Here is a 57,671-nt window from a genome sequence, read left to right as displayed (position 1 = left end):
ACAAGTGTAATGATGGATATAAAGCCTGGTAAACGATAGTAAAATAACATGAATAAGAAAATAATTACTACACCGACAATACCTGCAAAAATGGTACTTTTCAGTGCCTCATCACCAAACTGAGCACCAACAGAAGTGGAGTAAATTTCGTCAAGCTTAACAGGTAGTGCCCCTGCATTTAAAATTCCTGATAAATTTTTTGTTTCATCAACAGAGAAATTACCACTTATCATAACGTCTGTAGTATTTAAAGTCTGACTAACTGTTGCTGCTGATGAATAGCGAGGCTTCGCTTTTTGTGATTCCGCTTTATAGGAATCAACACCCTCTTCAAAGTCTAACCATACAACTAATAAATTTTGTCCTACAGGTTTCGCAGCAATTTTACTTGTTACATCTGCAAATTTTTTCGCATCTTTTAATTTTAAAGATACGATTGGGCGATTTTGCTGGTCAAAGGAAGCGCTAGCTCCATTTTCCGTTAAATCATTCCCATCTAATAATAAATTATCATCCACATCACGGAATGTTAAATTCGCAGAAGTAGATAGTAACTTACGTGCCGATTCCTGATCTTCAACACCAGCTAATTGCACACGGATACGGTTTTCTCCCTCAACCTGAATGCTTGGTTCACTAACACCAATCGCATTGACACGGTTACCAAGGGCTGTTGCCGTAGCAGCAACAACTTCCGGCGTGATTTTTTGTCCTTCTTTTAATTCATTTACCTCGTAAAGAACCTCAAACCCGCCTTGTAAGTCAAGACCAAGCTTAATGTCCTTTAAGACGCCGTTTACAGTCGTACTAATTCCAGCTACTAAAAGCACAAGAATTAATAGGAATGCAACTATACGACTTTTTAGTTTCATTGAAAATCCTCCTCGAAATGGTGTAAGGGTTGTCCTTACACCCCAAACAAGTAACTAGCAATACCTTTTGAAACGATTAATCCTCCTTTTCCTTAGAATCATGTTACCTGTGTCTCAAAAAGGTAGCTTCACTTATTTCATTCGTTCATAACGCGCAAGTTTATCTTTGTATTATTAGGTACTAACCTTCCTAATGCAAATAATATCGCATGGGAGGTTTATGTAAGTAAACAGTTTTTCAAAATAAAAAAAGCGCAACACACTTATTATGAAACAGGTTGCGCTTGGTGTCAATTCAACACATATAGGTTTCTTTGAATTCTTGCAAAATTTGACACATCGTCATTTACGTTCTGACTGGACCAAGCAGTAATTGTAATTCTTCTGTATTCAGTTCTTCAAACCAATTATCACTTTGTAAAAACTCTACTTGATTAAATGAGACGATATCAGATGGTGATACCGAGAATATGGTAGCAATCACCTCATATAAGCGTAGTTGATCTACTTTCTTTTTTCGCCATTTTTTTTCAACACAGTACCGCCAAAGCTCTTCTGCCGTTATAGCATCGTAATGAAAATACTTGAACTCTGCTATCTTACTATCAATTGCAGGACGAATTTTTTCAAATAGTTGCTCATATTGCATACTCATTTTGAATCATCTCCAATCAAAGTCGTAACGTAAGACATGCTTGCATACAAATAGTGTAAATGAATTTTTGCGGCTTGAGAAGGGACGGATGGCATGAGTTCTTTTGTACGGGGTACTTTATTTTTAATGTTTGTCATTTTTTTATCTAAACTTTTTGGCTTCTTTTATAGAATGCAATTTATGCGAATTGCTGGTGAAGAGGCAGTCGGCATTTATATGACCGTCTATCCAGCTTTTATTTTCTTCATCTCACTCATTCAACTTGGACTACCTATTGCTGTAGCTAAAATTGTGGCAGAATTACTAGCAAAAAATAAACGCGAAAGCATATTTGGCGTCATGCGTACTGCTATTCTTTGGTCATTTATTGGCATGATCGTTTTTATGCCACTCGTTGCACTTACTATACCATATATTTCTACGACACTCTTACATAATGAACATACAACTTTCACCTTATGGATTGCACTCTTTGCCGTACCAGTATCAGTTGGTTCCGGTTTATTACGTGCTTATTTACAAGGAATCGCTAAAATTACACCGACCGCCTGGTCACAAATGATTGAACAAGTTGTGCGTATTAGCTTTATTACACTAATGCTGCCATATGTGGCTAACTATAATAATGCTGCAGTGACGGCAGCTGCTGCAATGGGTATTACGCTTGCTGCAGAGGTAGTAGCATTCCTCTATTTATGGCTGCATTATATAATTTCAAAAAAGAAACTAATTGCGCGCAAAACAAAAATCGAAGGGTATCCTTCATCACCAATGCTCCGTATAGCACTACCTTCCGCAGGCAGTAAGCTTTTTGGTTCTTTCACTTGGTTTTTAGAACCAATCATCTTTTTGAAAGCTTTGACAGTGGCAGGATTAACGGCATCTGCAGCTACCATTCTATACGGCGTTATCTCAGGTGTGTTAGTGCCATTACTGCTATTTCCTGCGTTTGTGTCAACAGCTTTATCGATTGTTCTTATTCCAGCGGTCAGTGATGCCGTCGCTCGTCAGCACACTTCTCTGCTACAGGAGCGGATTTCGGTTTCCTTACGATTATCTTCTTTAGTGGGCTGTTTTGCCGCTACATATTTCTTTGTACATGGTGATGAATTGGCCATGAAGCTTTTCCATTTAGAAGAAAATCGTGGTTACGTGAAAATTTTAGCCCCCATTTTTTATTTTTATTATATTCAAAGCCCTTTGCATTCCATCCTTCAGGCGATTGGCGAAGCTCGGGCTGCGATGATGAACTCTATCTATGGTGGCCTAGGAAAATTATTTGTTATGTTTGTACTTGCCTCTCAGCCCGGTATTCAAGAAAAAGGGGCTGTGGTAGCTATTGGCTTTGGCGTTTTAATGACGTCTTTCTTGCATATCGCAACTGTTAGACAACGGAAAAACTTACGAGCAGGCTTTAGAATGTTTGTCGTACCTTATAGTTGCTTTATTGCCGTTTGTATCGCCCAATACTTCCTAATGCCATTACTATCACTACCATTTATTTTAAACAGTTGTGTCACATTATTTTTATTATTTACAAGTTTATTATTTACCAATCAATTACGTATAACGGATTTCCGCTATATCCGTAAATTAGCCAAGAAAGTTTAGCTTTCCTTTAATTGGATATACAGTCGTTCGTCTTCCCAAATACAGAAAAACACTGTTTTACTATCTGTAATATTATTTTTAGCTAGTTCATTCTTCAACCATTCCACATCTTTATGCATCGTTAATAAATGTCTTTCTTGAATATCTCCATCAATAATTAATGGATAAACAAATGGTTTTTCATCTTTTTTGTAAACGGAAAGATTACCCGAAGGTTCTAAATAGGCAAATGCAACATCGGAGACAGAGGCGATACCACTTTCTCGCAATTGCTGACATAAATCATCCAAATTATAACGGTGTTTCCGCATTTCACTCTCTAATATCACACCGTCTTTTACTAGTAATGCTGGATCACCGTCAACTAAGTCGCGGATTCCTTTGAATTTTAACGATAAATAAGCACTTAGTATTTGTATAAAGAGCAAAATAATAATGGGTAGAATCGCATTAAATAGAGGATTTTTATAATCATCTAACGCAAAGGCAGCCACTTCAGCAATTAATACAAATACAACTAAATCGATAACAGATAGCTCACCCACTTCTCGTTTACCCATTAATCGAAAGACGATGATGATAAACACATATAAAAAACAGGTTCTAAAAATTATATGGAAATATTCTTCCATCAGTATACACCCCCATAATATCAAGGTGACCTTATTTTTGTTTTTTATACAGAATGATGGTGTCATCTTGCTGAAAAATGATTTTATTCAAGGAATAGTCTTTAGTTGTTCGTACAAAATATAAAGAACGACATACTTTAAACTATAAACAGCAAATAAGGTGAGAAAATGATGAGGAAAATGATTGCTTTCGTTGTTGTTTATATCGTTCTGTTCACGTATCCATTCCTTACTTATGGATACGAAGAACAGACTATACCCGTTCTTATGTACCACCATTTAGCGGACAATATAAACAATAATACGGTTATTTCACCCAATAATTTTGATAAACAGATGAGAGCACTTAAGGAAGAAGGTTATCATGCGATTTCAGTCAAAGAATTACATGATTACTTAACGAACCAAATCAAATTACCTGAAAAGCCTGTATTGATTACTTTTGATGATGGCTATCTCAGCAATTACGAAAAGGCCTATCCGATTTTGAAAAAATATGACCTACATGCTGAAATCTTTGTTATTGCAAGTCGAATTGTCGACACAGCCAAAGAAATTTCCTATCCACATGAAATTGCCAAAATGAACTGGGATCAATTAAAAGAAATGCAAGATTATATAACGATCCAAAGCCATACTTGGGACTCGCATTATAAATTACCTTCAAAATTCGGTAGAATGAATGGTGCCATTTACGGCCCAAGCTATTTGAACGGACAATTAGAAAGTCAAGAGCAGTACGAAGCAAGGGTCAAGGATGATTTTATTCACTCCAGAAACATCATTAAAGAAAAATTAGGCTATGAGCCCATCGCCATTAGCTATCCATATGGTATTCAATCTGCAACTGCCATTAAAATAGCGCAGGAGGCTGGATTTAAAATGGGCTTTGTCATTCAAAATAAAAATGTCAAAAAGGGTGATGGATTATTTACACTGAGTAGAATCATTGTAAATGGCAATGATTCGGGTGCCGACTTAATCCATAAAATAAATACAATGCAATAAGAAAAGGCTTACAATATGGCTAATACCTATTGTAAGCCTTTTTCTTTTTATAATTACATTTCTTTTTCAACTCGGCCGATTGCTTGACGGTCAAATTTTACACGTACATTATCAGCGATTTTTAATGTTACTGCTGTGTCCTCGATTGCATCAATGACACCATGCATGCCACCGATAGTAATGACTTTATCTCCACGTTGCAAACTACCTTGCATATTTTGTGTTTCCTGCTGTCTTTTTTTAGCTGGACGGATTAAGATAAACCACATAGCAACGAACATTAATAATATTGGTGCTAAGCCTAATAATTGATCCAAAATACTTCTTGCCCCCTTTCCAAATCTCACTTTTTTAGTATAGACTATTCCACCATTAAAAAGCGATGGACAAGCCCAAAAATTTTCTCATTTACTAATATTTTTTCTATGATTGACAATATTTTGCTAGAAATATTCACTTTTTACAAAGTTTTGAATGATTTTGCCATACTATGGCTAGTCATTTAGGACATTAGAGTATTTCTAATGCCCTTTTTTATGAAAAACTCGTCCACTTTATTATCCTTACAAAAGTAATTGGTTAAAAGTTTTTCGCATCTGGTCCATTAAAGCCATATTTCTCGAAAAACTCTTCTCGGAAATCACCAAGGCGATCTTGACGAATTGCCTCACGTACTTGTTCCATTAGCTTTAATAGGAAATGTAAATTATGATATGACGTTAAACGAATACCGAATGTCTCTTCTGTACGAATCAAGTGACGAATATAAGCTCGTGAATAGTTTTTACATGTATAGCAATCACAGTTCGGATCAATTGGCCCAAAATCACGAGCATATTTTGCATTCTTAACGACTAAACGACCTTCTGATGTCATCAGTGTACCGTTACGCGCAATACGTGTTGGCAGAACACAGTCAAACATATCAACACCACGAATGGCACCATCGATTAATGAATCTGGTGAACCCACTCCCATTAAATATCGAGGTTTATTTGCTGGCATTAACGGTGTTGTGAACTCAAGAACACGGTTCATAATATCTTTCGGTTCTCCAACAGATAACCCGCCTATAGCGTAGCCTGGGAAATCTAACTCCACTAATGCTTCTGCAGAACGACGGCGTAGATCCTCGTACTCACCGCCTTGAATAATTCCGAATAACCCTTGTTCTTCCGGACGATTATGAGCTTCTTTGCATCGTTTTGCCCAACGTGTTGTACGATCTACTGATTGCAGCATATATTCATGTGTTGCAGGATACGGTGGACATTCGTCGAAGGCCATCATGATATCCGAGCCTAAGTCATTTTGAATTTCCATCGCTTTTTCTGGACTTAGGAATAATTTATCTCCATTAAGATGATTACGGAAATGAACGCCTTCCTCTTCAATTTTGCGGAACTGACTTAGCGAGAATACTTGGAAACCGCCTGAATCTGTTAAAATTGGTCGATCCCAGTTCATAAATTTATGCAGTCCGCCTGCTTCCTTGACGATATCATTGCCTGGACGAAGCCATAAATGATACGTGTTAGATAAGATAATACCAGCATTCATTTCTTTTAATTCCTCAGGAGACATTGTTTTAACCGTTGCTTGTGTCCCAACTGGCATAAATGCTGGCGTTTCAAAGGAGCCGTGTGGTGTATGCACGATACCAAGACGTGCTCCTGTTTGTTTACATGTATGAAGTAATTCATAGCGAATTGCTGGTTGTGTCATAAAAATAAAACCCTCTCTGATCTGAAGTAAAAACAGTACTCCGATTATTTCTTTTTTATTCTTTTGGTCGAATAAACATAGCATCACCAAAACTAAAGAAGCGATATTTTTCTTCTACAGCTTGCTGATAGGCACTTAAAATAGATTCTCTAGTGGCTAGCGTACTCACTAGCATAACAAGTGTTGACTTTGGTAAATGGAAGTTTGTAATTAAACCATCCACCACAGAAAACGCATAGCCTGGATAGATGAAAATAGATGTCCAACCTTGCTCTGGTCGTACCTCACCATCATATTTAGAGCCAATTGTCTCTAATGTACGTGTGGAGGTTGTCCCAACAGCTATTACCTTACCGCCATTACGCTTTACACGATTAATCGTGTCTGCCGCTTCGTCCGTCACACTATAAAATTCGGCATGCATTTCATGGTTTTCAATCGAATCCACACTAACAGGACGGAATGTCCCAAGTCCGACATGAAGAGTAATAAAGACAACCTCTACCCCTTTTGCCTTTACTTGTTCTAATAATTCTTCTGTAAAATGTAGACCCGCCGTTGGAGCAGCAGCTGAGCCACGTTCTTTCGCGTAGACCGTTTGATAGCGATCTTTGTCTTCTAATTTCTCTCGAATATAAGGCGGTAATGGCATTTCACCAAGCTGCTCTAATATTTCATAAAAGATTCCATCGTAATGAAATTCAAATGTTCGTCCACCATGGTCAAGCTCACCTGTACAAGTAGCTGTTAGCAAGCCATCTCCAAATGTGATAACTGTCCCTACTTTTACGCGTTTTGCTGGTTTTACAAGTGTTTCCCACTCGTCTGAACCTGCCAATTGCTTCAGTAATAATACCTCAATATGGGCGCCTGTCTCCTCTTTTACACCCATTAAGCGAGCCGGTAAGACCCTTGTATCATTTAACACCAGACAATCTCCCGCACGTAGCTCATCTAAGACATGTGCAAAATGGTGATGCTCTACTTCATTTGAGCCAGGTGTCACAACCATTAATCGACTAGCTGTACGGTCTACTAATGGTGTTTGGGCAATAAGCTCCTCTGGTAATTCAAAATCAAAATCTTCTACACGCATGAAAAAAACTTCCTTCTTTATGTTTGTTGGGGATACTCATATCCAAAATGTTCGTAGGCTAAATGTGTCGCCACTCTTCCTCGTGGAGTGCGTTGAATAAGCCCAATTTGCATGAGATAGGGTTCATAGACATCTTCTATCGTCACCCGTTCCTCACCAATTGATGCCGCAAGCGTATCTAAGCCCACAGGACCTCCTCGAAAGCGCTCAATCATGTTCGTGACAAGTTTATGGTCAATATGATCAAGCCCTCTTGGATCCACTTGTAACAGCTCTAAAGCTTGCTTTGCAAGACCCTCCGTTATCATACCATCTCCAAGCACTTGTGCATAATCTCGTACTCGTTTCAATAGGCGATTGGCAATTCGAGGTGTACCACGAGAACGTCTCGCCATCTCCATTGCTGCTATTTGCTCAATTTCTACCTCAAATAAATGGGCACTGCGAGCAACAATTTCAGCAAGAGAAATATCATCATAGTACTCTAAGCGTAATAATACACCAAAGCGATCTCTCAGAGGGGCTGATAAGGCACCAGCTCTTGTTGTAGCACCTACAAGGGTAAAGGGAGGTAAGTCAAGTCGTACAGAACGTGCTTCAGGACCTTTTCCCACCACAATATCTAAACAGAAGTCCTCCATTGCTGGATATAACACTTCTTCAATGGCACGAGGTAGTCGATGAATCTCATCAATAAATAAAACATCACCAGGCTCTAGTGAGCTTAAAATCGCAGCTAAATCTCCTGGACGTTCAATTGCTGGACCACTTGTCATGCGAACATTGACACTCATCTCATTTGCTATAACAGCAGCCAATGTTGTTTTACCAAGCCCTGGTGGTCCATATAACAACACATGGTCTAAACTTTCCTGCCGAAGTTTTGCTGCCTCAATGAAAATTTGTAAATTTTCCTTTACTTTATGTTGCCCTATGTATTGGGCTAACCTTTGTGGGCGTAAAGATAATTCAAACTGTTCATCATAGCCACTGGCCTCACTAGCCATCATACGTTCAGACATGCCTTTTCCCTCCTTTTCTTATTTTAATTTTAATAATAGTTGTAACGCTTGTTTCATAAAGGCATCTGTCGTTTCAAGCTTGTCGTTATCCTCAAGCTGTGGGCGAATTTTTTCGAGCTCCTTTTCAGAATAACCAAGTGCCATTAAAGCAAGTATCGCTTCTTCTAATTCGTGTTTATAAGCATTAACGCCAAACAATGGCAGTTCATCTTCTGTACTCGGCAGTTCAATTGTCTCTAATAAAGAGCCTAGCTTGCCTTTTAAATCTAATATCATCTGACGTGCGGTTTTTTTACCTACTCCAGGGAACTTCACTAAAAACGTTTCGTCTTCCCGTTCAATCGCACTAATAACCTGCTGTGGGTTGCCAGTCGCTAAAATAGCTAGTGCCCCCTTTGGACCTATTCCAGATACTAAAATTAACTTACGAAACAGCTCACGTTGATCTAGATTCGGGAAACCGTAAAGCATTTGTGCGTCCTCTCGTACATGTAAATGAACAAAAATTTGTTGTTCTAGTGCTGATGTTCGAAATGCAAACGGATTGGGTGTATTCAATTGCCAGCCAATCCCCTGTTGTTCTAGCACAATATATTCTGGTGTAATACGAGTAATTAGTCCTTTTAAATAATCATACATCTATATTCCCTCACAATCATCGTCTTCGATTATAGCATATAGCGAACGAATGCTCGACAGAAAGTAGTATCCAAAACGCTGTTCAAGACAAAAATGACCGCCAAATGACGGTCATTTCTTCACAAATCTATCAATATCGTACCACAGTTTTGGCCAATAGGTGAGGGCTCGTTTAGTAAATGGTACTAAATAATCTAAAAATACTAGTTGCTGATCAAGTGGCAAATCCACAGCAAAAAGCCATTCTCGCAACAGTTCATTCGGGTATTTTAAACGATGAAGCTTTCTTTTATCAAGTCGTTTCAGCTCTGGTAACTCCGCAAAGACTTTAGCTAAATCATAATCGACTGCAGGTAGTACTCGATGCAACCATAAAATATATTCGTCATCAGCTTCTCCAAGATGCGCCAAATCAAAATCAATTAAACGCAATTGTCCGTCCGTGCACCATAAAAAATTATGATGTACAACATCCCCGTGCAATAGTGTAATTTCTTTTTCAGCTACATCCTCCAAGGCAATTAACTGCAGCGATTTATCACTATAATGCAAAATTTGATCGATTTCTTCTTTCGTTAAGAAAGCCCGAAACTCATTTCTTCTGCTTTTAAAACGCATATGACGCATTTGCCATTTTAAAAGTTGTGAATAGGTATGCAAGCCAGGCAAGCGTTGCCAAGCGATTTTTTTATATGTGTCATGTAAGGCTATTAGTAGTTGAAGAGATTCCTTCCGATCCTTTTTATGAGTAAAATTGGCACCATGGCTTCCTTCTTGCCATTCTTGCACTATGAGCTGCTCATCATCACTCCGGACTAATGGTAGGATAAGGTTAGGTTCAATTCGACCTAGCTGGCGATGAATTGTTCTTACCTTCTCTGCAATCTCTAGTTGTTTTGCTCGTTTGACAAAATAAGTATTCGATCGATATCTATATTTCCAAATATTTGATTTTACCTCTTCGACAATATACGCTTTTTCACCATCGATAAGGCGTCATCCCGCCTGGGAAATAATGCGGTGACATCCAAGGTCCTACTGATGACGGGCACGGCGGTGGACAATGCGTTGGACATGGTGGTGGTGGACAATGACATGGATCCATTTGCCATGCAGGCATTGGCATCGGCATCGGTTGTGATTGACAGCCACATGGTTGTGCATCACAGCCACATGATTTACCCATGTTCATTTCAGGCATCATATTAAATTGTGGCTGCATTTGTTGATTAGGCGTGTGGAAAAATGGTGATGTGGACTCCAAGAAGTCTTCCATCCCGCCCACTTTATTTTCTGGCATCTCAAAGGACATCGGCTGCTGCGGCATCATATACTGCTCGGCCTGTGGCTGCATTGGCATCGGCCACCACATTTGATGATGATAAATTGGTTGATGGCAGCTTGAGCAATGTGGTACAGCAGGCATATGTGGCATGATATGCATTGGCGGTGGTGCTGGTTGTGGCATTGGATGTGGCATTGGCTTCGCTACAGGTGGTGGTGGCGGTGGCGCTGGTTGGATTTGTACTGGTGGTGGTGTTGTGACTGTTTGCTCCATTTGTGGCATGACTAATTGTTGGTGCCAATTCATTTCTACAGGCTGTGGAACCCACATCGGTTGTTGTGGCATCTGCATTGGCATAGGCATTGGTATAGGTATTGGAATCATTTGTGGCTCTGGCATTGGCATTGGAGCTGGCGGTACAATTGGTGGTGGTGGTGGCATTGGCCTTTGTACCTCTTTTTTCGGAACTTCCTTAGGTGTCTCCTTATGCATTTGTGATTCCTTTTTTGGCATTTCTTTATGTGACTCTCTATGTGGCTCTTTGTTTATTTTTTCAGGCAATATAATTTCCATGCCCGGGACAATATAATCTGGGTTGGCAAGATGGACATTGAGCCGCTTCAAATCTTCAAACGAAATGCCGTACTCTTTCGCAATCTTCCACAATGTGTCTCCCTTTTGAACAATATGAATACGCAATTTTTTCCTCCCTTCCTCTCTACGTATCATATGTTCAATGTTCCATTTGGATACAAAAATTTCAACAAGTTAGAAATGCTTCATGGTACACTAACCTATAGGGAATACTGTTTCCATTATTACGGGCAGAGGTGATCTCTTATGAAAAAAATGTTAGGCGAGGAACGCCGACTGCAACTATTAGCGCAATTACAAAAAAGTAAAGCACCTATAACAGGGACAGACTTAGCTAAATTCGCCAATGTTTCTAGGCAAGTTATTGTCAATGATATGACTTTATTAAAGGCGAGAAACGAACCCATTATCGCTACGAGTCAGGGTTATCTTTATATGCATCAGGAGCAATTACAGCAAACTGTTGAACGCACATTACCCTGCATACACACATCTGAGCAAACAGAAGATGAGCTCATGACGATTGTAGATTGTGGAGGCACCGTCAAAAATGTTATGGTTGAACATCCTATTTATGGCGAACTAACAGCCTCTATCATGGTGTCAAACCGTCATGAGGTAAAACAATTTATTGAACGAGTTAATGCCACTCAGGCTAATTATTTATCTGCACTAACAGGAGGCATTCATCTTCATGTCATAACAGCCCCCTCTGTGGAAGTTTTAACGTTAATTGAACAAGCCTTACAGAAAAAGGGCTATTTGGTGACAGACCAATAAAAAAAGCACAGTATTTTCTCATACTGTGCTTTATATCATTAGATGATGACTCGTTCCACTCCTTCAACCTATTAGGAGAGAAATCGTTGTCTTTGTGAAGGGGTAGGTAAAAGGCATTCCTTTTTGGTGCCAAATAAACGATAGCGTTGCTTGGCAAACCGTCTATATAACATATTGCGAATAATTGGGGGCACCAGAATGAACAGATAATAGCAAGGCCAAACCTTCTCCAAATTTTTGGCTATTTTTAAAGCTGCAGTCGACTCAACATATGCTTTCCCATCTTCAATGAGGATCACACTATCTATTTTTTCGGATATATTAAACTGTCGGAGTAATGCTTGACCGACATCACTTTGTAATGACGCAAATTGAAAATAACCTGCTTGATCATGTTTGATAATAAATTGAACGGTGCTATCACAAAAGTTACAGATACCATCAAATAAAATGATCCCACACATTATATTTCCCCCTTAGAGCTATGCTTCGTCAGATGTAAGATACGTAAAGTATGTACCTAATGACTTTACTTTGCAACCTAGTGCAGCAAGTTCTTCCATTGCACCGCGCATCATTGGTACTTTTTCATCCGCTAGCACATCTATCATGAAGAAATAATCACCTAGTCCTGTCTTCAATGGACGCGATTCGATTTTACTTAAATTCAGTTGACGCCATGCAAAGACAGAAAGCACTTGATGTAATGCTCCTGAACGGTCAGTTGGCAATGTAATCATTAAAGTTGTTTTCGCTTGCCCATCAGATAATTCTTGTGGCAAACGTTGATTTTTCTTAGACAGAACAAAGAAACGAGTATGGTTAAAATGGAAATCATGGATATTGGACTCTACTATTTCAAGGCCATATTTTTCTGCGGCAGCTGCATTTCCTACCGCTGCTATACATTGCTCTGGGTTTTCGGATACATATTTCGCAGCGGCTGCTGTTGAAGTTGTTTGTTGAAGTGGCACATGACTGAAACGATAAAATAAATATTTATGGCATTGCGCTAAGGCATGTGGATGGGAATAGACCCCTTCGATGGACTGCCAATTATCCATTTGCGCTTTATTGACCATTAAATGCTGCTGTATTTTCAGTAATAATTCACCTGTTACATATAGTGATGCTTCATGGAATAAGTAATCAAGTGTAAGCGTAACTGAACCTTCTAAGGCATTTTCTAATGGTACAACGGCTAAATCTACCTTTCCCTCTGCTACTGCCTCAATACATTCAGGGATCGTTGCACAGGGTACAAGCCACTCATTTGGAAAAGTAGCCTTTGTTGCTAAGTATGTAAATGATGCTTCCGGTCCTAAATATGCGATTCGATTTTCCCATTGTTGCTTTGTCATTGCAAAAACCTCCTTTATGGAATAAGGAGCAGTCCCTAGTGATTGATGTATCACTGAGGGACAGCTCCTTATTTGAGCTTTGGTATCGTATTATTACTCCAGTGTTGCAAGAGCATATGGATTATTAAACACGATAATTGTCATTTTTGTCAAAAATTAAAGGATCGAACACCTTACTATGATTATAAAGCACCAGAACTAATGACTTCCGCTGACTCAACAAAATCTAACCGTTTTAATTGCTGGATTAAGTCATCAAGATCACATGTCATACTTGTTACATCTAGTGATAATGTAACATTGGCACGTCCCTGGATAGGGATTGTTTGATGAATCGTCAATACGTTACAATGTGTAATTGTCACAGTTTCTAGAAGCTTAGCAAGTGTTCCTTTTCTATCTTGAAGCTGTAAAAAGACTGTTAAAATGCGTTCCTGCACGATTGAATGAAAAGGAAAAACCGCATCACGATATTTGTAAAACGCACTTCGCGATAAATCCACCTGCTTTACCGCATCCCAAATGGAAGATACTGAACCACTTGATAATAAGTGCTTCGCCTCCAAAGTTTTTTGCATTGCATCCGTTAAAACATCCTCACGAACTAAATAATATCGCTGATTCGCAACATTCTTCATACGCTTCCCCCTAAAACTCATGTCTTAATCGACAAATTCAAATTCAAACTCTTGTAGGCGAACTGTATCGCCATCCTGTGCTCCACGTTCACGTAGAGCCTCGTCCACACCCATTGCACGCAATTGACGAGCAAAACGACGTATACCATCTTCACGGCTAAAGTCCGTCATTTTAAATAAGCGCTCAATAGCATAGCCACTAATAATGAATGTACCGTCATCGTCACGAGTGATTTCGAAATCTTCACCTTTAGCCTCATGCTTGTACATAACCGTTGCGTCTGATTGTTCCTCTACTTCATCATACAGTGGGAATTCAGGCGTTACTTCTAATAGATCCGCAATAGCAAACAACAGCTCTTTTAACCCTTGACGTGAAACAGCAGAAATTGGGAAAATTTGAACGTCTTCTCCTACCTTTTGGCGGAATGCTGTTAAGTTTTCCTCTGCATCAGGCATATCCATTTTATTGGCCACAATAATTTGTGGACGCTCTGTTAAACGAAGATTATATTGTTTTAGCTCATCATTAATTGTTAAATAATCTTCATAAGGATCGCGACCTTCCATTCCTGACATATCAATCACATGGACGATAACGCGTGTACGTTCAATATGTCGTAAAAATTGGTGGCCTAATCCTACCCCTTCATGAGCTCCTTCAATTAGCCCTGGTAAATCTGCCATTGCAAAGCTTCGGTGATCATCTGTTTCAATCATGCCTAAATTCGGTACAATTGTCGTGAAATGATAAGCACCAATTTTTGGCTTAGCAGCAGAAACAACCGATAAAAGTGTTGATTTACCAACACTTGGGAAACCAACTAACCCTACATCTGCTAAAACTTTTAACTCTAATATAACATTTAATTCTTGTCCTGGCTCACCTTTTTCAGAAAGTTCTGGCGCTGGGTTGGCAGGTGTAGCAAAGCGAGAATTTCCACGTCCACCACGTCCTGCTTTCGCAATAACGGCTCTTTGCCCATGCTCGACTAAGTCAGCAATAACGGCATTTGTTTCTTCATTCATAACCACTGTACCTGGTGGAACTTTAACAATTAAATCTTCCGCATTTTTACCGTGCATGCCTTTACTCATACCATGCTCGCCACGCGGTGCTTTAAAATGGCGTTTATAACGGAAATCCATTAACGTACGTAAGCCTTCCTCTACTTCAAATACGACATTACCGCCATGTCCACCATCTCCACCAGCTGGACCACCGTTCGGTACATATTTTTCTCGACGAAAGGCCACCATGCCATCTCCGCCGTCGCCACCTTTAACATAAATCTTTACGTGATCGACAAACATTTAGTTCACTCCCTATTTGCACTCAAGACATATTGCCAGCGTGTATTTGTCTGCTCAATTGTTTGAATGTTGAATTGTTTCAAACCTTTTTCGGTGAATGCATCAGCACTCCATAACCCATTTAGCGTGAATGTCACGGCAAATGTATGATCGTCAACACGTACATCAAGCGTGAGGATCTGCTCTGTAAATGGATCTAATGTATCATAAACATGCATAACTGTTTTGTTTAAGTAATCTACAATTTCCTGATCAATCTTATTGGTCACAGGCTTTTTTATGTCGCTGTTTATTTTCCAAGCTAAGGAAGGGAAACGCCATCCTGCTGTTTGGAACCATTCGATTGTTTGTGGTAATTGTAGTCGATTGAGGATAGAAAACACTCTTAATTGTTCTGAAAAATGCTGAATAAGTTCCTTTGATTCATCAACTCTACCTAAATCTAAATTCATGCGAATCAATTGCAATTGATTCACAAAATCATGATTTGCAAAACGTAATACTTCACTAATGGTTAGTGATTGATTGTTCATCCCATTCACTCCAATAAAGTTATCTTTACTAGTATAACAAGTTTTGCTGTATTTTTCCCTTAATTCTTATTTCAATTATGCCCAGGCATAATTACGTCTGAAATCGCTCTGTTTTACGCCAACGAGAAGTTGGTTAGTCGTTGCTACAAGACATGACGACCATAGTCAGAATTCCTTTATTTCAGTGGCTTTTGACACTACAAAAAAAAGGAAAACCGCCTATTTTTTATCACCTAACTACTGTTGCTACACTTTCTATTTAACAGCCATCTGTGAAAGTGGTTGAAATTTAGCCAAAAAAAGGACTGCAATAAATGCAGTCCTCCGCTTTATGATATCTTATAAAAGATTAAGCTTCTTGTGGTGCTGGGTATACAGATACTTGTTTGCGATCGCGACCTAAACGTTCGAATTTAACAACGCCGTCAACTTTAGCAAATAGTGTATCGTCACCACCACGACCTACGTTTGTACCTGGGTAAATTTTTGTACCGCGTTGACGGTAAAGAATTGAACCACCAGTTACGAATTGGCCATCAGCACGTTTAGCACCAAGTCGTTTAGACTCAGAGTCACGTCCGTTTTTAGTAGAACCTACCCCTTTTTTCGATGCGAAAAGTTGAAGGTCTAAAGCTAATAATAATTTCATCGAGTTCCACCTCCTACTTGGTTGTAGTTGATTTGGATGTATTGTCCGTAATTTTGCACCATAGAATACACTTGGGCAGTCATTACTTGAACAATTAACTGTAGTTTTGCATCTACTTCAGGCTCTAAATCTGAGGGTAGATCTACCTTAAGATAGCCTCCACCTTCAGCTGCTTGTTCGACTTCTGGCTGGATTTGTAATAATGCATAAATAGCATTTACCGTACCAATGGCAATAGTAGATGCTCCTGCACATACTAAATCTTTCCCAGATTCATCGTACCCAGCATGTCCTGAAAATTCGAATGCTGACACATGTCTATTTTCATCGTGATGAATCGTAACTTGTATCATTCGCTACACCTCACTATTAAGCGTTGATTGCTTCAACAACTAATTTTGTGTAAGGTTGACGGTGACCTTGTTTACGACGGTAGTTCTTTTTAGCTTTCAATTTGAAAACAACGATTTTTTTCGCACGGCCTTCTTTAACAACTTTCGCTGTTACAGTAGCACCATCTACGAATGGAGCACCAACTTTAACGTTTTCGCCACCTACGAATAAAACTTTATCAAAAGTTACAACCTCGTCAGCTTCTACGCCTAATTTTTCAACGTAGATTTCTTGACCAGCTTCTACTTTGATTTGTTTACCACCAGTTTCAATAATTGCGTACATTTTACTGCACCTCCTCTTAGACTCAGACTCGCCTGTTTACAAAGGTGATCTTATAGTAAGATACTTGTACCTTCCCAGAGCGGTTGTAGTAGCACGGGTGCTACAAACAATAACATTAAAATATTACCACATGGCTTTTTTTAAGTCAATCTATTCATAACATATTTTTCAAAAGCTATACGATATTTTCGATAACGCCATTCTTTTAAAACTTGAAGCCAAATAAATAAACAAATGATTGCTAAAAAAATAGATTGTGGTAAGAAATTTAAAGTTATCAGAAATAACGTCGTGGCAACCATGAACGACAACCAATAATACATTTCCACCACTCGAGCATTTGGATAATATAAAAATAACCATGCTAACAGTATCCTGCCACCATCTAATGGTAGGATAGGCATCATATTCACTAATAATAGCACAAGTTGAACGCTTATTAGCTTACCTGCGATTAGCTCGGGCATAAAAAAAGCGAGGCCAATCCCTAAAATAGTAGCGATTGGTCCTCCTAATGCAATCCATAGGAGTGACGATGCTTGCACAACCGCTGGATTTTCAAATTGAATTTCCCCCCCGTAAGGTGCAATAACACATGATTTTACTCTTACGCCACACAGTAGGGCTGCTAATAAGTGACCTGCTTCATGCCATATTAGCGAGAAAAAAATAATAGCATAATAAGCAAGTTGTCCACTAAAAATCATGACAAATACGAGAGGAATACAGAGAAGATGTAATTTAATCTTCATGGGTCTCCATCGTTTCCAACCATTGTACAATTTGCTCTAAATCGTAATGAGCATCTCCCTTTTCAATGGAAAGATAAAGTTGCCCAGCTTCTTTCATACCAATCAAATCATTCGCCTGTATGGATGTATAAGGTAGCTGCGCTAAGCTATCTAGCATGCCATAAGAGACGGTTGTACCATCATCATAGCTAATGGTCATGGTCTTACCAGTATATTTTGTATGGCCAGTGAACACGACTAAACCGTTCTGTCCAGCATAAACGGGTAAGCCAACATCATACTGCAATAAATACCCCTCTTTAAAAACCTGGGCATTAGCAAAAGTTAAAAGATCTGCTTGCCCCACATCACTAGATACTGTAATGGTCTCATTTTCTTTATCAAACCAACTTTGCCCCAGCTCACTTAAGTACGTTAAATCTGCCGAGGTTGTGACCATCTTTCGAACAGGCGTATCAACTACCCCCTGATCTTCTAAACGAATTACAAGCATAGTAGCTGCCACGAGTAGTATTGTGAAAAACCATTTCCATTTTTTAAACAAGCCCTCATCCTTTTTTCCACACTATATGTGATTGCATGTCCAAACATGCAAAAAAACCTTCTCGCACAAATGCACGAAAAGGTTTTAAATTATCTTGAAAATAATGATTTAAGTTTTGAAAACATACCTCTTTGCTCATCTTGAATAGCCATTAATGGAACCGACTCACCCAATATACGACGAGCAATATTTCGATAACCCAAAGATGCTTTATTAGAAGGGTCCATAACGATTGGTTCTCCTTTATTGGAGGATGAAATAACACCTTCACTGTCAACAATAATTCCTAATAGATCAATAGACAAATGAGTTGTAATTTCATTCACATCCAAAGTGTCGCCGCTTTTCATCATATGTTGTCGAATACGATTGATGATGAGCTTCGGAGCAGTGATATCTTCCTGTTCTAATAAACCAATAATTCGATCTGCATCTCGAACAGCGGAAATTTCAGGTGTTGTGACAACAATCGCATGATCTGCACCTGCAACGGCATTTCTATAGCCTTGTTCAATACCTGCTGGACAATCTATTAATACATAATCATAGTCTCTTTTTAATTCCTCTATTAAGCTCTTCATTTGCTCAGGGGTAACAGCATTTTTATCTGTCGTTTGAGCAGCAGGTAATAAAAATAGTTTATCATCCACGCGCTTATCTTTAATCAATGCTTGATGTATTTTACAGCGCCCTTCCACTACATCGACTAGATCATAAATAATACGATTTTCTAGGCCCAAAATAACATCTAAATTACGCAGGCCAATATCTGTATCAACTAAACATACCTTTTTACCTTGTAGAGCCAATGCAGTCCCAAGGTTAGCCGATGTCGTTGTTTTTCCGACACCACCTTTACCCGAAGTTATGACGATCGCTTCTCCCACACTAGCTTCCTCCCTTAGACACATTTAACAATGGTCGAATATTTTTTAAGGCGTGAATTTGATCGTACGTAATGCGTCCATCGTAACCAATAAATGCACAAGTCATTTCTGCTTGATCGATTTCTTTCACATGCTCATCTGACATTGCTTCCACCTGATCAGCAATCATAATATGTGTAGCCTCAAATCGAGACGCGGCAATAATAGCTTCTTTATTGCCCTGCACACCAGCATGTACTATCCCTTTTAGTTTACCTAAGACATACACATTACCGCCAGCCTCAACCCGACCGTTTGGATTGACATTTCCTACAATGATAATGTCCCCTGATGAACGTAGAATCTGCCCTGATCTGACCACACCTAAATATGTATCTTGTTGACTTTCAATCATTTTCTGGTTGCTTTCATGGACAGTCAGTACTTCGCTTTGTACATTCGCTACAATGAGTTGCTCTGTTTCCTGCACAATATGAATAAGTTCATCGATCTGTTCATCAGTACAGTATCGATAGCCTAAGTATAATTGTACATCTACTTTACCATCGATACCGCCTTCTAACACTTTTTTCTTTAATTCTTCTACTAAATCGCTATAAGCACATTGGTCGTCAAGACGCAGTACAAATCCGTCCTTCGTTCCCTTCATATTAACTAATTGTTTTTTCATGAATGCCTCACCTCACGTTGTTCTTTGTTAAGAAACCTCACGTGCTCTCTGTAAGACACGCGCATTAATTAGATACTTGAAGGCCCAACCAAGAATCATTAAAAATAAAGCATTTGCAATGATTGTTGGCAGTAGTCGTGAACGTAAGAAATCCGATAAAGGTATTGCTGTAAAATCGATCAAGAAGAAAAATTGATAGAGTATAAATTCTAAAATGGCTACTAACACAACTGAAATAGTTGTTGTTACGACTAAGTGCTGATGTATAACTTTCACGATAGACCCTGCTAAAAAACATATAAGTGGATATAGAACTGAATATAATCCAATAATATCAATGTAAAACACATCATACAAGACACCAAAAAAAAGTCCATACATTACCGCGCGTTGACGGCTGTAATAGATGGAGATAAAAATGAGATATAAGATTAAAAAACGCGGTACTAGAAAATACACTTCTCCCTTAATTTCAATTGGAGAAAGCATCGCAAACTCTGGTTCTAGCAAGAATAGTAAAACCGCCACAGAAGGAATGAGAAAACGAACCATCATTCCGCCTCCTCTTCATTCGTATCTTGCGGGTTTGTTAAATCTTCGTTCGTTGAGCTGCCATCTGAACCATCAATGACTGTAGATGTACGTTTGGCAATAACAACATGCTCTAAAATCGAAAAATCAGCAGATGGTCTGACATATGCCATTTTGGTTAAGCCATGATCATCTGTACTAACCTCTGTAATTTCTCCGATAGGGACACCTTTAGGGAAAATACCTCCAAGTCCTGAAGAAACTACCTGCTCGCCTTCTTTAACCTTCAAACTAGAATCGATTCGCTTCATAATGAGTTCATTACGTTCTTCATCAAAGCCCTCGATTAAACCGTATGCTTCTTTTTCACCTAACACCATTGCAGAAACACGATAGTTAGGATTATTTGTATTTAAAAGCTCTACCTCAGAAGTGAAAGGCGTAACTAGTGTAATTTTCCCAACTAGCCCCTTCGCCGTCATAACTGCCATGTTTTTTTGAACTCCATGAGAAGATCCTTTGTCTAAAATGATTTTCTCTTCCCATTGGTCAGGGTTTCTAGCAATCACTGTTGCTTGAATAGGATTATATGCCTTTAAGCTCTCAGCTTTATCCAAAAGCTCACGAAGCTTTGTATTCTCTGATTTTAAATCCGTAGCCTCAGCTTGTACAACTGCAAAATCTTCTAGGCGTGCTTTTAAACGTTTATTTTCTTCGTACGTGTTTAAGAGGGAGTCAATACTATTAAAAATACCATTAACATAATTCGCCGGCTTCGCAACAAGCGATTGTGCGACGCCGACAGTATCTTTAATAATTTGCTCTGGTAAAGTAGCATTCGTCCGATCACGTAATGAGAAGCTAATCAATGCCACAAGAAAAACCATGCCTACGAGCAGCAAAATTACTTTCTTATTGAAAAAAAAATGTGGCATTGCCTAAACCTCCTTACCCTTTAACCTGTTGTTGACGAATTAAGTCCATATGATCTAAAGCTTTACCCGTACCAATTGCTACACAGTCTAAAGGATCTTCTGCGATAAATACCGGCATATTTGTTTCTTTACTAATCACTTTATCTAAGTTCGTTAATAGTGCGCCACCACCAGTTAAAACGATACCACGCTCCATAACGTCCGCAGATAATTCGGGAGGTGTCTGTTCTAATGTTTTTCGAACGCCATCAATAATGGATGAAACTGCTTCGCGTAATGACTCAGAAATTTCTTGTGAAGAGATTTCAATTGTTTTCGGTAAACCTGTTAGAAGGTCACGACCTCTAATTTCCATCTTTTCTTCTGGCCCTTCAGCTAATGCCGTACCAATTTCCATTTTTACCGCTTCTGCAGTACGTTCACCAATTGTTAAATTATACGTTTTACGGATATATGAAATGATAGATTGATCCATTGCGTCCCCACCAACACGTACGGACTCACTTGTTACAATACCGCCTAGCGAAATAACAGCTACTTCTGTTGTACCACCACCGATGTCAACTACCATTGACCCTGTTGGATCCCACACTGGTAAATTTGATCCGATCGCCGCTGCAAATGGCTCTTCGATTGTGAAAGCCTCTTTTGCGCCCGCTTGTCGAGCTGCATCAATAACCGCACGTTGTTCCACTGAAGTAATACCATAAGGCACACAAATCATAACATTTGGTTTTTTCCAATTGCCGCCAGAATTTTTAGAGGCTTCTCTTAAATAGTACTGAATCATTGCTGTTGTAATATCGAAATCAGCGATAACGCCATCTTTCATTGGGCGAATTGCTACGATTGAGCCAGGTGTACGACCAATCATATTTTTAGCATCATTACCAACGGCAACGATATCTCCTGTTTTCGTATTCTTTGCTACTACTGAAGGTTCACGTAAAACGATTCCCTTTCCTTTAATAAACACTAATGTATTCGCTGTGCCGAGGTCAATCCCGACATCTTTGCTTCCTAGTCCAAACAAATTGTGTACTCCCTTTCTATTTAAGCCATACTTTCGTTGACATCCATTATCTTTGACAGTCATGTATAGGAAATTGAATTGTATAAAAATACAATTGACTCCTCCTCAAAACCCATAGCACTCCGTCAAAGTTTTTATCTTCATCAGTTAGTGTTTCACACCTTGAAAAAACTACACACTTATTTAGCTCACCACCATTTTCGATGGGAGTCTTTCCTGAATCAAGATAAAATTCATACCGTTCATTATAACGGAAAAGCGCAAGAATTTGTAGTGTCACATACTTTATCTCACAGAAAAGATACTATTTTAATTCCCTCTTAAACTAAAAATAGTACGTATAGATTAGCATATAATTTTTATTCTCATAAGACAATGTGTATCAGGCTACCAATTTTTGTGAAGATAATATCAGTTTCTAGAATACATTAACGAATTGAATCGAAAAAGGTTCGCCATTAAACCACAAAAAAATACAAAAATTTTAGGAATATGCCACTAATGTCATAGCGCTAAAATATTTCGAATTTGTTCGTAATGCTTCTATAAGACATCAGCTCAAGATAAAAAAACTCTGCAAATTTCTTGCAGAGTTAAAAATACCCTTTTTCCTTCAAACTGATGAATTGATGATCGCCGATAATTACATGATCAATTAATTCAATCCCCATAATATAACCAGCCTCTTCAATTCTCTTTGTGACATCAATGTCCTCCGCACTAGGAGTCGGTACTCCACTAGGATGATTATGTGCACAAATAATTGAAGCAGCAGATCGCTTCACGGCTTCTCGAAAAATTTCCCTAGGGTGCACGATGGAGGCATTTAAACTACCTAAGAAAATCGTTTGTCTGTGAATAATTTGGTTTTTAATATTTAAAAAAAGAACAACAAAATGTTCCTGATTAAGTGAAGTCATATCAGGCATTAAATAAGCAGCAGCATCTTGTGGAGAACGAATAGTAAATTTCTCATCATTCTGCTTTTGAGCCAATCGTCGGCCAAGTTCAATGGCGGCTAATAATTGTATAGCCTTCACCTCACCGATCCCTTTAATAGCGACCATTTCTTCAATGGTTGCGTGTTTTAAATGATGGAGACGTTCAAAAACAGTTAATACTCGATTCGCGAGGACAAGAACCGATTCTTCTTTTGTGCCTGTCCTCAATAAAATAGCAAGTAGTTCTTGATTGGATAGACTTTCTGCCCCTTGTCGTATCAGTCTTTCACGAGGGCGATCTTCCAAATGAACATCACGTAACATCAACGTAGGCAAAGCCTTATCTAGCAAAAATGCTCACTCCTTCGCAAATTGGACAATTTGTAGGTTTACCAATTGCGAAAACAACGCTGCAAGTGGTAAGCCTACAACATTGTTGTAATCTCCTTCAATTCGTTTCACTAAAAGTGTGCCTATCGTCTGGATACCATAACCTCCTGCTTTATCGAAAGGGTCTCCAGAATCGACATAGGCTGCTATCAATTCCTTTGATAGAGGATGAAAAACAACCGTGGTTTCTTCCACAAAGATGTTTTCTTTCCCATTAGGTTCAATAATAGCGACCGCTGTCATCACAACATGTTCGCGATCAGATAAACGTAATAAATGAGCAATAGCTTCCTCACGAGATTTTGGTTTATGTAGCAGCTCATCATTGTCGACAACGATTGTATCAGCACCAATGATTGTTGCATTGGTTACTTTTTTCGCTACATCCCGTGTTTTTAAGAGAGCTACTCCTTTTACATATTCCTGCATTGAACTGGCTTGTACACTTGTTTCTTCAACTTCACTTGTCAGAACCTCAAAAGGAAGTCCTAACATATCAAGCAATTCCTTTCGTCTTGGTGAAGCAGAGGCAAGTATAAGTTTATGGTTTGTTTTTAACATGATCCGACCATCCTTCCTTATCCTTATGATACCGAAGAATGTTCGATTTGAAAATTTTCTAAAAATCAAGATAATAATGATTTTACTATCTTTTACTTTTAAAATTTCACTTGGAGACATGTATTTTTAGCCTGATAATGAGCAAATACTTGCAAACGGATGACGCTGACATCGTTGGAAATAGTAGAAGCTGCTGCTCCAATTGTCTGCCAATCCTCAGGTAAAGTTGAATCCTTCCCTTTTTCCTTAAAATTTAATTTTGTAGCATTTTTGTCTGCTAATGCAGTAGTCACCTCCGCAAGGGTTGGCTCCTTACAGCTATCACCACTGACACTAAATGCTTTTTTAAAGGTTGCGGGTTCCTGTAAAAATTTAAGCTGACTTTCTTCAATCTCCATGCTTGTCCAAATATAAAACTTGCCATCAACCTCAACAATTGCGCTCTCTTTTAATGCAGGGTATTCGGCAACAAATGCACTTGCACTCTCATAGTTTGAATACACGCCTGCTTGACTAGCATAAAACATAGGTGCATTTGATGTACTAGTGTTCTCACCGGCAGTAGGAATGGTTTCTGATTGTGATTGATTAGTGGCCACATCACTGCCATTATTCTTTATCGGTAACTGGGTACTGGCTTGTAAAACACCTAAAAAAATGGCAACACCTAACAAACCTACAAATCCACCAATAATCATTGCACGAAATATTTGTTTTTTCATTACATGACTTACAATTTTCATCCATCTATCACCTCATCCTTCCACCTATCCGTACACGTTTCAATAAAAACGAGATTTCAATATATAAAAGTATATGTAGAATTAGAAGTGTAAATGCGAATTTATTGAGATTTGATTCATAACAAAAACGGCATACATTCATAAAAAAACTAGGACTTCCAAATAGGAGTCCTAGTCATTTCATATTTTCAAGCTATTTCTTACTGCTGTTAATAAATATAATGAGCCCGATACGATCGTTCTTTGTTTGTTGTCTGATTGCACCTGTAAAAATTGTGCATAATCCACTAAGATATTTTTAGATGTCGCTTTGGAAAGCTCCAGCAAATTTTGCGCAGCCATCGCTCGTGGATTATCAAAATCAACGAAATAAAATTCATCACTAACTTGCTCTAACAGTCGAAGAATTTGTTGAACGTCTTTGTCTGCTAATATACCCACAACAAATGTGATTCGTTCCCCAGGAAACTCACCCTTAATCGTTTCTACTAATTTCTCAGCACTTGCCGGGTTATGCGCCCCATCGACAATCACAAATGGTATGATTTCTTCAAAACGACCTAAAATGGCGGCTTGTTTCACAGCTTTCTGAATTGCTGTTGGATTCACAGACACATTAAGTAATGCTGCCACTTCTAAGAATGCTGTAATAGCAAGTGCCATGTTATCGCCCTGATGAGCCCCTTTCATTGAACGTGTTAGATGGGAGAATTGGACATGTTGTTGGTCATTTCTGTAACAGTCTCCTTCAGCAAATGAGTGTAGTAAAAAATGATTACCTATTTCAAAAACTGCAGCTTTTTTATGAGCAGCCTCTTCATAAACAACACGCTTCGCTTCTTCTGGCAAATTACCGATAATGACAGGGCGATTTTGTTTAATAATACCTGCTTTATGATGCGCAATACTATTGATTGTATCACCTAGAAATTTTGTATGCTCTAGAGCGATGCTTGGAATAATGGATACGATGGGTGTTACTACATTTGTACTATCCAATGATCCTCCCATACCCGCTTCAATTAAAGAAATATCAACTTCTTTATTCACAAAATGTAAAAATGCTACTACAGTCAAAAGTTCAAAATCAGTTAGTTTCCCGCTTAATCCAGCCGCATGCATTTGACGAAAAACAGCATCCATATCCGCCTCGGTAATAGGTTGACCATCTATTTGAATTTGGTCGTGCACATCGACTATACAGGGTGACATAAATTTGCCTACACATAATTCATGCTCTTTGGCGATAGCCTCAAGGAAGGTTAATGTAGAGCCCTTCCCATTTGTGCCAGCCAAGTGTACGACATGTAAGGCTTGCTGAGGGTTTCCAGCTAATAGTAAAGCTTCCTCCATCGCCACAAGACCTGGTTTTATGACATCATCACTGTGGACAGCCCACTTCTTTTTATAATGATCAAATCCTGGTATCATCGTCCTTCCTCCTGTAGCCACTGGCGAACACCAGCAATGAAGTATAAAGAGCCTGTAATCACCACAACATCCTCTTCAGCTCTTTCACGTAGTACAGTTTGTACCGATTCCAGCCAATCCTCATAGTACGATTTATTGGCATTTGTTGATAACACGACTAAGTCTTCAGCAGGCATTGCATTAGGTAGATTGATTTGTGTAAAAGCAATCGACGTTGCAACATCATCCATTAGTGCAATGCTATTGGCATGATCCTTATCTGCTAATGCTGCATACACAAAACGATAATGGCTTTTTGGAAATACATGTTTGAGTGTTTGGATAAGTGCAGCCGTCCCTTCAGAATTATGGGCGCCATCTAAAACAATTTTTTGAGGCCATTGTTCGAAGCGGCCAGCCCAATGTGCATATCGAAGTCCATACCGAATGGATGAGTCTGATATAGTAATAGCTCCCCCTTCATGTAATGCAAGGATTGCTGTAATGGCCAGACTTGCATTGTTGATTTGATGGGGACCTGCCATTTTTAAAGCTATATCAGTCATCGCAATATTTCCTTTTTCATAGGTGAATTGTTGAACGTCTGTACTTTGTAATATATCTGAAACAGTAAAATCTTGTCCTAAAATGAAGCACGGTGCCTGCTGTGCATCCGCCGTTTCTTTAATAACAGCTAATGCTTCTTCATTGCTAACCCCTACAACAACTGGAACACCACTTTTTATGATGCCTGCCTTTTCAGAGGCAATCTTGGCAAATGTATCACCTAAAAAGGCCGTATGCTCAAGTGAAATGGTTGTAATAATGGCTAGTAGTGGCGTCACTATATTGGTCGCATCTAAACGCCCTCCAAGCCCCGTTTCAATAAGCGCTATATCAATTTCCTGATCGGCAAAAAACTGAAACATTATGAGTGTAACTACTTCAAAAAAGCTTGGAAAATTACCATTATATTGTTCTTCTATAATCTTAGCTAGTTTATTGAAATAGTATAAAAATCGTTCATCCGTAATCGACTCACCATTAATGGTCATTCGTTCATTGACTCGCTCTAAATGTGGGGAAGTAAATGCCCCTACTTGGTACCCAGCGTGCTGTAGCATTTCTCTAAGGGCATTCACTGTAGAACCTTTCCCATTTGAACCAGCCACATGAATCACGCGTAGTTTATTGTGGGGATTCTCTAAATGTGCTAGTACTTCTTTCATTAGTACAAGCGGTGCACGTTTATGATCAACGGCTTTTAGTGAAAAAATAAATTCCGTACATTCGTTCATTGTGTTAAACAAAAGAAACACTCCCTCTTACTGCAATATCTCTATTTTAGTACAAGTAACGTTTAATAACATAGATTAATTATAAAACAATAGAAAAAACACACAGCTAGCCACTGCGTGTTTGTAAAGTATTTTTGTTAATGTACTTGGTGAGCCCCTAGCAATGCACCCATATTGTCCAAAATGATTTTTGCATCATTGTTTAATAAAGGCATAATATCTGGACGTTGTACTAATTCAAAGGAGTTTTTTAATGTTCTTTTCAACATTGAAATATCAAAATTTGAGCAATACTCATTTATTTTATGAATGGTTAACATATCTGCCCGTGATAGTTTTGTACACTCCTGTTGAGTTTGCCTATTGGCTAACACATGTTTAATAAGCACACGCGCACTTGTGTTTAATAAACGATAATATTTCGCTTCTGATAATTTCAATAGATTTGTTTCAATCAATACCCTTGCACTAACAAAATCTAAGTCATCACATGCTTTATTGACTTTCGTAATATAGGTTGTCATATTACCTGTCATTTTCACATCTCCATTCATACCATAAACCCGAAAAAAGCCATTGCTTTGGTATTGCGATTCCATTACAGACCATTTCTTTTCCGTCAACATAATATTGTGTTAGGTTTTGTTTCCTACTATAATAATAACCACCATCACCTATTAGACTAATTATTCTAAATAGTACTACATATATTTACCCATTTCAACACATAACTTTTGCTCTATATAAAAAAGCAATGGATGACTTTAGCGTCATCCATTGCTCTACTATTACATATTTTTTAATTCCTCTAAACGTTTTAATACAACCGCGTGCTTACTTTCATAATCCGCTAATTTTTCACGTTCTACATTTACTAATGCCTCAGGTGCTTTCGATACGAACTTTTCATTTGAAAGCTTACCTGTCACTAACTTCACTTCTTTTGCCCATTTCTCTAACTCTTTTTCAAGACGAGCGATTTCTTCCTCTAAGTTAATAAGCCCAACAAGCGGTAGGAAGACTTGTGCACCTGTAATAACCGCTGTCATCGATTGCCCTGGTGCCTCTAAGCCTTCACCAATTGTTAACGTATCTGGGTTACAGAATTTCTCTAAATAGGCTTTATTCGCTTCAAGTACTGCCACTGTTTCAGCATCTTTCGCAGAGATAAATAACGGTACTTTTTTGCTCATTGGCGTGTTTACTTCCGCACGAATATTACGTACTGAACGTATAATATCCATTAGGAGCTTCATATTATCTGCTTCATCAGCAAAATGAAGATCCGTGCGTACTGTTGGCCATGCAGCCACTGTAATCGATTCACCATCATGCGGTAAGTGTTGCCAGATTTCCTCTGTAATAAATGGCATAAATGGATGCAATAGACGCATCGTTTGATCGAGTACGTACGCTAAAATAGAACGAGTTGTCTTTTTAGCTGTTTCATCCTCACCGTATAATGGTAATTTTGCCATTTCAATATACCAAGAACAGAAATCATCCCAAATGAAATTATAAAGTTCGCGGCCAACTTCACCAAATTCATAGCGCTCTGCCAGAGATGTTACACGTTCAATCGTCTCATTTAAGCGAGTTAAAATCCATTTGTCAGCAACCGATTTTTCACCTGTTAAGTCGATTTCATCATATGTCATTCCATCCATATTCATAAGGGCAAAACGGGATGCATTCCAAATCTTATTAGAGAAATTCCATACAGCCTCTACCTTCTCAGTAGTATAACGTAAATCTTGACCAGGTGATGAACCTGTTGCTAAGAAGTAGCGTAATGAGTCTGCACCGTATTGCTCAATAACATCCATTGGATCTACACCATTGCCAAGTGACTTACTCATTTTACGCCCTTCACCATCACGAACTAAACCATGAATTAATACATCTTTGAATGGACGTTGTTCTGTAAATTCAAGACCTTGGAAAATCATTCGAGATACCCAGAAGAAAATAATATCATAGCCTGTTACGAGCGTATTAGTTGGGTAGTAACGTTTATATTCTTCATTTGCCTCGTCTGGCCAGCCCATTGTAGAAAATGGCCATAGTGCTGAAGAGAACCATGTATCTAATACATCCTCATCTTGTGTCCAATTGTCTGCATCAGCCGGTGCTTCTTTTCCTACGTAAATTTCACCTGTTTCATTATGGTACCAAGCCGGGATTTGATGGCCCCACCATAATTGGCGAGAAATACACCAATCACGAATATTCTCCATCCAGCGAGAATAAGTATTTTCAAAACGAGCTGGAACAAAGTTCACTTTACCTTCTTGGTCTTTTTGAAGCTCTAATGAAGAATCTGCAAGTGGTTGCATTTTAACGAACCATTGTGCTGAAAGATATGGCTCTACAACAGCACCCGAACGTTCAGAATGCCCTACTGAATGCATATGTTCTTCAATGCGTATTAATACACCTGCTTCTTGTAGATCAGCAACAATTTGCTTACGACATTCAAAACGATCCATACCGTTGTATTTGCCAGCAAGTTCGTTCATTGTACCATCTTCATTCATCACGAGGATACGCTCAAGATTGTGACGATTACCAACTTCAAAGTCATTTGGATCATGGGCAGGTGTCATTTTTACAACCCCTGTTCCAAATTCCATATCAACATAGTCATCTGCTACAATCGGAATTTCGCGACCTACAATCGGTAAAATAACCGTTTTACCAATTAAATGCTGATAACGTTCATCTTCCGGGTGAACAGCTACTCCAGAGTCACCAAGCATCGTTTCAGGACGTGTTGTCGCAACTTCTACATATCCTGAGCCATCAGCTAAAGGATATTTCATATGATAGAAGGCACCCTGCACATCTTGGTAAATAACCTCGATATCAGACAATGCTGTTTTAGCAGCTGGATCCCAGTTAATAATGCGTTCACCACGATAGATTAGGCCTTTTTCATATAATTGAACAAAAACTGTATTAACTGCCTCCGAAAGACCTTTATCAAGTGTGAAACGCTCACGTGTGTAGTCTAATCCAAGGCCAAGCTTTGCCCATTGATCACGGATATGCCCAGCATATTCTTCTTTCCATTCCCATGTTTTCTCGAGGAATTTTTCACGTCCTAAATCATAACGTGTAATATTATCCTCACGTAGCTTTGCTTCTACTTTTGCCTGTGTAGCAATACCTGCATGGTCCATACCTGGTAACCAAAGTGCATCATATCCTTGCATACGTTTCATACGGATAAGGATATCTTGTAAAGTTGTATCCCATGCATGACCAAGGTGTAATTTACCTGTTACGTTCGGTGGTGGAATAACGATTGAATAGGGTTCTTTCCCGCTTTCTGGCTGTGCCTCAAAAAATTTCCCTTGCAACCACCATTCGTAGCGACCGGCTTCAATGGACTGTGGGTCATATTTAGTTGGCATTGAAATGTTTTCTGTCATATTGACTCCTCCTAATGTTTGAAGACTATTGATAAAGCAATCACTTTACCAAATAAAAAAACTCCTCTCGTCTAAAAGGACGAAGGAGTTTTAGTTCGCGGTACCACCTTTAATTCCAGCAGCGGTTAAGGAAATGATCATCGAATACATTTCTTAGCCTTATCTACTGGCTCTTAATTCGGTAACGGTGTTTAACCGGCTTTAACTACTGTTAGTTCACTAAAGCTGCTCAAGGGCTACCTTCAATTAAGTACAAATAGAAACTTCTCAGCTACCGTTTCCTCTCTGAAAATGTAAACATAATTTACTCTTCCCTATCATAGCATCTGTATTTGATTTTCCTTATTGTACCGCAGAAACGTGTAATTTTTCAAGTGATTTAGTCATCTTTTAATAAGAGTAAAGTAAATAGAAAAGGAAGTGAATAATCAAATGCGTCGACGCAAGTATAACCCCTGGCTTTTACCACCTTGGATAAGGCAAGTTCGTTTTTACTGTAGAACGATTATCGTGCCGATTTGTTGTTTTCAATTTATCCGTGTCATTATTGTTCCAACATCCGGTGATTTAGTTTTCTTATTACTCTTGCTACTTCTCAGCTATTTACTTTTGAAAGACATCATTTGATACACGAACTTTAAGCGGTGTATATTCTTCAGTTAGATCCCAAATCATCGAAGGCACTTCATGCCAAGAGCTGGACTCACGTACAACAATATGACTTGAGGATTCTCTCAAAATTGTTTTTTGGTCAACTGTTGGAGTCTTCACTTGGTGTGAAGCTGCTACTACTGCGGTAGTTTGTTTTTTCACTTGCATACTTTCCTCTGGCACAGTAAGTACCTCTTCATGTTCATAGGCACTGGCAGTAAAGGACTGATTTTCTAATACATGGTCATTTTCAACAACTGGCTCGTATTCGTTAAAGATGCTTGTGACTGTCCATTCAAGCTGACATTTCTGATTCGTCAAGCTTGGGCGAATATCTTTGACCATAATATCCTTAAGGTTTGATTCCTTTGGTAGATCGACATGTAATGGCACGGCATACTCAAAATAACCTGTATCTCCTTGGACATCTAGGGCATCAATTGAAATTAAATCTTCCTCGCCTGTAAAAGCTTGCATATTTTGAAAATCGAAGCGTACATGTGCGGTGATATGATAGATGCCTACTAGTCGTAGTGAATCCTCTAACTGCATTGCCTGCCACTGTGGCTTAATTTGCACAGCTGCTATTTCTGTTGGGCAGCCGTACCCAGGAAAACAAAATGTTTCACTCATATTCCAAGTTTTGTGTTCGATAATAATCCCTCCCTTTGCATCATATGACTTATGAGGGGATAGTATGCTAGAAAGCTTCCTATTCAACCGTATGAAAAAAGAGGAAATTCATATAAAAATGGCATGCTAGAACATTACTTCTAGCATGCCATTTTTATGAATGTACTTACATCCATTAAACATGTACTAATTTGATTTTATTTGCTACACGATCTGTTAACATTTGCGTTGCCTTTGGTACAATCGGTTTGAAAATTGGATTTAAAACAGGACCAGCTAATCCGCCAGCAATAACCTCTAAGAAGCCTGTCATTTTTGTGTTTTCAGCATCGATGCTTTCTGCCAGGAAATAGCCATTTCCTGTGAAATTATCCGAAAGGCCTTTAAGTTCAAATGTCACTTTGGACGGGGATACCCACTCTAAAATAATAATTTCTACTTCAACTGTTTTTTTCAGAACTCCCACATTTCCTTTAAAAGTCCATGTTGAATGTTTGTCATCAATCATTTCATGTGCGTTATAACCTGGGACAAGCTTTGCCCATTTCTCCATATCACTGACGAAATCCCATACATGTTCAATTCCTACGGGTACTTCGACCGTATGTGTGCCTGTTGCCATATCAATTCACTACTTTCTTTTATGAATAGCTATATTATAAACGATATCGTCCACATTTTGGCTATGCTGAAAGATATAATTTTGACAAAAGCAGGTCCTTCATCCAGTATAGATGATTGTCCTTGGTAGTTAATATATGCTATCTTTTCTCTTTTGTTCTTTTATTGCTCAAGTACTACAATGACTTCTAACTTATGTATACAAAAGGGCATGCTAGATTTTTTTCTAGCATGCCCTATCAATTTTACTTAGCTAATTGTGCAAATACTTTATGGAAGGCATCCACCGTTTTTGCGATATGCTCCTCTGTATGTGCAGTAGAGATAAATAACCCTTCAAACTGAGACGGTGGTAGGAAAATTCCTTCCTCAGCCATCAGACGGAAGTATTCAGCAAATAAGGCTAAATCCGATGATTTAGCAGTTGCAAAATCAATGACCTCTTCATTCGTAAAGAAGAAGCCAATCATAGAACCTGCACGATTAACAGTGTGAGGAATATTGTACTTCGTCGCCGCTTCACGGAAACCAGCCTCTAGCTGATCGCCTAGTTGTTTAAAGTATTCATAAGTACTGTGATCTAAACGTGATAGCGTTTCATAGCCCGCTGTCATAGCTAATGGATTCCCTGAAAGTGTACCAGCTTGATAAATCGGTCCAGCTGGTGCTACTTGCTCCATAATTTTTTTAGTACCAGCAAACGCACCCACTGGAAGGCCTCCGCCAATTACTTTCCCTAGCGTCGTAATATCAGGTGTGACTCCGAAATAACCTTGTGCACAACCAAAATCAACACGGAAGCCCGTCATAACCTCATCAAAGATTAATAACGCACCATGTGTAGTTGTTAATTCGCGTAAGCCTTCTAAGAAACCTGATTGTGGAGGTACAACACCCATGTTCCCTGCAACTGGCTCTACAATAACTGCTGCTAACTCTGCACCAAATTTTTCAAAAACAGCTTTAGCGCCTTCTAAATCATTATAGGCTACAGTTAACGTATTACGAGCGATATCTGCAGGTACGCCAGGGCTATCAGGAAGACCCAATGTAGCAACTCCAGATCCTGCTTTAATTAATAATGAATCACCATGGCCATGATAAGAGCCTTCAAATTTTAAAATCTTATCACGACCTGTAACACCGCGTGCTACACGTAATGCAGACATAGTAGCTTCTGTCCCCGAAGAAACGAAGCGAATCATTTCCATGCCTGGAAGACGATCTAACACTAATTGAGCTAAACGATTTTCTGTATAGCTTGGTGCACCAAAGGAAGAGCCTTTTGCTGCAGTTTCAGCAATCGCTTTGACAACCTCTGGATGTGTATGCCCTAAAATGAGTGGGCCCCAAGATAATACATAATCTATATATTCATTACCATCAATATCTTTAATGATAGCCCCATGGCCTGATTCCATGAAAATTGGGTCCATATTTACTGATTTGAATGCACGAACGGGGCTATTGACACCACCTGGCATTAACTGAACAGCTTCAGCATAGGCTTGCTTTGATTTTTCGTAAGAACGTGTCATTTATTTCTCCTCCAACCAACGTGCAACATCTTTTGCATGATACGTAATAATTAAATCAGAACCTGCACGTTTCATGCCTAATAATGTTTCAAGCACAACTTTTTTCTCTTCAATCCACCCATTAATAGCAGCTGCTTTAATCATCGCATACTCACCTGAGACATTATACGCAACAAGTGGTAATGGATAATTATTTTTCATATCTCGAATAATATCTAAATAACTTAGGGCTGGCTTAACAATTAAGAAATCCGCTCCCTCTTCGATATCAGATTCTGCCTCACGGAATGCCTCTAAACGGTTTGATGGGTCCATTTGATAGGATTTACGATCACCAAATTGTGGAGCACCATCTGCCGCGTCACGGAATGGGCCATAGTAACTTGACGCATATTTCACAGCATATGACATGATTGGAATATGCTCAAAGCCTGCTTCATCAAGACCAGCTCGAATGGCTGCAACAAAACCATCCATCATATTAGATGGAGCAATTATATCTGCGCCTGCCTTTGCTTGTGATACTGCTGTACGAGCTAAAACATCTAATGAAGGGTCATTTAAAATTTGATCGCCTTCAATTAAGCCACAATGACCATGATCCGTAAACTCACATAAGCATGTATCTGCAATGACTAAAAGCTCAGGGTGACGCGTTTTAATTAAGCGAGTCGCCTCTTGGACAATACCATGATCATGGAATGCACCAGTTCCAACAGCATCTTTTTCAGCCGGTAAACCAAATAATATTACAGCTGGGATTCCTAATGCAACAACCTCATCAATTTCTGCTTCTAGCTTATCTAATGAAAATTGAAAAACACCAGGCATAGATGGTACTTCATTTTTAATATTTTCGCCCTCTATTACAAAAATAGGATAAATCAGGTCCTCTTTATGTAAGTATGTTTCTTTTACCATTGATCGCATCGTTGCATTGGCACGCAAACGACGATGTCTTTGAAATTGTAGTTTTGTCATGATTTGTCCCCTACTTTCATTAATTCTTCGATGACTGCTTGCATTGTATATACACTTGGCATAATATCCACAGTTGCACCGTATTGTTCAAGAGCTGCTTCCGTAATATGGCCGATGGCTGCAACCCTAGTTGCTTGCCATCCAACATGTACTGCTACACTTTTTGCATATACATCAACAGCTGAAGGACTAGCAAAAATCACTGTGACGTCCTCATTGCGATGAATGCAATTAATAATAGCTGATGTTTGATCATGTCGTTCTACCGTTTCATAAACTGTCCATTCTTTCAAATTAAAGGGCAGTCCATCCTTCAACGTACTTTTCGCCTTTTCTCCACGAATAAACAGACAACTCGGATGGTCGCCAGCTATACTTGGAAATTCCTTGACGAAAACATCAGCACTAAATATGGAAGGCATAAAGCTCACTTGAAATCCTAGATTTTCTAACGCTGTAGTTGTTTTTGTCCCAATGGAAGCAATTTTCGCTTGAAAATTTTTGGCACTTAATTGATGCCGCTCCATCTTATTAGCAAAGGCATCTACAGCATTTTGACTCGTAAAGATAACCCAGTCAAATTGAAGCGCACTATTCAACAGTTTTGCATCATCGTTGTCCATACGTTCGCATGTTTCAATTAATGGGGCAATTACTGCATGGCCACCTAAAGCTGCAATATCATCTACAATAGCTGTTGTTTTAGATGTACCTGTTAAAAGTACCGTTTTACCTCTTAAAGGTAAATCATTTTGCATCTTGCTCTGCCTTCACACGTTGAATTAAATCGAAAGCTCCTTGTTTCGTTAAAATAGTAGCCAGCTCTTCCCCTATTTTTTTTGCGTCTGAACCAACTACTGTTTCTTTATATACAACTGATGCATCAGGTGCAGCAACAAGGCCTGTTAAAGTAATTTCATCCCCATTTGATGTGGCATAGCCAGCGATTGGTACTTGGCACCCGCCATCCATAGCCGCCAAGAATGCTCGTTCTGCATGTGCCTCTTGCCATGTTAATTGGTCTGTTAATTTAGCTAACTCGGCTAATAGCTCGGTATCATCTCCACGGCATTCAATACCAAGAGAACCTTGTGCTACGGCTGGCAAACAATCTTCCACTGATAAAAATTCAGTGACAACATCTTCACTCCAACCAAGTCGTTTTAAACCGGCTGCTGCTAAAATAATCGCGTCATATTCTTCGGTTTCAAGCTTAGCTAAACGTGTATCAACGTTTCCTCTAATCCATTTAATTTCAAGATCCGGACGTACTGTTAGTAGCTGTGCACTACGTCGTAAAGAACTTGTCCCGACGACAGCTCCTGCAGGAAGATCAGCAAATTTAACATGTCCCTTCGAAATAAATGCGTCACGTGCATCTTCACGTGGAGGAATACAGCCAATTACTAAACCTTCCGGCAATACAGCAGGCATATCTTTCATAGAATGGACAGCAAAATCAATCTCTTTATCGTAAAGGGCTTGTTCAATTTCTTTAACGAACAATCCTTTTCCCCCTACCTTTGAAAGCTGTACATCTAAAATTTGATCACCTTTTGTCACGATTTCTTTTACTTCAAATTCAAATGGAGCACCAGCAGCCTTTAATTCATTAATGAACCAATTTGTTTGCGTTAGTGCTAGCTTACTTCTCCTAGAACCTACAATAATTTTTCTCAACAGTCTCCAACCTTTCCTCTAATACCATAAATGGAATCGCGATAAACTACTTCCTAAGAAGAAGTTCACAACAACTAATAAATAGGCATAAATATGTACCCATGCATAAGTTGTACCTATCAGCTTGCTTTTGCGATTCACATATAAGATAAAGCAATACAAAATTAAAATAATGAAGGATCCTATGATCTTCGCATCGAAAATCGAAAGACTCTCTAATGTTAATAATGCCCATTCAAACCCTAATATTAAACTTATAAATAACATCGGGATTCCAATAAAGAATGATACATTCATCCAGTTGCTCGTTTGCTGTAAAGATGGCAGTCTTGTCCAAAGATGCGACCACTTTTTCTTCTTCAGCAATCGATATAAAACAAGATATAAAATGGCAAACACAAATGTTAATGTGAATGCTGCATATGACAATATCGCAAATGATATATGAATAAAAAGCATTTCCGAAATTAATGTATCTCCGACAGTTCCCGTAGGACGTTTAGGCATAAATGTAAATATACTAGCAAACAAAAATCCTAATATATTTATAATAAATACCGGTAAGTCTACTCTTGCAATGCAATGCAGGATAATGGATAACGTCACAAGTAACCAGGAGTAAAAGAGAATTCCCTCTGACAATGATAAGATCGGAAAGCGTTTCGTTTCCACAAACGTTAAAATAATAATGGCACTTTGAATCATCCATACAAATGAAACAAGCCAGAAAGCAATGCGCCTTGCTCGTACTTGCTTATAAAAATAATCAGTAAAGTAAAAAACTAGACTGATCGCATACAAGACGATCATCACCTCATATAGCCTTGTCATGGTCAAATCAGCCAATAGACATCCCTTCTTTGTAGTGAAATTGTAAAGCTATAAATAAGAAAACAAAAAACGTTTTCGTATCCTAAGTTTACCATACAGATACGAAAACGCCTCATGTAATATCAGTAGAGAATCCAATAGCGCAACACCACTTCGTACAACTTCAGTGTACAAAACGCATTAGATTATTTAGAAAGAATACTTTGGTTCAGCAGAAGTTTGAGTTGCCTGTGCGCGTTCTTTACGCTCAAGCTCTTGCTTCGTCATCTCTTGAACTTCAGCTTCCACAGCTTCTTCTATACCAAAAATTTGTTGGAATAAACGTAACTGTTCATTTGCTTTTGGTGAATTAGCCATTTCTTTCGCTTGTAAGATTGGCTCTTTTAACAATTGATTAATAATTGATTTTGTATGTTTACTTAAAATTTTACGTTCACGTTCCGTTAAATCTGGCATTTTATTCTCGATACTAGTCATGGTCTCTTCTTGAATACGATTTGCTTTTTTCCGTAATGCAGAAATCACAGGTACGACACCAAGCGTAGACACCCAATCTTTAAATTGGAGCACTTCATGCCCAATCATATCCGTAATATCAGCAGCAGCACGTTCACGCTCCGCTAAATTGGCTTCGACAATACCTTGTAAATCATCAATATCATATAAGAAAACATTTGGTAAATCACCAACACGTGGATCGATATCACGAGGAACAGCGATATCTACCATAAATAATGGTTTCCCTTTTCGTAAACGTTCCACGAATTGCATGAGCTCATAATCAATGACATAATCAGTTGCACCAGTCGATGTAATTAAAATATCTGCTTCTAATAAGGAGCACTGTAATTCCTTCATTGATTTAGCTTGACCATGGAATTTTGCAGCTAGACTTTCCGCTTTTTCAAACGTACGGTTAATTACTGTTACTTTTCCTACTCCACTGCCGTAGAGGTTTTCAATCGCAAGCTCCCCCATTTTCCCTGCACCTAGAATAGCTACATGCTTGCGTTGTAAAGAGCCAAAAATTTTCTTTGCTAATTCTACTGCTGCATAAGAAACTGATACCGCATTCTCGCCGATAGCTGTTTCATTATGTGCTCGCTTTGCAAATGTTACCGCTTGTTTAAATAGTTGATTGTAAACCGTTCCTGTCGTGCCAATCTCTTGTCCACTTAAAAAGCTTTTTTTTACTTGCCCTAAAATTTGCGTTTCACCTAGAACCATTGAATCGATCCCAGCTGTCACTTTAAATAAATGTTCAACTGCCTCATCTTCTTCACGAATTGTTAAATACGAAGAAAATGTCTCCACAGGCAAGTCAAACCAATCAGCTAAAAATTGTTTCACAAAATGACGTCCAGTATGCAATTGATCCACAACAGCATAAATTTCTGTACGGTTACATGTCGAAACAATAACGTTTTCTAAAATACTTTTCTGCTTTTGCAGCGCTTCCATTGCCTGAGGTAGTTCACTCTCAATGAATGATAACTTCTCTCTTATTTCAACAGGCGCTGTTTTATAATTCAAGCCTACTACGATGGTATGCATGAATAACACCTCACACGTTCTAATTCACAAATTTTATTATAGCACAGTTCGACAATAGTTCATCTATAATTTGTGAACATGTCATGAAGAACTGCATTTCGTCATCTACATTAGAATTATTATAAACTAAGTGTAACAAATTATACGTTTTGTTTCAAATTAAAAAACTGCCCCGCATAAAGGAGGCAGTTTTCATCATTAATTTGTTATAGAAATAGTTTTCATTGAAATAATATTTCCATCTTTATCATATGCGATCAAGTCAATTTCATTATTAACTTTAAAGTCCTGCATAGTTTGTACTGTTTTCGTTAACATAAACACATGATCACTACGTTTTAGCAACTCGAATTGTACATCACCACTAATCGATTTATAACGTACATTAATCTTCGCAACGTTTGGACAATTACCATCAATACGAGCGCTCATTGTAAGATAGCCTTTTCGCAATGATACATTTGCATCCTCAAATAAATCATCCGGGTTGATACAGCTTGATGCCGGAGTTTTACATAAAATCGCATCAATCAACTTTTGGAACACCTGATGCAATTGTAAATTATCAAGCGCGTGATAATAAGCTCCGCCAGTTTCTGTAGACAATTGCATTAAAGTAGCATCACTTATTTGTGATTTCTTGCCCATACTTACTGTATATATTTTCACACCTTGCTTTTTCGCTTCACTGATCACTTTTGTCATTTTAGATTTACTTGTTTTCCCATCAGATACAACTACAATAGCTTTAGCCGTTTTTGTATCGTTTGAGAATTTCGTTAATGCAATATCAATACCTGCAAAAATATCCGTAGCACCTTTCTCTTTAGATGCTTTATAAAGGTCTTTCTTCAATACAGTATCTGTTGTTCCCTCACCAAGAATTGTTGCCTTTGTGTTTGTTTCGATGACGATGTTATTTTTCGCCTTCAATTGATTGATAAATTCAATCATTTTTTTGCCACGATAATTAGTTGGATCAACAGCTTTCATAGAAGAAGAATAATCCACTACATAAGCAATTTCTGTTGCTAATGAGCATGAATTTTTACTGAAGTACGGATTAGTAAAAATATCTTTGGTTACTGTTTTATCTTTTAACCCCTTCAAAATTGTTGCATAACGAGGGTCTATTGGATTGACAAGGGTTGCTTCTACTTTAGATTTGCCATAGATGATAGAGTCAAAGTATGCAACAGCTGTACCTGGACTACCTGTATTGTTTAATGGATCTGAAGTATTCGTAATAAACGAAGCTGTTTTTTCCACTCCATCATACTTGATTTTAACTGTTCCTTGATAATCCGTAACTGGTTCTCCACCAGGACGAACTAACGTCACCATGACTTTTGTATAGCGATCCTTGCCTGATGGTCTAGAGGCAGCATCAGCACTTTCTTTCAATGCCTCTACTCGTTTTTTATAAGCCTCTACTTGTCCAAGTAACTTCCCGCCTTGATATTTTAATAACACCGTACGATCATAGTTACTTAAGTTGGTAAAAATAGAATAAATTTTCATGACACTATCATAATGTTCAAGTGTTAATTTTTTTTCTTCCGGCATATGGTTCATAAGCTGGATGATAGCTCCAACTGGATTAATGTTTTCTACCTGAGAGGCGATTTCATCATCAATCCCTTGAACACGGTAAATCGGACGGCCATCTTCAGAAATCATATACATAATTTCTGTTTTAGCTGGCGATGTGACTGAATTATCTAAACGACGATTTAACAGTTCCTCAAAAAGGTAAACAGAAATATTGTAGTTTTCAAATTGTAAAATAGCATTTTCATACCCTAGTGCTGGATATCTAGGATCTGAACCTCCGTAACGTAAATAAACATTTTGAACATTACCCAAAGCGTCTGTTACATTAGTTTGCTGCCCAATACTAAATAGCTTTTTATCCCCGTCATACTTTAATGGAATTGGTGAATACACATCAATTATATTTTGTGTGAAGAACTCTGGCAATTTCTCATATGGGATATATGGTGGTGTCACATTACCATTATCATCATCTGTATTAGTAGGATCATAGACTTGGTAATCAATACGCAATTCAGGTTGTGGTGAATAACGCACCTCTGCTTTTAATTTTTGCCCCACAAGACACTTCATTGCTGGATCTGTGTTATTAACCAATTCAAAGGAAATCGTATCACGAGCAGATTTTGTTAATTTTGGCGCTACAACAATAGCTGATACAGTCGAACCATCAGATTGGACGGTTCTAACCGCTTCGCCGGAAGTATCGATAATCGTACCGTAAGTTGACGTTACACGGAATGTATAAGATTTATCATCCGCAATTGGGTCTCCATTACAAGCCTTTAAAGATACAGTCACAAGTGTTGAATCCACTTCATTCGCAATTAAATCAGGTTTTTCCACTACAATGCTTTGCAGTGCATTATTTACATAATCAGGTCCAGTAAAATCATTGGAGTTATCCTTTGGCTCTTCAAAATCCGCACTATTGGAGCCCATGAATCCTGGAGGTAATGTAATACTATCATTATCACGACCAGCTGCACTTCGCGTTAATCCTTGTACGGCAAAGTTACCATTTTGGACTGCTCTGTATAAGAATGTCGCGACATCACCACGTGTTAATTTTGTTGATGGATTAAAGCTTGCAAATGTCTTTTTGCCTGAACTACTTGTCGATAAATTGTTTGAATATAAATATTGAACAGCTTGTGGTTCATCTAAATCCAATCCTTTAAAAGCGGCATAAATTTGTGCAAATTGACCACGAGTAATCGCTTTTGATCGATTGGCATTTACATGTGTTCCATTAAACGGTAAATAAAAATCACTATAAAAGTTATAAGCTACACTATCCGTATAAGATAATGGATAGTTACGGTCTAGCTTCGCAAACATGAGGACAAGCTCTCGATCTGTCACTTGCTCATTCGGTAAAAAGTTATTGGCATTGTTCAAAGTCATCAATTCATTGTCAACCGCCCAAGAAATGGCTTTGTAATTATTACTATTCGTCGGAACATCTCTAATTGTTGTAGCTGCTTGCGTAACAACAGGTGTTGCTGTCATCAAAAGAAGCATGAAGCTCAGCATAGTAAGCAATGCTTTTTTTACATATGTCATGGTTGTTCAGTCCTTTCTTTAGTTAAAGAACAATATGTCATCACGATAATTTTGTTTCAAGTCATCTTCTAAATATTTCAAGAAACGTTCTAGGACAACGGAAGCTTCTGCTCGAGAGAGTGGTTTATTTGGATTGAAACGTCCAGCAGAATCGCCAATCATCAATCCAAGCTCATTGGCAATATAGATACCATCTCTTGCATAGTTTGGAATTTGGTTGTCATCCGTAAATTTCGTTAAAAAGCCAGGATTAGGCGCTCTATTTTCCAGGCCTAAAGCACGAACAAAGATAGTTGCCGCCTGTGCTCTTGTGATGGCACCATCAGGCATGAAGTAATCCGCTGAAACCCCTTTAATGATCCCTTTATTTAAAGCTGATTCAATATAGAAATAGTCTTTAGTAGATCGTTTTAAATCCTTAAAGACACTTGTAGTAGGAGCTTTTCTTGATTTCTTTTCTTCAAACACGCGTAGGTCCACCGCTTTACCAATGGCTGTAGTAAAATCAATGCGTTTCATTGGCGTTTTAGGAGAGAAGAAATTACTTGAATCTGAATAAATACCTAGAGAATACAGTTTCTCAATTGCTTCTTTCGCATAATGATTTGTTAAGTCCCGAAATTTAGGAATAATAAGACGTTCAATAGTAGGCATATATTCTGTATCTAAATCCAGTGTACCTTTTTGTCCAGAAGCTAAATTATAAGTGTACTCCGATATAACGTCCTTTTCACTGACAACGGCATAGCCACCTTCGAAGCTGCCTAAAGTACCTAGGTTCTCCTCGTAATTCAGGATACGTGATTTACTAGTAGATACGCGATTTTTTACATGGCTTGTTTTACCATCACTGAATGAATAAACAGACTCTGTGATTTGTGTTTCAGTTGCTCCCCAAAAGTTTTCATAGCCTGCATGTCTGCTATCAGTTTCAATCGTTATGGTGTTTTGAACCGCATTTTTCCCTTTGCCAGTTTCATAGGCATAGGTCTTTCTTGAAATTACATTTCCCGAGTAATAATCAGAAGCTGCCCGATTATCTGTAACAGTTCCTTGGGAAAATTGATAATCGACTAAAGAATAAGTAATCGATCCGATTGTAATTTTTTCAGTATATTTCTTAACCTCTCCATTAGAAGTTTTTTGACCAATACTTGCATAATCCACAACATCTGACTCATAGGCAATGTTTCTTGTTAATGTTGCGCCATTGTTGCCAGTTAACTTCATACTATACGTTTCAGTTAGTTTGCCCTTTGATTCTTTTTGTGTAATTTTAATATCTTTACTAGTTCCTTTGAAAATGACGGGTGCTCCTGAAAGAAATACCGCTTCCTCATATGTATATTCATTTTTCACGGCACCTGTTGTTTCTAATGAAGCAGCTGATGCATGGAATGGTGTAATCGAATTAATTACAAAAATAGCCAGAATGACTAACACTAATTTTGACCAATTTTTTTGCATGCGCTTATCCTCTCTTTCACTGTACATAAAGTGAATCATGATGCTAGCTTTAAAAATTTCTAAAACAAAAATCTGCTTATCTTTCGAAAGTATTGACAATTTAGCCCATAAGCCTAAGCGAAGATTCCTTTCATCGCCTTTTTGCTAATACTATTCGCATTAGACTCGCAGATTTTAGTTTGTTATTGACATTAATCTACTAAAATAAAATGTCCCTTTACAAATCGATCCGATAATACAACTAAACGATCCGATGGCTGTAAATCAGATGCCTGAATCACTTTACCTGCTTTTATCAGTGTCGCTTGATCAATATTCATATTAATCATCTCACCTGCTTCATACCAACGGCCATTTTGCCATTGACTAACACTCTTGACATTTATAACAGCAGGATACGTAGATTTCACAGATTGTAACTTCCCTGTAAGCATTAATGGTGCAACAGGTTTGGCATTATCTAACATATGAAGGGCCTGTACATGACCATCCTTCACATAGAAGTAACCATAATCCCCTTCAGATAAATAAAGTTCAATATCAGGCATGACATTATATGTTCTACTTCCGTCATCTACCTTTGCCTTTGTTGAATTACTAACCGACAGAACTGTACGATCTGTTTTTTTGAAAACATTGGATTCTATTTTCATAGCATCGTCAATTTCAATAAGGTAGCCATCAGCTTGAGATAATCTTCCATAATATAGTTCATGACCAGCTAAGTTTGGAGACATAAAGCTATCACTCGTCACTTGCACTACCTGTGCATAGTGATCACGAGCAGCACCATCCGTAATTACAAATGCTGTACCATAAGCCATAAGCCCCGTCGGTTCAATTAAACGCCCATTACGAATTAAAATAGTTCCATTATGGAAATACATTGAGCCTGCTGTTTTAAGTTTTAACAGTTTGTAATCTGTGTCAACAGATAGCATTGGTTCATAATAAGTTCGTTCATTGTTTTTCAATACTACAATTTTCTCAATAACTTCTTTCCCAAATTGTTTTACAGTCGCGTAATAAGCTTCGCTACCAATATAATTTTTCAATTGACCTTTCTCTACCTTAGTATTTCCCACATATATCGGTACCTTGGAAGTGAAAGGCATTGTTGAAAGGTCTGCAGTTATTTGAGAGCCAAATTGCCAGTTAACAAAAGCATGCTGGTTTTTGACAGTTAATTTATTGGCATTAGGATTAACTGCTTGTATTTCCCCTTTATATAGGTTTTCTACAAGAGTACCCGTTTCACTTATTGCTATTTTTGTAACAATAGAAGTATTTTTATTTTTCAAGCTCAATTTAATTCGATCTCCAACATATAGTGCACTGATATCCGTTGCAGATGAGCTTTTTTGATAAACAGTTTCTTTATTAATATAGTAAGTAGTCTCTGCACCAACATCTGGCTTAACCATAATGAATAATCCATTAGGATCGATATTCGTTACGACACCAGCAATTGTGGTACTGTTGCCACCAGTTGATGGAACATTTGTTTCTGTTGGTAAATTAGATTTACCTCGTAGTTCCACAACACTTCTTAAAGAAATGTCAGCTTCCACTTCCATGCCCATTTTAAAACCTTCTATAGTTGTGGACGTATTATTAATAAATAAGCGAGTGTTCTTATTAATATTGTAGGTTACAGAACGGCCGCGATCATTTTGCAATGTCACTTTACTCAACTGCTTTTCTATCGTGCCATCTGGCTTGGTATATTCTGAATATGTTACATCAACAAAGGTACCAGTTACTAATTGGGCAGCCTTAGCTGTTTGGTTAAAGGAAAAAACTAGAACCATCAGTAACATAATCGATAGTATGTATGATATCTTTTTCAAAAATTCTGCCTCCTTGCTAAATTTTAGTCATGAATAGTATATCGTATTATTGGTAGTTTTTCTCATTCAAAAAGTTACAATTTCTATCTCAAACGATAACTTTAAAAGTAGAGGTAGCTTAAATTAAAGCTACCTTGCCTGCTCAGACCTGAACATCAATTGTATGTCCAGCTGTCGGATGTGGAGCATCTAACATTTCAACTAATTGTTCTGTGTTTTGCTGTTGCATATCCATCGCTTGTTTTGTTACAGCCAAGGATACGTTTTGCATAAGTGTCGCTTGATTCATTGCCATCGATAAAGCCGCTATATCCATACAGTCCACCTCCTATCTACCTTATCGGCAAAATTTTTCATTTCTCAAGCATATTCTCCAAGTTTCTCCATACTTCATAAGTAAAAATAAAAAGCATCTACAGTCCTAATTCATTAGAACCAATAGATGCTTTTTTTTACATTCTATTTTCGATAGTACGCCAAGCCTCTTCAAAACCAAGGCCTGTTTCTGAAGAAAAGACAATAAGTGGATCATTTTTTTCCATCTCCAATGTCTCTTTGACAATTTTTTTATGCTTATCCCATTTACCTTTTGGGATTTTATCTGCCTTCGTTGCAATCACAATGCAAGGAATATTATAATGCTTTAAAAAATCATACATCATGCGATCATCCGCTGTTGGAGGATGACGCAAATCAATAATTTGTACAACTGCTTTTAATTCTTGACGCCCTGTAAAGTAACGCTCAATCATTTTTCCCCACGCTTCACGCTCTGATTTCGAAACCTTTGCATAACCATAGCCAGGAACATCTACAAAAAATAATTGTTCTTCAATTTTATAAAAGTTCAGGGTTTGTGTCTTACCAGGTTTAGACGAAATACGCGCTAAAGCTTTACGTCCGATCATTCGATTAATGAAGGAAGATTTCCCTACATTTGAACGACCAGCTAATGCAAATTCTGGCAGTCCATCTTCTGGATATTGGTCTGGTCTTACCGCACTAATGACCATTTCGACATTATGGACTTTCATTTTTCTAAATACCTCCGTCCAGCGCATAGGCTAATACTTCATCTGCCGATGACACTAGTTTAAATGTAAGTTGCTCACGGACACTGTCTGGGATATCTTCTATATCGCGTTCATTATCCTTTGGACAAATAATAGTTGTTAATCCTGCACGGTGAGCACTTAATGTTTTTTCTTTCAAACCACCAATTGGTAGTACCCGACCACGTAATGTGATCTCACCTGTCATCCCCACTTCTCTGCGAATCGGTCGGTTTAGAATGGCAGAGACAATAGCTGTGGCCATTGTAATACCTGCAGATGGCCCGTCTTTAGGGACAGCACCTTCTGGAACGTGAATATGAATATCATGTGTATCAAAATATTCTGGATCTACTTGAAGTTTCTCCATTTTTGTTCGAACATAGGATAAGGCTGTTTGAGCTGATTCTTTCATGACATCTCCCAGCTTACCTGTTAGTTGCAATTTCCCTTTTCCAGGTGTTAAGGATACTTCAATTTGTAATGTGTCGCCACCAACTGTTGTGTAAGCAAGACCAGTTGCAACACCTACTTGATTTTCCTTTTCAGCCTGTCCATAACGGAAACGATGTTTACCAAGCAATTCTTGGATTGATTTCGAGTTAACCGTTACCCGTTTTTTCTCACCCGAGACAATTATCTTGGCAATTTTACGACAAAGCGTAGCAATTTGACGTTCTAAACCACGTACTCCAGCCTCACGTGTATAATAACGGATAATATCAATTACGGCTTCATCCTTAATAATAACTTGTGACTTTTTCAAACCATGTTCTTTCAATTGCTTCGGAATTAAATGATTATTCGTAATCTGTGCCTTTTCAATTTCTGTATAGCCTGCTATAGAAATTACTTCCATACGATCTAACAATGGTCCTGGGATGCTACTCAAATCATTGGCAGTCGCAATAAATAGGACATTTGATAAATCATATGTTTCCTCAATATAGTGATCACTAAATGTATTGTTTTGCGCAGGATCTAAAACTTCTAGCATCGCTGCAGCAGGGTCTCCTCTAAAATCATTAGACATTTTATCAATTTCATCTAATAAAAATACCGGATTAATGGTACCAGCCTTTTTCATCCCTTGGATAATACGACCTGGCATAGCTCCTACATACGTACGACGGTGCCCACGAATTTCAGATTCATCACGAACCCCGCCTAATGAAATACGAATAAATTTGCGGTCTAAGCTTTCCGCGATAGAGCGAGCTAAAGATGTTTTCCCCACACCTGGAGGTCCCGCTAAGCAAAGTATCGGTCCACGAAGTGAATTTTTCAGCTGACGGACAGCTAAATATTCAAGAACCCGTTCTTTAACTTTTTCTAATCCATCATGATCCCGATTCAAAATGTTCTCAGCATGATCAATATTCATGCGATCCTCAGTTGCTTTTGTCCAAGGTAACGAAATGAGCCAATCGATGTAATTTCGGATAACGCCACTTTCAGCACTAGCACCTGGAATTTTTTCATATCTATCTAATTCCTTCAGTGCCACTTCTTTTGTTGACTCAGGCATCCCTGACGCATCAATTGATTTACGTAACTCTGCTACTTCACCCGTTTTTCCTTCACGGTCCCCAAGCTCGGTTTGGATAGCCTTCATCTGTTCACGTAAATAGTATTCTTTTTGCGTACGCTCCATCGATTGCTTCACTTTTGAATTGATCTTCTTTTCTAGATCGAGTACTTCTTGTTCATCGTGCAAACGAATAATTAAGTGATCTAGTCGTTTTTTCACATTCAGCATTTCCAACACTTCTTGCTTATCTGCAATTTTAAATGGTAAATGTGATGCAATGATGTCTGCTAATCGTCCTGGTTCCTCAATATCTGCTACAGTGTTGATGGTCTCGGCTGTTATTTTATTAGAGGATTTAGCATATTTTTCAAAATACGTTAATAGTGTACGCATTAAAGCTTGCGTTTCTACATCCTTACCTAACAAATCCTCTTTTACGTCAATATCAACAAATGTATAATTTTCTAAGGCACGATAGTTTTTCCAAGATGCACGTGCGACTCCCTCAACTAAAATTCGCAATGTGCCATTTGGTAATTTTAACATTTGTTTGACATAAGCCATTGTACCAATCGCGTATAAATCTTGTTCTTCAGGCTGTTCATCGTGCATTTCCTTTTGTGTTACCAATAAAATCATCTGGTCCTCTAACATTGCCTGTTCTAGCGCTGCTACAGAACGATTTCTACCCACATCAATATGTAACACCATCGATGGGAATACTAAAAGTCCACGTAAAGGTAATAATGGTACATTTGTTGTTTTTTGTATAGTTACCATGCGGGTATTCACCTCCGTCAAAATTTTCATGTTCAATTCCCGCGCTACTAGTATGTGTTTAAAAAACTGATTCACACTAGTTATTGAAACGAGCCAAAAATTTCTACAAGTCAGTTGGCCAATATGTAAGAATGAATAAAAAGCTGACTGTCGATATGTGCGAACATTGCACAATCGAAGTCAGCTAATTACTCTTTATCTCATAACGGTAGACAGCCAAATCTATACGCTATGCTGAAGTTTTTGTGTCGCTACCTTCATCGAGTTCAGTGCCATCTTCAAGAAGCAATTTCGGTTTTTCTTTATCCGTAATTGTTTTTGCAGTAATGATACATTTTTTTACGTCTTCACGTGAAGGCAGTTCGTACATTACATCAAGCATCGTTGACTCAATTATTGAACGAAGACCACGTGCACCTGTTTTACGCTCAATTGCTTCCTTCGCAATTTCCGCAAGTGCACCTTCATCAAACTCAAGCTCAACACCGTCTAGTTCAAGCATTTTCTGATATTGCTTAGCTAACGCATTTTTAGGCTCTGTCAAAATTTGTACTAGTGCAGCTTCATTTAATTGCTCTAGGCTAGCAAGTACTGGTAATCGACCAATGAACTCTGGAATTAGACCAAATTTCAGTAAATCCTCAGGAATCAGCTTAGACATGATAGAACCTTCATCTACGTCCACTATATTCGGATCTGAACCAAATCCAATTATTTTTTCACCTTGGCGACGTTTAATGATGGATTCAATGCCATCAAATGCTCCACCAACGATGAATAAAATATTGGTTGTATCGATTTGTAAAAACTCTTGATGAGGATGTTTTCGGCCACCTTGTGGTGGAACACTCGCAACAGTTCCTTCTAAAATCTTTAGAAGTGCCTGCTGAACACCTTCGCCAGAAACATCGCGTGTAATGGATGGGTTTTCTGACTTACGTGCAACTTTATCGATTTCATCAATATAGATAATACCTTTTTCAGCGCGTTCGATATCATAATCTGCTGATTGGATTAGCTTTAATAAAATATTTTCAACGTCCTCACCCACATATCCTGCTTCAGTTAATGAAGTAGCATCCGCAATCGCGAATGGAACATTTAATATACGTGCTAACGTTTGAGCTAATAATGTTTTACCGCTACCAGTCGGGCCGATTAACACAATGTTCGATTTTGCCAGTTCAACATCATCAATTTTACTGTTTGTATTGATGCGTTTATAGTGATTATAAACCGCAACTGCTAATGCTTTTTTAGCACGCTCTTGTCCAATTACATACTCATCTAAAATCGTTAGAATCTCTTTTGGTTTCGGGATATCTTGGAATTCGATCTCCTCTTCTACACCTAGTTCCTCTACAACGATTTCTGAACAAAGCTCAATACACTCATCACAAATATACACACCAGGACCTGCTACTAATTTACGTACTTGTTCTTGTGGTTTTCCACAGAATGAGCATTTTAAATTGCCTTTTTCATCATTAAATTTGAACAATATGTTTCACCCCTATTCAAGCAACAATCTTACAAGATTATTGAACCTTTATCAAATAAATTGTCTGCATCATTTATGCCTTCGCATTCATGCAAGTAGATTATAACATCATGTTGTTTACTTCATTCGCCGTCTGCAGCATATTTTTCAGGAACCCATTTGCGCGACCTTTCGTTTCTAAGGTCTCGGTTCTTCACTACTGACACATAAGATTCAAGCTGTCATCAACTACTGATATCTTGATCAGCTACATAGCTTTTTATTTATAAATCTACTACATTCATCTACCAAGGCTTTTTTCATTCGAAGAAATGTTGATTGTTAATGTCTTTATTATGATCTTACAGAATGAAGTAAAATGAGCATCGTGTAAAATAAAAACAATACTATGTATAAGTGAAGTGTAAAGTGAGTCGTACTAAACTTTAAGGGGACTGATTTTTAGTTGATGTGATAAAACAAGGCACGGTTTAATGCCGTACCTTGTTTTTTTTAGCTATCTAATTACACAAAATCTTATTCAGTAATTTTAGCGTTTTCTACTAAAAATTCAACTGTTTTTTGGATTTTGATGTCGTTTTCAAGTACTGCTGTACCACCTAAAGCACCTGTAATTTGCTCTTTTGTCATGTTGAATTGAGCAGCCATTTTCTCTAATTCTGCTTCAATATCAGCTTCAGTTGCTTCAATTTTTTCAGCTTCAGCAATCGCTTCTAGTGTTAAAGATACACGTACACGGCTTTCTGCTTCTTCTTTCATTTGACCACGTAAATCTTCTTCAGATTGGCCAGAGAATTGGTAGTATAGATCTAAGTTCATACCTTGTGTTTGTAGACGTTGACCAAACTCTTGCAACATACGATCAGTTTCAGAGTTAATCATACCTGCTGGTACTTCAAACTCAGCATTTTCAGAAGCTTTTTCTACTAGCTCATCACGAAGAGATGCATCAGATTCTGCTACTTTTTGTGCTTCTGTTTGTTCTTTAATTTTAGCGCGTAAAGCTTCTACGCTTTCCACTTCTGAATCTAATTCTTTTGCGAATTCATCATTTAATTCAGGAAGAACTTTTGTTTTAACTTCTTTCACTGTTACTTTGAAAGTAGCTTCTTTGCCTGCTAATTCAGCCGCATGGTATTCTTCTGGGAATGTAACAACTACATCTTTTGATTCGCCAGCTTTCACACCTGTTAATTGCTCTTCAAAACCAGGAATGAAAGAACCAGAACCGATTTCTAGTGGATAGTCTTCACCTTTACCACCTTCAAAAGCTTCTTCACCAACGAAACCTTCGAAATCGATTACTGCTGTATCGCCTTCAACGATTGCTTCGTCTTCTTTAATTTCAAGTTCAGCTTTACGAGCTAATTGGTCTTGAATTTGAGCATCTACTTCTTCATCAGTTACTTCAACTGGAAGTTTAGCTACTTCTAGACCTTTGTAGTCACCAAGTTTTGGTTCTGGTTTAACTGTTACTTGTGCAGTGAATGAGAAATCTTGACCATGTACAAAGTTTTCTGTACCAGAGATTTCTGGGTAATCAACTGGCATAATTCCAGCTTCATCGATTGCCTTTGCATAAGAATCAGGAACGATAATTTCTAATGCATCTTGGTATAAAGATTCGATACCGAAACGTTGTTCGAACATTTTACGAGGCATTTTACCTTTACGGAAACCTGGTACGTTAATTTGTTTTACAACTTTTTTGAACGCTTGGTCCATTGCTGCATCTACTTCTGCAGCTGGTACTTCAATTGTAAGAGTACCGATATTACCTTCTTGTTTTTCCCATTTTGCTGACATGTATAAATACCTCCAAATAAATAATCAAGTTTTAGGATGTTAGACAATTCATTCGTAACTACGATTTTGACAACCATTTTAGTATAACATAGATGTGTATAGTTTCAACTTTTTTCATACCTAATGTAGTTCTGTTAGCTTTTCTAACATTTGTAAAAAGTCTACGATTTCATAGTCCATTTCTTTCACATTCCCTAGCATTGTTGATACAAAATCTATATAACTATAGGCAACATCTTCTGCCTCAAATGGATGCCATTCAAAGGGAAATGTGACAATGGCATGTTTCGCCATTAAGTATTGTACCATTTCCAACGTCGTTGGGTCTTGTGTCAACTGACTTTCAACTATATTTTTTATTTCACCATATTGTGGTAGTTGATTAGGTAAAGATAGTTGTGCGGGGTTTATCGTTTTCGAATGCCCCAATTTTGAAACTGTAATATCAATTGAAACTTCCTGTTCAACTAATAGGATTAAAGCCAAGCTTTGGACAAAAGGATGAACGGTCGTACTTTCAATAATTGCTTGCAATGCCGTTTTTAACTGTCTTACATTGGTATCCATCAGACGATGTAATTTGATAGATTGCTCATTCGCAGTTAGTGCACTAAATTTTTCAAGCTCATACTCCTGCTCCTCTATAAACCGTTGCGCATTTTCTTTTTTTTCAAGATTTTTAGATACTTCTCTATTAAGACTTTTTAATCGTTCAAATTTCTCCACTTGATCACTTGGCAGTACACTTTCCTCTAGGAGGGTCGTGATCAACGTCTCTACTTGATGATATTCCTTCAACTGCATGCAAATTGTAATATACAATTCCATGACTTCCACATACATTGTTGTTCCCATTGTAAAAAGCTGTTCACAAACACCTTTTGCCTTGTCATAATCCTTTAATTCGTATAAAGCAAAGGCATAGGCGCTAAGGGCAAATTCATCACCCGTTTCATATATAAAGGCCTTTTCAAAACTTGCAATAGCTTTCTCGTATTGATAATTTTCAGCAAACATATGGCCTTCACGTATTAATGTTTGGACAGCGCCTGGAAAAACAACAATATTGTCATGTTTGATAACATGACGCTTACGTTTTGTCAATTCCCTCACCTCCTCTGTTCTATTTTTCATTTCGATTATTTACTAAAAAAATCCACAAGTTTCTTATTTTTCACAAAAAATAATTGCTTTTACATTCATATTTTGTAATAAAATGTATTATAATTAGAATAGTCTAAAATTTATTACAACTTGCAGACTTTCTTCCTAGTTATCTGCATACAGAAAATCAAGTTCTTCATAAGGAGTGGAATACATGCAATTACTAGATACAATCACTGAATTTGACCATTGTATCTCACCTGCATTCGAGGCATTATCGATTAAAGTCATTTCATTTTCTACAGCGGACGGACCTATTCAAGATAATCCGATCGAATTTGAATTTTTAACACGTACAAAAATTGATGTGTATACGCAAGAAGCTAGCACTTATCTTTTACGTATTCTTGGAACAATTCCAGGTTCTATCGCACTTGGGCATCAAAATGAAACTCTTTCCATTATTCCTCAAAAAGTAAACATCGAATGTAATGACAAGCTGTTACATGTGGACAAAAAAGATATGCATCAAATTTTACAACATCCTGAGCCGAATCGTCATTACAGCGAATGGCTTATTGATGCTATAAAAAATACCAATATTCTCGTTGAGCTGAAGACAAACCAGCATTCACTGATTGAATGGCCAATCGGTATAAAATCAGCAGCCATAATATAGGTAGAGATAGACATACTTCATCGTATGTCTTTTTTTTTACTCTTATTTAAGCCTTTCCATTTTATTGCGTTTCTATCATAACAACTTTCTATAGTTTCTGGAAATAATATTATAACAGTCACCAACATTAAAGTGTTTGTATTGTCAATTCACACAGCAAATGGCTATCCGTCCTACATCAGGATTGCAAATTGGTCGATTTGCTTGAAAAAGGAGCTATAATAATAGAACAAACCTTATGATGGAGGCACACATAAATATGAATATAAAAGAAACACTACAATCTTTTTCTACTATGACACTGCATGAACGTCAGGCAGTGATGAAGGACAACGGAGAATGGCTCTTACAGGAGATGCTAACGCACATTGGCTCAACTGATGCTGAATTGCGCGATCATTTAATTTATCGTACGTTTGTTGATTTACTAAGTGATAATTTATTAAGCACCCAACAATTACAATTATTATTTGAGACAGCAACAAGTGAGGATTTTCTATATGTACATATCGGAGAAGCACCAACAGACAGTGTCTTTACTAGATCATTCTCTGCACTGCTCATTGCAGGTATACTTGCAAAGGATGCCGAGTTGCTTGTTTTAAAAGATGACGAGTTGCAGCCTTTCTTTAAAAAAATTGGACGTTATCTATTATTAGAACAAGATACAAGAGGTTACGTAAAGGATAAAGGATGGGCTCATAGCATTTCACACGGGGCTGATTTAGCCGCCATGACTATTAAACACCCAAAATTCGATTTGCAATATGCTCCATCCATTTTACATGCACTTAAGCTTGTCACGTGGAAAGGCACTGTCTATGTCAATGATGAAGAAGAGCGATTAATCAACATAGTAGATGCTTTATTACAACAAAACTATTCGGAGGAAGCTTTGATCGAATTTGTTGAACAAGCCTTTGATAAGTTTGAAATGCATTTAATGACGCAAGGTTATAATGATAGCTTTTTTAGTGGGCGTACTTGTACATTAAACTTCATGAAGACATTATATTTTTCTTTAAAAATGAATAATAAAGCCCCCAAACTACAAAATACAATCTATGGGCAAGTAGCCAAATGGCTCAAGCTTGGGGACTGACTAAAAAATGCTGATTCGATACGTATCTTTCTCATAAACATAAAAAATTTCTACCATATTAGCAAACTAAGAATTTACTTAGTTTGCTTTTTGTTTTTCAAATAGAATATAAATATGTAAATTTTTGTATAATCAAGAAAACTATTTGTTATATTAACATAATTAATAACACTCCCCATTTATTCCCTTTTCAATCATTCCTTTCATTGATAGTTCATCCTAATGTTTCCACACAATGATTCTTCTTCTACTCCTTTTATAGATAAAAGGCAAATAAAATCTATTATTATGTCCGACGGGATACTGATTTTATTACAAAACAGCGTCCAAAATGTGAAATACAATTTTTCATAAAAAAAACTATTTACTTAGTTAAACATGAAGAATGCTGTATTTTCAACGTTTCCACAGTGTTTAATAAACAAAACCTTAAAATACCAATACTAAAATAACGTTTTTTGTTCAAAAAATGTTCAAATTCAATGTATCTTTACTATCATTTTCATAACAAAATTATGTTTTTTCTTAAAAACAGGGCGTATAATCCAATGTGCAAACAACGACAAGATGTGACAATCGTTATAGACATGTACGTATGTGAAACGATTGCACAAATCATTGATTTTGCTAACGCTTGCATTAGACCAATCAACTTCAAGATTTATGTTTCATATTGAACCATGCCATTGTAAATTCTTAAGTTGTTGATTGGTACGCCAAGATAAAAGAGGTGACCTCAGTATCCACTATTTATAAATGTGAACTGACAAAAAACACATGAATTTTATGAATAGCCGTTCTATAGAAAGGAGTCAAACATGAAGAAAAAATTAAGTTTAATGTTTGTAGCATTGGGTGCTCTTGCACTTCTTGCTGGATGTGAGCCATTAACAGTATTCAATCCTAAAGGACCAAATGCAGAAACATTATCAAACACAATTATTTTATCCATTATTACAATGGCCTTTATATTACTAGTCGTGTATGTGCTTTTAGCCTTTATGCTAACTAAATATCGTGCGTCAAAAGCATCTGCAGATTATGAGCCACCTCATGAAGAGGGTAGCCATCTTCTAGAAATCACATGGACAGTAATTCCTATTATTATTGTTGCATTCTTGGCTGTTGTAACTGTAAGAACAACATCTACTGTAGAGGCTCAGCCAGCAGGATATGACGATAAAGAACCTTTAGTAATTTATGCATCATCATCAAACTGGAAATGGCATTTTAGTTACCCTGAAGAAGGTGTTGAAACAGTTAACTATGTTAACCTTCCTGTGGATCGTCCAATTGAGTTTAAATTATACTCATTCGGTCCGATTACAAGTTTCTGGATTCCTCAATTAGCAGGTCAAAAATATGCCATGAGTGATATGTTAACAACTATTCACCTTGCAGCAGATGAAGTGGGTTCATTCATGGGACGTAACTCTAACTTCAATGGACGTGGATTTGCAGAAATGGAATTTGAAGCACAATCTATGACACAAGAAGACTTCGATAAATGGGTTGCTGATGTTAAAGCAAAAGAAAAACCATTAACAGAAGAAAAATTTGATGAGCTATTAAAAGCTGAGCATGTTGGTCGCCAAAGCTTCTCATCTACACACTTAGAATTCAGCCCTGCCCCAATGGAACATGGTAAAAACATGAAAATGGGTGACATGGACCATAGTGACATGTCTGAAGAAGATATGAATAATGAACATTCAGGTCATTAATTTACATTTAACTTTGAACGAGTAGAATATTAATTTTTAATTTTGAAAGGAGCGCATCCAATGAGTATGGAAGAATTATTCCATCCAATGCAAGAACCGATGATTTTAGCGGCAGCTATTAGTATCGTAGTTGGAGCAGTCGTTATCGTAGCTGGCCTTACTTATTTCAAAAAATGGGGCTATTTCTACAAAAACTGGCTATCAACTGTTGACCATAAAAAAATCGGGATTATGTATATCGCTGT

General features: G+C 37.9%; 56 protein-coding genes and 2 other annotated features (2 of these 58 only partly in view). Of the genes, 7 read left to right on the top strand and 49 right to left on the bottom strand.

Annotation, left to right across the window (positions count from 1 at the left end; translation table 11 throughout):
• Both secDF and KVT27_RS13575 read right to left on the bottom strand, forming a co-directional pair.
• A protein-coding gene (gene secDF, locus KVT27_RS13580; protein ID WP_036149238.1) for a protein translocase subunit SecDF crosses the window boundary here: on the bottom strand, positions 1 to 872 show its 5' portion. Its footprint begins 1,396 nt before the window's first position; only the first 872 of its 2,268 coding nucleotides appear in the window; the start codon lies at positions 870 to 872; its stop codon lies off the left edge, out of view.
• Positions 873 to 1,218: 346 nt separating this feature from the next.
• Entirely contained in the window at positions 1,219 to 1,527 is a 309-nt protein-coding gene (locus KVT27_RS13575; protein WP_008181166.1) for a post-transcriptional regulator, read from the bottom strand.
• 93 nt (positions 1,528 to 1,620) lie between these two features.
• On the opposite strand from KVT27_RS13575, the gene KVT27_RS13570 reads away from it, so the two are divergent.
• On the top strand, positions 1,621 to 3,138 hold the full coding sequence (locus KVT27_RS13570; protein WP_036119202.1) for a putative polysaccharide biosynthesis protein: 1,518 nt from the start codon (positions 1,621 to 1,623) through the stop codon (positions 3,136 to 3,138).
• Here KVT27_RS13570 and KVT27_RS13565 read toward each other — a convergent pair.
• Positions 3,135 to 3,770, bottom strand: coding sequence for a DUF421 domain-containing protein (locus tag KVT27_RS13565; protein ID WP_036119206.1), 636 nt, complete (start codon positions 3,768 to 3,770; stop codon positions 3,135 to 3,137). The two genes, KVT27_RS13570 and KVT27_RS13565, sit on opposite strands and share 4 nt — an antisense overlap.
• Positions 3,771 to 3,941: 171 nt before the next feature.
• On the opposite strand from KVT27_RS13565, the gene KVT27_RS13560 reads away from it, so the two are divergent.
• Positions 3,942 to 4,778 (top strand): polysaccharide deacetylase family protein, encoded by an 837-nt coding sequence (locus tag KVT27_RS13560; protein ID WP_233301394.1) that lies wholly within the window; start codon positions 3,942 to 3,944, stop codon positions 4,776 to 4,778.
• A 53-nt stretch (positions 4,779 to 4,831) separates the two neighbouring features.
• Here the strand turns inward: KVT27_RS13560 and yajC are convergent, their stop codons facing one another.
• From yajC to KVT27_RS13525, 7 genes are all read right to left on the bottom strand, one after another.
• On the bottom strand, positions 4,832 to 5,095 hold the full coding sequence (gene yajC, locus KVT27_RS13555; protein ID WP_036119213.1) for a preprotein translocase subunit YajC: 264 nt from the start codon (positions 5,093 to 5,095) through the stop codon (positions 4,832 to 4,834).
• Positions 5,096 to 5,357: 262 nt separating this feature from the next.
• On the bottom strand, positions 5,358 to 6,503 hold the full coding sequence (tgt, locus tag KVT27_RS13550; protein ID WP_008181181.1) for a tRNA guanosine(34) transglycosylase Tgt: 1,146 nt from the start codon (positions 6,501 to 6,503) through the stop codon (positions 5,358 to 5,360).
• Positions 6,504 to 6,558: 55 nt separating this feature from the next.
• The gene (queA, locus tag KVT27_RS13545) at positions 6,559 to 7,599 is read right to left on the bottom strand and encodes a tRNA preQ1(34) S-adenosylmethionine ribosyltransferase-isomerase QueA (RefSeq protein WP_036119217.1); all 1,041 of its coding nucleotides are present in this window, start codon (positions 7,597 to 7,599) and stop codon (positions 6,559 to 6,561) included.
• Positions 7,600 to 7,616: 17 nt separating this feature from the next.
• Entirely contained in the window at positions 7,617 to 8,621 is a 1,005-nt protein-coding gene (gene ruvB, locus KVT27_RS13540) for a Holliday junction branch migration DNA helicase RuvB (protein ID WP_008181185.1), read from the bottom strand.
• Positions 8,622 to 8,639: 18 nt separating this feature from the next.
• Positions 8,640 to 9,260 (bottom strand): Holliday junction branch migration protein RuvA, encoded by a 621-nt coding sequence (ruvA, locus tag KVT27_RS13535; RefSeq protein WP_036119220.1) that lies wholly within the window; start codon positions 9,258 to 9,260, stop codon positions 8,640 to 8,642.
• A 111-nt stretch (positions 9,261 to 9,371) separates the two neighbouring features.
• The gene (locus tag KVT27_RS13530; protein ID WP_080709132.1) at positions 9,372 to 10,205 is read right to left on the bottom strand and encodes a phosphotransferase; all 834 of its coding nucleotides are present in this window, start codon (positions 10,203 to 10,205) and stop codon (positions 9,372 to 9,374) included.
• 34 nt (positions 10,206 to 10,239) lie between these two features.
• Positions 10,240 to 11,244, bottom strand: coding sequence for a LysM peptidoglycan-binding domain-containing protein (locus KVT27_RS13525; RefSeq protein ID WP_036149243.1), 1,005 nt, complete (start codon positions 11,242 to 11,244; stop codon positions 10,240 to 10,242).
• Between the two features lie 141 nt (positions 11,245 to 11,385).
• On the opposite strand from KVT27_RS13525, the gene KVT27_RS13520 reads away from it, so the two are divergent.
• Positions 11,386 to 11,919: a transcription repressor NadR gene (locus tag KVT27_RS13520; RefSeq protein ID WP_036119231.1), complete on the top strand. Its 534-nt coding sequence runs from the start codon at positions 11,386 to 11,388 to the stop codon at positions 11,917 to 11,919.
• 71 nt (positions 11,920 to 11,990) lie between these two features.
• Here the strand turns inward: KVT27_RS13520 and KVT27_RS13515 are convergent, their stop codons facing one another.
• The 39 genes from KVT27_RS13515 to KVT27_RS13325 form a co-directional block, all read right to left on the bottom strand.
• On the bottom strand, positions 11,991 to 12,383 hold the full coding sequence (locus KVT27_RS13515; protein ID WP_036119233.1) for a thiol-disulfide oxidoreductase DCC family protein: 393 nt from the start codon (positions 12,381 to 12,383) through the stop codon (positions 11,991 to 11,993).
• Between the two features lie 18 nt (positions 12,384 to 12,401).
• On the bottom strand, positions 12,402 to 13,280 hold the full coding sequence (pheA, locus tag KVT27_RS13510) for a prephenate dehydratase (protein ID WP_036119235.1): 879 nt from the start codon (positions 13,278 to 13,280) through the stop codon (positions 12,402 to 12,404).
• 182 nt (positions 13,281 to 13,462) lie between these two features.
• Complete coding sequence (locus tag KVT27_RS13505) at positions 13,463 to 13,918, bottom strand: ACT domain-containing protein (protein ID WP_004226679.1); 456 nt, start codon at positions 13,916 to 13,918, stop codon at positions 13,463 to 13,465.
• 24 nt (positions 13,919 to 13,942) lie between these two features.
• On the bottom strand, positions 13,943 to 15,232 hold the full coding sequence (gene obgE, locus KVT27_RS13500) for a GTPase ObgE (RefSeq protein WP_036119237.1): 1,290 nt from the start codon (positions 15,230 to 15,232) through the stop codon (positions 13,943 to 13,945).
• Between the two features lie 5 nt (positions 15,233 to 15,237).
• Positions 15,238 to 15,765: a Spo0B domain-containing protein gene (locus KVT27_RS13495; protein ID WP_036149247.1), complete on the bottom strand. Its 528-nt coding sequence runs from the start codon at positions 15,763 to 15,765 to the stop codon at positions 15,238 to 15,240.
• Positions 15,766 to 16,114: 349 nt separating this feature from the next.
• The gene (gene rpmA, locus KVT27_RS13490; RefSeq protein WP_004226673.1) at positions 16,115 to 16,414 is read right to left on the bottom strand and encodes a 50S ribosomal protein L27; all 300 of its coding nucleotides are present in this window, start codon (positions 16,412 to 16,414) and stop codon (positions 16,115 to 16,117) included.
• Positions 16,411 to 16,767: a ribosomal-processing cysteine protease Prp gene (locus KVT27_RS13485; RefSeq protein ID WP_025114621.1), complete on the bottom strand. Its 357-nt coding sequence runs from the start codon at positions 16,765 to 16,767 to the stop codon at positions 16,411 to 16,413. Before KVT27_RS13485 ends, rpmA begins: the two co-directional genes overlap by 4 nt.
• A gap of 16 nt (positions 16,768 to 16,783) precedes the next feature.
• Entirely contained in the window at positions 16,784 to 17,092 is a 309-nt protein-coding gene (rplU, locus tag KVT27_RS13480; protein WP_012295462.1) for a 50S ribosomal protein L21, read from the bottom strand.
• Between the two features lie 14 nt (positions 17,093 to 17,106).
• Positions 17,107 to 17,187 (bottom strand) — a sequence feature (ribosomal protein L21 leader region).
• Positions 17,188 to 17,232: 45 nt separating this feature from the next.
• Positions 17,233 to 17,844, bottom strand: a complete 612-nt coding sequence (locus tag KVT27_RS13475) for a zinc metalloprotease (RefSeq protein WP_036119246.1) — start codon at positions 17,842 to 17,844, stop codon at positions 17,233 to 17,235.
• On the bottom strand, positions 17,834 to 18,388 hold the full coding sequence (locus tag KVT27_RS13470; RefSeq protein WP_008180705.1) for a M23 family metallopeptidase: 555 nt from the start codon (positions 18,386 to 18,388) through the stop codon (positions 17,834 to 17,836). Before KVT27_RS13470 ends, KVT27_RS13475 begins: the two co-directional genes overlap by 11 nt.
• An 89-nt stretch (positions 18,389 to 18,477) precedes the next feature.
• Positions 18,478 to 19,275, bottom strand: a complete 798-nt coding sequence (minD, locus tag KVT27_RS13465; RefSeq protein WP_008180704.1) for a septum site-determining protein MinD — start codon at positions 19,273 to 19,275, stop codon at positions 18,478 to 18,480.
• A 1-nt stretch (position 19,276) separates the two neighbouring features.
• Entirely contained in the window at positions 19,277 to 19,945 is a 669-nt protein-coding gene (minC, locus tag KVT27_RS13460) for a septum site-determining protein MinC (RefSeq protein ID WP_008180702.1), read from the bottom strand.
• Positions 19,946 to 19,972: 27 nt separating this feature from the next.
• Complete coding sequence (gene mreD / locus KVT27_RS13455) at positions 19,973 to 20,497, bottom strand: rod shape-determining protein MreD (protein WP_080709101.1); 525 nt, start codon at positions 20,495 to 20,497, stop codon at positions 19,973 to 19,975.
• Positions 20,497 to 21,411: a rod shape-determining protein MreC gene (gene mreC, locus KVT27_RS13450; RefSeq protein WP_036119251.1), complete on the bottom strand. Its 915-nt coding sequence runs from the start codon at positions 21,409 to 21,411 to the stop codon at positions 20,497 to 20,499. Before mreC ends, mreD begins: the two co-directional genes overlap by 1 nt.
• Before the next feature lie 13 nt (positions 21,412 to 21,424).
• Entirely contained in the window at positions 21,425 to 22,444 is a 1,020-nt protein-coding gene (locus KVT27_RS13445) for a rod shape-determining protein (RefSeq protein WP_008180696.1), read from the bottom strand.
• A gap of 593 nt (positions 22,445 to 23,037) precedes the next feature.
• Positions 23,038 to 23,709: a RadC family protein gene (radC, locus tag KVT27_RS13440; protein WP_217581524.1), complete on the bottom strand. Its 672-nt coding sequence runs from the start codon at positions 23,707 to 23,709 to the stop codon at positions 23,038 to 23,040.
• A 33-nt stretch (positions 23,710 to 23,742) separates the two neighbouring features.
• Entirely contained in the window at positions 23,743 to 24,336 is a 594-nt protein-coding gene (locus KVT27_RS13435) for a Maf family protein (RefSeq protein ID WP_036119258.1), read from the bottom strand.
• 98 nt (positions 24,337 to 24,434) lie between these two features.
• Positions 24,435 to 25,079 carry a hypothetical protein gene (locus tag KVT27_RS13430; RefSeq protein WP_217581465.1) on the bottom strand — a complete coding sequence of 215 codons (645 nt, stop codon included), beginning with the start codon at positions 25,077 to 25,079 and terminating at the stop codon, positions 24,435 to 24,437.
• 180 nt (positions 25,080 to 25,259) lie between these two features.
• On the bottom strand, positions 25,260 to 26,510 hold the full coding sequence (locus KVT27_RS13425) for a bifunctional folylpolyglutamate synthase/dihydrofolate synthase (RefSeq protein WP_217581464.1): 1,251 nt from the start codon (positions 26,508 to 26,510) through the stop codon (positions 25,260 to 25,262).
• Positions 26,507 to 27,787 (bottom strand): bifunctional folylpolyglutamate synthase/dihydrofolate synthase, encoded by a 1,281-nt coding sequence (locus KVT27_RS13420; RefSeq protein ID WP_217581523.1) that lies wholly within the window; start codon positions 27,785 to 27,787, stop codon positions 26,507 to 26,509. The genes KVT27_RS13425 and KVT27_RS13420 overlap by 4 nt, the downstream gene beginning before the upstream one ends.
• A gap of 137 nt (positions 27,788 to 27,924) precedes the next feature.
• Entirely contained in the window at positions 27,925 to 28,413 is a 489-nt protein-coding gene (locus tag KVT27_RS13415) for a hypothetical protein (protein ID WP_225316122.1), read from the bottom strand.
• 162 nt (positions 28,414 to 28,575) lie between these two features.
• Entirely contained in the window at positions 28,576 to 31,221 is a 2,646-nt protein-coding gene (locus tag KVT27_RS13410) for a valine--tRNA ligase (RefSeq protein ID WP_217581463.1), read from the bottom strand.
• 72 nt (positions 31,222 to 31,293) lie between these two features.
• Positions 31,294 to 31,551: a binding site (T-box leader), on the bottom strand.
• A gap of 273 nt (positions 31,552 to 31,824) precedes the next feature.
• Positions 31,825 to 32,505: a hypothetical protein gene (locus KVT27_RS13405; protein ID WP_036119274.1), complete on the bottom strand. Its 681-nt coding sequence runs from the start codon at positions 32,503 to 32,505 to the stop codon at positions 31,825 to 31,827.
• 175 nt (positions 32,506 to 32,680) lie between these two features.
• On the bottom strand, positions 32,681 to 33,127 hold the full coding sequence (locus KVT27_RS13400; RefSeq protein ID WP_036119276.1) for an SRPBCC family protein: 447 nt from the start codon (positions 33,125 to 33,127) through the stop codon (positions 32,681 to 32,683).
• Positions 33,128 to 33,371: 244 nt separating this feature from the next.
• Positions 33,372 to 34,664, bottom strand: a complete 1,293-nt coding sequence (gene hemL, locus KVT27_RS13395) for a glutamate-1-semialdehyde 2,1-aminomutase (RefSeq protein WP_036119279.1) — start codon at positions 34,662 to 34,664, stop codon at positions 33,372 to 33,374.
• Positions 34,665 to 35,645, bottom strand: coding sequence for a porphobilinogen synthase (hemB, locus tag KVT27_RS13390; RefSeq protein WP_036119282.1), 981 nt, complete (start codon positions 35,643 to 35,645; stop codon positions 34,665 to 34,667).
• Positions 35,642 to 36,403 (bottom strand): uroporphyrinogen-III synthase, encoded by a 762-nt coding sequence (locus tag KVT27_RS13385; RefSeq protein ID WP_036119285.1) that lies wholly within the window; start codon positions 36,401 to 36,403, stop codon positions 35,642 to 35,644. The genes hemB and KVT27_RS13385 overlap by 4 nt, the downstream gene beginning before the upstream one ends.
• Entirely contained in the window at positions 36,393 to 37,325 is a 933-nt protein-coding gene (gene hemC / locus KVT27_RS13380) for a hydroxymethylbilane synthase (protein WP_036220606.1), read from the bottom strand. The genes KVT27_RS13385 and hemC overlap by 11 nt, the downstream gene beginning before the upstream one ends.
• An 18-nt stretch (positions 37,326 to 37,343) precedes the next feature.
• Entirely contained in the window at positions 37,344 to 38,171 is an 828-nt protein-coding gene (locus KVT27_RS13375; protein ID WP_036119291.1) for a cytochrome C assembly family protein, read from the bottom strand.
• A 174-nt stretch (positions 38,172 to 38,345) separates the two neighbouring features.
• Positions 38,346 to 39,710 (bottom strand): glutamyl-tRNA reductase, encoded by a 1,365-nt coding sequence (gene hemA / locus KVT27_RS13370; protein WP_008180664.1) that lies wholly within the window; start codon positions 39,708 to 39,710, stop codon positions 38,346 to 38,348.
• Between the two features lie 198 nt (positions 39,711 to 39,908).
• The gene (locus KVT27_RS13365; protein WP_217581462.1) at positions 39,909 to 42,830 is read right to left on the bottom strand and encodes a vWA domain-containing protein; all 2,922 of its coding nucleotides are present in this window, start codon (positions 42,828 to 42,830) and stop codon (positions 39,909 to 39,911) included.
• 18 nt (positions 42,831 to 42,848) lie between these two features.
• Entirely contained in the window at positions 42,849 to 44,297 is a 1,449-nt protein-coding gene (locus KVT27_RS13360; RefSeq protein ID WP_036119301.1) for an S-layer homology domain-containing protein, read from the bottom strand.
• A gap of 191 nt (positions 44,298 to 44,488) precedes the next feature.
• Complete coding sequence (locus KVT27_RS13355; protein WP_254636143.1) at positions 44,489 to 46,147, bottom strand: epsilon-toxin family protein; 1,659 nt, start codon at positions 46,145 to 46,147, stop codon at positions 44,489 to 44,491.
• Positions 46,148 to 46,289: 142 nt separating this feature from the next.
• On the bottom strand, positions 46,290 to 46,463 hold the full coding sequence (locus KVT27_RS13350; RefSeq protein ID WP_080709112.1) for a YjfB family protein: 174 nt from the start codon (positions 46,461 to 46,463) through the stop codon (positions 46,290 to 46,292).
• Positions 46,464 to 46,599: 136 nt separating this feature from the next.
• Positions 46,600 to 47,181: a ribosome biogenesis GTP-binding protein YihA/YsxC gene (yihA, locus tag KVT27_RS13345; RefSeq protein ID WP_008180654.1), complete on the bottom strand. Its 582-nt coding sequence runs from the start codon at positions 47,179 to 47,181 to the stop codon at positions 46,600 to 46,602.
• Positions 47,182 to 47,185: 4 nt separating this feature from the next.
• On the bottom strand, positions 47,186 to 49,510 hold the full coding sequence (lon, locus tag KVT27_RS13340; protein ID WP_036119308.1) for an endopeptidase La: 2,325 nt from the start codon (positions 49,508 to 49,510) through the stop codon (positions 47,186 to 47,188).
• A 229-nt stretch (positions 49,511 to 49,739) separates the two neighbouring features.
• Entirely contained in the window at positions 49,740 to 51,011 is a 1,272-nt protein-coding gene (gene clpX, locus KVT27_RS13335; RefSeq protein ID WP_008180649.1) for an ATP-dependent protease ATP-binding subunit ClpX, read from the bottom strand.
• A gap of 516 nt (positions 51,012 to 51,527) precedes the next feature.
• The gene (tig, locus tag KVT27_RS13330) at positions 51,528 to 52,817 is read right to left on the bottom strand and encodes a trigger factor (RefSeq protein WP_036119311.1); all 1,290 of its coding nucleotides are present in this window, start codon (positions 52,815 to 52,817) and stop codon (positions 51,528 to 51,530) included.
• Between the two features lie 120 nt (positions 52,818 to 52,937).
• Positions 52,938 to 53,930: a DUF3196 family protein gene (locus KVT27_RS13325; RefSeq protein WP_225316175.1), complete on the bottom strand. Its 993-nt coding sequence runs from the start codon at positions 53,928 to 53,930 to the stop codon at positions 52,938 to 52,940.
• Between the two features lie 205 nt (positions 53,931 to 54,135).
• Between KVT27_RS13325 and KVT27_RS13320 the strand changes: the two genes are divergently transcribed.
• The 4 genes from KVT27_RS13320 to qoxB all read left to right on the top strand — a co-directional run.
• Positions 54,136 to 54,600 carry a hypothetical protein gene (locus KVT27_RS13320; RefSeq protein WP_008180854.1) on the top strand — a complete coding sequence of 155 codons (465 nt, stop codon included), beginning with the start codon at positions 54,136 to 54,138 and terminating at the stop codon, positions 54,598 to 54,600.
• A 259-nt stretch (positions 54,601 to 54,859) separates the two neighbouring features.
• Positions 54,860 to 55,702, top strand: a complete 843-nt coding sequence (locus KVT27_RS13315) for a DUF2785 domain-containing protein (protein WP_036119317.1) — start codon at positions 54,860 to 54,862, stop codon at positions 55,700 to 55,702.
• Positions 55,703 to 56,520: 818 nt separating this feature from the next.
• Positions 56,521 to 57,426: a cytochrome aa3 quinol oxidase subunit II gene (gene qoxA / locus KVT27_RS13310; RefSeq protein WP_036220617.1), complete on the top strand. Its 906-nt coding sequence runs from the start codon at positions 56,521 to 56,523 to the stop codon at positions 57,424 to 57,426.
• Between the two features lie 60 nt (positions 57,427 to 57,486).
• On the top strand, positions 57,487 to 57,671 hold the beginning of the coding sequence (gene qoxB, locus KVT27_RS13305) for a cytochrome aa3 quinol oxidase subunit I (RefSeq protein WP_008180847.1). It continues 1,759 nt past the right edge of the window; the window shows 185 of its 1,944 coding nt (coding positions 1-185); the start codon lies at positions 57,487 to 57,489; its stop codon lies beyond the right edge, outside the window.

It is taken from the genome of Lysinibacillus sp. GbtcB16 (assembly GCF_019091145.1).
GTDB classification, from domain to species: domain Bacteria; phylum Bacillota; class Bacilli; order Bacillales_A; family Planococcaceae; genus Lysinibacillus; species Lysinibacillus fusiformis.
This window is presented reverse-complemented; position numbering and strand designations above follow the sequence as displayed.

Excerpts from the sequence above, each read along its gene's own strand:
- KVT27_RS13575 (WP_008181166.1), bottom strand. The coding sequence starts at position 1,527 with ATGAGTATGCAATATGAGCAACTATTTGAAAAAATTCGTCCTGCAATT.
- KVT27_RS13570 (WP_036119202.1), top strand. The coding sequence starts at position 1,621 with ATGAGTTCTTTTGTACGGGGTACTTTATTTTTAATGTTTGTCATTTTT.
- KVT27_RS13565 (WP_036119206.1), bottom strand. The coding sequence starts at position 3,770 with ATGGAAGAATATTTCCATATAATTTTTAGAACCTGTTTTTTATATGTG.
- KVT27_RS13560 (WP_233301394.1), top strand. The coding sequence starts at position 3,942 with ATGAGGAAAATGATTGCTTTCGTTGTTGTTTATATCGTTCTGTTCACG.
- tgt (WP_008181181.1), bottom strand. The coding sequence starts at position 6,503 with ATGACACAACCAGCAATTCGCTATGAATTACTTCATACATGTAAACAA.
- queA (WP_036119217.1), bottom strand. The coding sequence starts at position 7,599 with ATGCGTGTAGAAGATTTTGATTTTGAATTACCAGAGGAGCTTATTGCC.
- ruvB (WP_008181185.1), bottom strand. The coding sequence starts at position 8,621 with ATGTCTGAACGTATGATGGCTAGTGAGGCCAGTGGCTATGATGAACAG.
- ruvA (WP_036119220.1), bottom strand. The coding sequence starts at position 9,260 with ATGTATGATTATTTAAAAGGACTAATTACTCGTATTACACCAGAATAT.
- KVT27_RS13520 (WP_036119231.1), top strand. The coding sequence starts at position 11,386 with ATGAAAAAAATGTTAGGCGAGGAACGCCGACTGCAACTATTAGCGCAA.
- KVT27_RS13515 (WP_036119233.1), bottom strand. The coding sequence starts at position 12,383 with ATGTGTGGGATCATTTTATTTGATGGTATCTGTAACTTTTGTGATAGC.
- pheA (WP_036119235.1), bottom strand. The coding sequence starts at position 13,280 with ATGACAAAGCAACAATGGGAAAATCGAATCGCATATTTAGGACCGGAA.
- KVT27_RS13505 (WP_004226679.1), bottom strand. The coding sequence starts at position 13,918 with ATGAAGAATGTTGCGAATCAGCGATATTATTTAGTTCGTGAGGATGTT.
- obgE (WP_036119237.1), bottom strand. The coding sequence starts at position 15,232 with ATGTTTGTCGATCACGTAAAGATTTATGTTAAAGGTGGCGACGGCGGA.
- KVT27_RS13495 (WP_036149247.1), bottom strand. The coding sequence starts at position 15,765 with ATGAACAATCAATCACTAACCATTAGTGAAGTATTACGTTTTGCAAAT.
- rpmA (WP_004226673.1), bottom strand. The coding sequence starts at position 16,414 with ATGAAATTATTATTAGCTTTAGACCTTCAACTTTTCGCATCGAAAAAA.
- KVT27_RS13485 (WP_025114621.1), bottom strand. The coding sequence starts at position 16,767 with ATGATACAAGTTACGATTCATCACGATGAAAATAGACATGTGTCAGCA.
- rplU (WP_012295462.1), bottom strand. The coding sequence starts at position 17,092 with ATGTACGCAATTATTGAAACTGGTGGTAAACAAATCAAAGTAGAAGCT.
- KVT27_RS13475 (WP_036119246.1), bottom strand. The coding sequence starts at position 17,844 with ATGAAGATTAAATTACATCTTCTCTGTATTCCTCTCGTATTTGTCATG.
- minC (WP_008180702.1), bottom strand. The coding sequence starts at position 19,945 with ATGAAAAAACAATTAGTTAATATGAAGGGAACGAAGGACGGATTTGTA.
- mreD (WP_080709101.1), bottom strand. The coding sequence starts at position 20,497 with ATGGTTCGTTTTCTCATTCCTTCTGTGGCGGTTTTACTATTCTTGCTA.
- mreC (WP_036119251.1), bottom strand. The coding sequence starts at position 21,411 with ATGCCACATTTTTTTTTCAATAAGAAAGTAATTTTGCTGCTCGTAGGC.
- radC (WP_217581524.1), bottom strand. The coding sequence starts at position 23,709 with ATGTTACGTGATGTTCATTTGGAAGATCGCCCTCGTGAAAGACTGATA.
- KVT27_RS13435 (WP_036119258.1), bottom strand. The coding sequence starts at position 24,336 with ATGTTAAAAACAAACCATAAACTTATACTTGCCTCTGCTTCACCAAGA.
- KVT27_RS13430 (WP_217581465.1), bottom strand. The coding sequence starts at position 25,079 with ATGAAAATTGTAAGTCATGTAATGAAAAAACAAATATTTCGTGCAATG.
- KVT27_RS13425 (WP_217581464.1), bottom strand. The coding sequence starts at position 26,510 with ATGATACCAGGATTTGATCATTATAAAAAGAAGTGGGCTGTCCACAGT.
- KVT27_RS13420 (WP_217581523.1), bottom strand. The coding sequence starts at position 27,787 with ATGAACGAATGTACGGAATTTATTTTTTCACTAAAAGCCGTTGATCAT.
- KVT27_RS13415 (WP_225316122.1), bottom strand. The coding sequence starts at position 28,413 with ATGTTGACGGAAAAGAAATGGTCTGTAATGGAATCGCAATACCAAAGC.
- KVT27_RS13410 (WP_217581463.1), bottom strand. The coding sequence starts at position 31,221 with ATGACAGAAAACATTTCAATGCCAACTAAATATGACCCACAGTCCATT.
- KVT27_RS13405 (WP_036119274.1), bottom strand. The coding sequence starts at position 32,505 with ATGAGTGAAACATTTTGTTTTCCTGGGTACGGCTGCCCAACAGAAATA.
- KVT27_RS13400 (WP_036119276.1), bottom strand. The coding sequence starts at position 33,127 with ATGGCAACAGGCACACATACGGTCGAAGTACCCGTAGGAATTGAACAT.
- hemL (WP_036119279.1), bottom strand. The coding sequence starts at position 34,664 with ATGACACGTTCTTACGAAAAATCAAAGCAAGCCTATGCTGAAGCTGTT.
- hemB (WP_036119282.1), bottom strand. The coding sequence starts at position 35,645 with ATGACAAAACTACAATTTCAAAGACATCGTCGTTTGCGTGCCAATGCA.
- KVT27_RS13385 (WP_036119285.1), bottom strand. The coding sequence starts at position 36,403 with ATGCAAAATGATTTACCTTTAAGAGGTAAAACGGTACTTTTAACAGGT.
- hemA (WP_008180664.1), bottom strand. The coding sequence starts at position 39,710 with ATGCATACCATCGTAGTAGGCTTGAATTATAAAACAGCGCCTGTTGAA.
- KVT27_RS13365 (WP_217581462.1), bottom strand. The coding sequence starts at position 42,830 with ATGACATATGTAAAAAAAGCATTGCTTACTATGCTGAGCTTCATGCTT.
- KVT27_RS13360 (WP_036119301.1), bottom strand. The coding sequence starts at position 44,297 with ATGCAAAAAAATTGGTCAAAATTAGTGTTAGTCATTCTGGCTATTTTT.
- KVT27_RS13350 (WP_080709112.1), bottom strand. The coding sequence starts at position 46,463 with ATGGATATAGCGGCTTTATCGATGGCAATGAATCAAGCGACACTTATG.
- yihA (WP_008180654.1), bottom strand. The coding sequence starts at position 47,181 with ATGAAAGTCCATAATGTCGAAATGGTCATTAGTGCGGTAAGACCAGAC.
- lon (WP_036119308.1), bottom strand. The coding sequence starts at position 49,510 with ATGGTAACTATACAAAAAACAACAAATGTACCATTATTACCTTTACGT.
- tig (WP_036119311.1), bottom strand. The coding sequence starts at position 52,817 with ATGTCAGCAAAATGGGAAAAACAAGAAGGTAATATCGGTACTCTTACA.
- KVT27_RS13320 (WP_008180854.1), top strand. The coding sequence starts at position 54,136 with ATGCAATTACTAGATACAATCACTGAATTTGACCATTGTATCTCACCT.
- KVT27_RS13315 (WP_036119317.1), top strand. The coding sequence starts at position 54,860 with ATGAATATAAAAGAAACACTACAATCTTTTTCTACTATGACACTGCAT.
- qoxA (WP_036220617.1), top strand. The coding sequence starts at position 56,521 with ATGAAGAAAAAATTAAGTTTAATGTTTGTAGCATTGGGTGCTCTTGCA.